Source organism: Streptomyces sp. WAC 01529 (assembly GCF_003945545.1).
Taxonomy (GTDB): Bacteria; Actinomycetota; Actinomycetes; order Streptomycetales; family Streptomycetaceae; genus Streptomyces; species Streptomyces anatolicus.
Genome location: NZ_CP029617.1, coordinates 228266 through 285620 on the forward strand (window position 1 = coordinate 228266; position 57355 = coordinate 285620).

A 57355-nucleotide genomic window follows, 5' to 3' on the forward strand; every position below is an offset into this window, starting at 1 on the left:
GTCGAGCCGGTCCAGCCTCAGCTTCAACTGGCCGCGGACCAGAGCCCCGTGGCGCGCGCGGTAACCGTGGAGGTCCACCCGCACCCATGGCTCGTACGCGGTCAGGCTCGGCGCACGGAACGCGCGGCCCGCGAGCCGCCGCGGGTGCAGGTCCATGCGGAACGAGTCGCCGCGCTCCAGTACTCCCAGGCGCTGCATCGTCCGCCACACGGGGCGGACCAGGTGCAGGACGCGTACGCCCGAACGCGCCAGGGGCCGCAGCGTGGTGGCCAGGTCGTCGTGGAGGCGGCGCGGCACCAGGAGTTCGTCGCGCAGCCGCTCCAACTCCCGGCGGGTGCGGTCGTCGTCGACCGCGAGGAAGCCACCGGCCATCCCCGCCACGTGTTTGGACAGGCTGAACGCCGCCGCCTCGCCGAAGGTGCCGATCGGCTGACCTGCGACGCGCGTCCCGATGGCGTGGGCCGCGTCCTCGAACAGGGGGATGCCCAACTCGTCGCAGCGGCGGCGCAGTTCGACGACGCGGTCCGGTATGCCGTACAGGTTGGTGGTCAGGACGGCGTCCACGTTCCGCCAGGTCGACTCCGGTACGGCGGCGGGGTCGATGTTGCCGTCCCGGACGGACACGGGGGCCTGCACCGGGCGCAGGCCCGCCGCGAGGACCACGAAGAGGATCACGTCGTCGTTGACCGGTGACATCAGTACGCGTGCGCCCGGCCTGCACCAGCGCCGCAGGGCCAGGTAGAGGGCCAGGCGTGCCGAGGGGGTGTAGAGGCATTCGCGTCCGAGTCGCCGTGTCATCTCCGCGGCGAGCCGTGATCCGTAGGGCATCGGCACCTTATTCTGTTCGGCTGGTGGGAGGGATGGCCCGGGGGCGGCTCGGGTGCCGACCGGGGGTGGCTCGGGGTGGCGCGGGAGCCGACCGGGGGTAGCGCGGGAGCCGTCCGGAGCGTCCTGGGCGGTGGCTCGGAACCGTGTGGTCAGCGCCTGCGGGGCGCCGCGTCGGCGGCGGGCGTACGGCTCGACGTGCGCAGCGTGCCGACCGTCTTCAGCAGCCGGTCGGCCGGTTCCCGCAGCCTGGGGTGGGCCAGGACCGTGTTGCGCAGGCCGCGCACCGGCCTGCGCCACATCCGGTGCACGGCGGCCACCGGGTGGGGGCGGGTCGCGAAGCCCTCGCCCACCCGCAGCTCGCGGGTCTTGAGCCAGTCCTTGTACTCCTTCTCGCCGCGCCCCAGGTCCATGATCCGCACTCCGTGCCGGCCGGCCGCCTCGGCCATCCGCAGATGCATCATCAGGCCCGGCGAGTAGTAGCGGAACTCCGGGTCGTACGCGGTGAACCAGCCCGCGAGGACGGTGCGTGAGGCCGGCCCGAAGTGTGCGGCCACCGGCCGGTCACCGGCGTACACCACGGACAGCACGCCGGTGAAGTGCTCCTCGCGGACCTGGAAGAGATGGTCGACCAGGCCGACGATCCAGGGGCGTGCGAAACGGTCCATCCGGCCCGTCCTGCGGTACTGGGCGGACTTCCAGCGCATGAGCGTGCGCAGCACGCGCGGGTCGCGTTCGTCGTAGACGAAGCGCATCTCGCCGACGTTGCGCCCGAGGCGGCGCTCCTTCTTCAGCGTCGTCCTGGCGAGCCCTGGGTAGGCCCCGCGCAGCCATTCGGGGTAGCTGTCGCCGCCGGTCGTGAGGTCGAGGACCGGTGAGGCGAACGTTCCCGTGACGTATCCGCCGAAAGGTTTCTGCTCTTCGACGAGGTGGTCGAACTCGAAGACGGAGAGGTGGCAGGCCTTCAGCAGGTCCTCGGTGTCCCAGACGACTCCGGGGCGGTGCACGAGTGCCTGGCAGTCGGAGAGGCCGAGGCCGATGGCCCTGCCGACGCCGAAGGGGGTGCGCTCGTACGGGAAGAAGCCGACGGGCCGGCCGTTCTCCCGCAGGACGGCCACCTGCGCGCGGCCCCGGTACCTGGCCACGCCTTCGGCGAACTCCGGCGCCAGGAAAGGGTTCGCGTACTCGGGCGACTCGTCCATCGCCCGGTGCCAGGCCGTGCGGAGCGAGTCGCTCAGCCCGTCGAGTCTGTGGATGGTGATGTCCACCTACCGCTCCCCCAATGTTGGTCCCCACCGCGCCGCGCCACGCCGGGCGGCGCACGCGCGTTCCACGATCGACGACCGATTCGAACTGCTCGGCGATGCTCAAAGGTCGCGAAACAGTACGGATGTGTCAAGGGTGCCGACAGGCTCCTTGTCCTCAATCCGGCTTGCGGGCAGGCCAGTTGGCTTGATCTCCGCATGCCCGGCCGATCTGGGTGAGCGCTTCGCGCAGAGTGGCCGGGCGCAGTGCGCCGCGCACGGCGGGGCCCGCCCAGCCGGGTCCGCCCAGCATGACCAGGGGCCTGCCCCGGGCGCCGCGGACGCCCCAGCGGGTGTCGGCGATGTGCCGGGCCAGCGGCACGCTCGCGGTGGAGCGGGCCTGTGACCACAGGACGACGACCGCGGGGCCCGTCCTGCGGACCGCCGCCGAGACCGCCTCGACCGGCACGGCGGCGCCGAACATCCGCTGGGGCACGCCGAGTTCACCCAGTGCCGCGCTGAGCGCCTCCAGCGGGAGGCAGTGCTGCTCACCGGGGACGCACGCAAGGACGAGCGGTGCCGCCGGGGACGGCGCGGGCGGGGCGGTGGCGCAGCGGTGCAGGGTGCGGGAGACCTGCCAGGAGAGCAGGTGCTCGACTTCCACGTACCGGTCACCGGCCTCCTCCCACTTGCGGCCCACGGCGTGCAGCGTCGGCACCATGACCTCCTGCCACGCGGCGACCAGCCCATGCCGCTCCACCGCGTCGGCCAGCAGCTCCTGAACGGCGGGCGCGTCGAGGCGTACGGCAGCGCGGGACAGGCCTCTGCGCTGCCGTACGAGGGGGCCTGACCCGGCCCCGGGCGCGGGGCGGGTCCTTGCGCTGGACTCAGCTCCCGCGCCGCTCCCGGACTCGGCCGCCTCGGCTTCGGGGCCGCGCGTGAGTGCCGTGCGGGCCGCGTCGGACGGGGGGACCCCCAGTGAGGTGAGGCGGCCCATCTCCTCGACGACCGCAATGTCCCGCTCCGACCAGCGGCGGTGGCGGCCCGGCTCGCGGCGGGTGGGGCCGAGGCCGTATCTGCGGTCCCAGGTGCGCAGCGTCGTCGGTGACACCCCCAGCCGCCTCGCCAGCGCGCCGGTCGTGACCGGGACACCCGCCGCGCCGTCGCCCTGCGGACGCTCCCGCGCCTCGCCCGCGCCTCCCCGAGGCTCGCTCATGCGCTCACGATACGACGCACAACCGATGCGGGTTGCCGAGTGCGCGGAGCCGCTCCCAAGATGACCCAGCCGCGGCCGAAACCGCGGTCCGCCTGGCCGATTTCCTTCGGACGCGGGGCAGTTGCCGATCGGTTCGGTTCGAGGAGCTGACGAGACGTCGATGAGCGCAGCGGGGCCACAGCCGGCACGGGGCCCTGTGGACGTGCCGGGCAGATTCGGGGTGCGGGACGGGGACGCCGCGTTGGCGGCGGGACTGGCCTGCGGGGACGAGGCGTGCCTCGCCGCGGTGTACCGGCGGTGGGGGCCCGGGGTACAGGCCCTGGCCCGGCGTGCGCTCGGTGACAGCCGTGAGGCGGAGGACGTGGCGCAGCAGGTGTTCCTCGCCGCGTGGCGCGGCCGGGCCGGGTACCGCCCCGAACTCGGCAGCCCGGTCGCCTGGTTGACCGGAATCACCCGGCGGAAGATCGCGGACGCGCTGGCGGCGCGGACCCGCAGGGCGGCCCTCGTCGACGGCGCGGGGGCCCGGTGCGCCGTGGACCGCGCCTGTGTCGACGAGGTGGACGCGGTGGTCGACCGGGTGCTGGTGGTACGGGAGTTGGCGAGGCTTCCGGTGCCGCAGCGGACGGTGCTGTGTCTGACGTTCTACGAGGACCTCACCCAGCCGCAGATCGCCGAACGCACCGGGTGGCCGCTGGGCACGGTCAAGAGCCACGCGCGGCGCGGTATGCGTCAGCTGCGTCTACGTCTGCTCCTGCGGGACGCGCCGTATGACGCGTGAGAGAAAATCTTCGGCCGGGTGCATCCGCGTGCCCCCTGGCGGCGGAAGTGAAGGGAAACCCTCAGTGGCCGTCCCCGCCGTCGGCCGCCGGGCTCGCCCGGACCCCGCTTCCTGTGCGCCTCAGCGGAGTCGGCGCCGCTGAGGGCGCCGCCGTCGACCCCCGGACGGTGGCCGAGGGCCGTGGGTGGTGCCAGGCGTCGTGCGAACAGCCGCGCCACCCACGGCCTCGACTCTGCCGAGCGACAACCGCGAGCCCCACTAACCTCGTCAGCCCTGTCAGCCCCGTCAGCCTTGACGGTCGCCCGCTCCCCCGCAGGCACGAGCCTCGCGCGGAAACTTGCCACTGTGGCCATATCGCGCCTCCTACCGTGAGCTGACATCCGCGTACCTCCGCGGTCTGGCGCGCGTGCGACCAAGGGGTGACGCGGCCTCAACCCCCTCCGCATTAGCGTCCTGTGCCATGACCGCAAGCCGAACCGCCGTACGCCGCCGCGCCCTTGTCGCCGCGCTCGCCCTCGCTCTGGCCGCGCCCGCCGCGGGCACCGCCGCCGCCCACGCCACACCCGCGAGCGGCGCCGTGCGCGCCACGTCGGCCGAGGTGGCCGCGGCGCCATGGCGGCTGCCGCGCCCCACTGGACCGTACGCCGTGGGGCGGGACACCCTGCACCTCGTCGACAAGAGCCGCCGCGATCCATGGGTGCCCTCGGCGGACGCCCGGGAGCTGATGGTGTCCGTCTACTACCCGGGGCGGCACGGCGGCGGGCGCCCCACGGCGTACACCTCCGAAGAAGAGGCCCGGCTCCTGCTGGAGTCGGCCGAGCTGGACGGGCAGGTCTCCGCCGCCGCGTACAGCGCCACCCGCACCTACGCCCGCTCCGGCGCGCGCCCGGCACCGGGCCGGTTCCCGCTCGTCGTGCTCTCCCCCGGCTTCACCGCTCCCCGCACCACCCTGACCCACCTCGCCGAGGAACTCACCTCCCGCGGCTTCGTCGTCGCCACCGTCGACCACGCGTATGAATCCGTCGGTACGGCGTTCCCCGGCGGCCGGATCCTCACCTGCCGGGCCTGCGGGCCCGCCACCGAGCCGGGGATGGGCAAGGTCGTCACCGAGGGGCGCGCCAAGGATCTCTCCTACGTCATCGACCGGCTGACCGGCGACAAGACGCCCTGGCGCCACGCCCGCATGATCGACTCCCGGCGCATCGGCGCCGGCGGGCACTCCATCGGCGGGGCGGCCGCGCTCGCCACCATGACCACCGACCCGCGCGTACGGGCGGGCGTGAACATGGACGGCAGCTTCCACACGGACCCCGCGGGGATCGGCGGCCGGCCGTTCCTGATGCTCGGCACTGAGGACGAGCACACGCCGGGGCGCGGGGACGGCGTGAACTGGGACCGCACCTGGGAGGGGCTTGACGGGTGGAAGCGCTGGCTCACCGTCAAGGGCTCCGGGCACTTCACGTTCACCGATCTGCCCGTCCTCGCCGAGCAGGCGGGTCTCGTCGACCCCCAGGTGCCGCTCTCCGGTGAGCGGTCGCAGCAGATCACCCGCGCGTACGTCGGCGCCTTCTACGAGAAGTGGCTGCGGGGCACCTCGCGGCCGCTCCTCGACGGGCCGACGGCGGGCAACCCCGAAGTCGCCTTCCCCCGGCGCTGACCGCCAACGGCCCAGGAGCCGGCGCCACGGAAGTCTGTGGCCAGGCCCGCGATAGTTGAAGACCGGTGATTTCGCCGATGTATCCGGCGCGAAGGTGCCCGGACAGTGGCCGCTGCCAGCAGTCCGCCCCCGAAAGGACGCGATCGTCGTGCAGCAGCTCAGCAACGAGACCATCGGCAGCCCTGCCCCCCACCGCCCGAACCGGCGGTTCCGCCCGCGCCTGTTGCGGGCGGGACTCGCCGCCGTACTGGCCGTAGGCGGACTGATCACCGCCCAGTCGGGCAGCGCGGGCGCCGCGGAGAACCCCTACGAACGCGGCCCCGCGCCGACCGTGTCGAGCATCGAGGCCCCCCGCGGCCATTACGCCGTGTCCGAGACGCGCGTGTCGTCCCTCGGCGTCACCGGGTTCGGCGGCGGCACGATCTACTACCCGACGACCACCGCCGACGGCACGTTCGGCGCGGTCGCGATCTCGCCCGGCTACACGGGCACCCAGTCGTCCATCTCCTGGCTCGGGCCACGGCTCGCCTCGCAGGGGTTCGTCGTCTTCACCATCGACACCCTCACCACGCTCGACCAGCCCGCCAGCCGGGGCACCCAACTCCTCGCCGCCCTCGACTACTTGACGCAGCGCAGTACGGTACGCGGCCGCGTCGACAGCAGCAGACTCGGCGTCATGGGCCACTCCATGGGCGGCGGAGGCAGCCTGGAGGCCGCCAAGAGCCGCCCCTCGCTCCAGGCGGCGATCCCGCTGACGGGCTGGAACCTCGACAAGACCTGGCCCGAACTGCGCACACCGACCCTTCTCGTCGGCGCGGACGGTGACACGATCGCCCCCGTCTCCTCGCACTCGGAGCCCTTCTACGAGAGCCTTCCCGGCTCGCTCGACAAGGCGTACCTGGAGCTGAACGGCGCGAGCCACTTCACGCCCAACAGCTCGAACACCACGATCGCGAAGTACAGCGTCTCGTGGCTCAAGCGCTTCATCGACAACGACCAGCGCTACGAGCAGTTCCTCTGCCCGCTGCCCCGCCCCAGCTCGACGATCGAGGAGTACCGGGGCAACTGCCCGCATACCTCCTGACAAGGCCTCCCGGCCCTCCTGAGAGGCTTCCCAGCGGGTTTACGCGGAAGTAACGTGACGGTCGTGGCCGGACTGACGACTGTGACGGGCCCTCTCCGGATATACGGCCGGAGCGCTCAACTGCACGCGATCGACTCCCTGTTGACCGGCGTGCGGCAAGGGCGGGGCGGAGCACTCGTACTGGCGGCGGCGCCGGGGCTCGGCCGCACCACACTGCTCGCGCACGCCGCCCGCTCCTTCCGCTCCCTCCGGGCGGGGACGGTCCTGAGCACGCGGGCCGTCCCCGCCGAAAGCCTGATCCCCTACAGCGGGGTGCATGCCCTGTGGTGCGCGGGGGCGGCCGAGCGGGCGCTGCCCAAGGAGCCGGGGGCCCTGCTTGCCATGGTGCGCGACCTCGCGGGCGGGCGCCCCCTGCTGATCTGCGTGGACGACGCCCACCTGTGGGACGCCGCGTCCCGTGCGGCCCTGGGATTCACCGCCCGCCGGCTCGGCGGACCGCACCCCGTCGCCCTGCTCCTCTCCGTCGCGGCGCGCCGCGCGGACGATCCGCAGCTGGCCGCGCTGCCCGTGCTGCACCTGGACCCGCTCGCACCGCCCGAGGCGGCCGCGCTCTTCGACGGCCTCACAGAGGGCGGTGCGGACACCGTCGTACGCGAGGAAGTCCTCCAGGCCGCGGGCGGCAATCCGCGTCTGATGCACTCTCTCGTCGCCGGGCTGACACCGCAACAGCTGGCGGGGCGCGCGCCACTCCCCCAGCGGCTGTACGACGGCCATACGTTCCCGTACGACGGTCCGGAACGTATCGAACTACCACCGGATACAGAGGAGTTGCTGCTTCTCGTGGCCGTGGCCCATGAACCCGGTGCCGAGGGTGCGGGCGCCGACGCGGATCTCGTCCTCCTGGCCGGTGCGACCGCCGGACTCGACGGCGCGGCGCTGGGCCCGGCTGAGGCGGCCGGGCTCGTGCACCGCGCGGCCGGCCGGATCCGCTTCGACGCCCCCGGCCTGCGCCACGCCCTGTACACCGCGGCTCCGCCCGCCCGGCGCCGGGCCGCCCACCGGCTGCTCGCCTCCGTCCTCGACGACGGCCGTACGCCCCCGCTGCTCCGGAAGCTGCACCGGGCGCTGGCGGCCGAGGGGCCCGACGCCCCGCTCGCGACCGCGCTGGCCGCCGAGGCGGACGCCCCGGGGACGGCCTCCCATGCCCGGCGGGCAGCGGCCCTTTCCGCGGCGGCGGACCTCACGCGGGCCCCGCGCGAACGCGCCCTGCGCCGCGCCGCCGCCGCGCACCACGCCCGGCTCGCGGGCCGCCCCGCACAGGCGCGGGAACTGCTCGCCGCCGCCCGCTCGGAGTCGGCGGACATCCGGGTGCGCGGCGCCGTCGCACTGGTCCGGGGGCAGCTCGCGCTCGGGGACGGCCCCGTCGCCGACGCCCGCGAGGCCCTCCTGCTCGCGGCGGAACTCCTCACCCCGCACGATCCGGACGGCGCCCGGGAGGCCCGCCTCTGCGCCATGGCGGCGGCCTGGGACATGGGCGACGCCGCGGCATACCTGGCGGCCCTGGGCACGCCACCGGACGCGGTCGCCCCGGGGCCACCGGCGGCAGGCACGGCCCCGGACGCCGGGCCGGACCCGGCCCGGGACACCGACAAGGCCCCGACCCCGGCACCGGACCCGCTGTCCGAGGAGTACCGCGCCGCGATGTCCTTCGTCATGCGGGGGCGGCTCGGTGCCGCGAGCCGCGGGCTGCGCGGGGTCGTGGCGCGGGGGCAGGCGGCGGACGAACCGTCGCGGCTGCTGCGGGCCGGGGTCGCCGCCCTCGTCGTCGGCGACCTCGCGGCGGCCTCCCGCGTCAACGCGCGGGCGCTGGCCGCGGCACGGGCGCGGGGCACCGACATCCACGTACCGCAGGCCCTGGAGTACCTGGCCTACGCCGATCTGCGCGCCGGGCGGCACGCGCGTGCCCGGGCGCACGCCGAGGAGGGGCTGCGCACGGCGGGCCGCACCGGGCAGCGCAACATCGCCGCGCAGCACCACGCGATCCTCGCCCTCGTGGCGTCCGTCGAGGGCGAGGACGAAGCGGTCGCCGCCCATGCCGCGGCCGCGGCGCGCACCGCCGACCGGCACGGCCTCGTGCAGGCCGCGACGCTGGCCCAGTGGGCGCTGGCCCGCACCGACCTGAGCCGCGGCCGCGCCCCCGAGGCCGCCGCTCGGCTCGGCCCCGTGGTGCGGCCGGGGCCGCGCCGAGGCCACTTCGCCGTACGGATGCTCGCCGTGCCGTGCTTCGTGGAGGCGGCCTCCCTGGCCGGGGAGGGAGAGTCGGCCCGCGGCAGCGTGGCGGAGTTCGCCGACTGGGCCGCCCAGGGCGCCGACCCGCAGGCCCCCGCCCAGCTGGCCCGCTGCCACGCGCTCCTCGCCGTCCCCGAAAAGAGTGACGCGCTCTACACCGTGGCGCTCGCCCGCCACGCGCTGGTGGGCGGTGACTTCGAGAGCGCCCGCACCCAGCTCCTGTACGGCAAGTGGCTGCGTCGCAGGCGCCGGCCCGGTGAGGCCAGGGGCCTGCTGCGGGACGCCCTGGTCTCCTTCGAGCGGTGCGGCGCCCGCGCCTGGGCCGCGCAGGCGCGGGCCGAGCTGCGCGCCACCGGGGAGGCGCGGACGACCGAGCCGCCGGATGGCCTGTCGCGGCTGACCCCGCAGCAGCTGAGGATCGCCCGCTGCGTGGCGGAGGGAGCCACCAACCGCGAGGTGGCACGGCGTCTGTCGGTGAGCCCGCGGACCGTCGACCACCATCTCCGGAACGTCTTCGCGCTGCTCGGGGTACGCTCACGCGTCGAACTGTCCCGGCTCGTGGCCAGGTCCGAGCAGCACACCTGCCGCGACGAGCCGTGAGCCCGCCCGGTTTCCCCGAGAGGCCGACCGGTTTCTGTTATCCGGGCTCAGGCCGTGCGTCTCCCTTGTGTCGGAGGAGACCCCCACACAGAAAGTGGTCACAGCGTGAGCAGCGAACGCCGAGCAGCGATGATCAGTGCAGCACGGGACGGCGACCAGCAGGCGCAGGACGCGCTCGTGGCGGAGTACCTTCCGCTGGTCTACAACATCGTCGGGCGGGCCCTCAACGGCCACGCGGACGTGGACGACGTGGTGCAGGAGACCATGCTCCGTGTCCTCGGCGGTCTGGACGGGCTGCGCGATCCGGAGACCTTCCGCAGCTGGCTGGTGGCGATCACCATGAACCAGATACGCGGCCACTGGCGGGAGCGTGCCATGGGCGCCATCCCCGCGGGCGGCGGTCCGACGGACGGCTACGACGTGGTGGACCCGGGCGCGGACTTCGTGGACCTGACCATCACCCGGCTCGGTCTCTCCGGGCAGCGCAGGGAGACCGCGGAGGCCACGCGGTGGCTGGACGAGGACGACCGCGCCCTGCTGTCACTGTGGTGGCTGGAGTCCGCGGGTGAGCTGACGCGGGCGGAGGTCGCCGAGGCACTTGAGCTGTCCCCGCAGCACGCGGCGGTGCGGGTGCAGCGGATGAAGGCCCAGCTGGAGACGGCCCGCGTGGTGGTGCGCGCCCTGGCGGCGGCGCCCCGCTGCGAGGGGCTCGGGCAGCTGACCGCGGGGTGGGACGGCGTGCCTTCGGCGCTGTGGCGCAAGCGGCTGGCCCGCCACGCCCGCGACTGTTCGGCGTGCGCGGGCCACTGGTCCGACCTGGTGCCCGCCGAGGGGCTGCTCGTGGCGCTCGGTCTCGTCCCGGCGGGGGCGGCCCTCACGCAGCTGGTCACGCGCCCCGATCTCGTCACGGTCGGCTCGGTCTCGTCCGCGCACGGCACCGGCGCACCTGTCTCCGCGCGGGCGCGGGCCCGCCGTGAGCGTGTCAGGCGGCAGCGCCGTACCGCCGGGGCGGCCGCCGCGGTCGTCGCGCTGGCCGTCGGGGGTGCGGCCGTCCACCTGCTCACCCAGCCGGAGACGGACGACAGCTCCGCGGCCACCGTCGCCGCACCCGCCTCCCCCACCACCCCCTCGGCGTCGAAGAGCGGGTCACCCTCCGCCAAGCGCTCCGCGTCCGCCTCCGCGAAACCGACCCCCGGAAAGACAAAGGCGAAGGAAAAGGACAGAGACAAGAACGAGAGGAAGGGGAAGGCGGAGAAGAAGCCGAAGCCCGGGCCCAAGTCCAGTCCCAGCAAGGCCGCGCCGAAGCCCGCACCGAAGCCGAAGGCGCCCGCCCCCGCCCCGAAGGCCACTCCGAGCGGGGCGGCCGCGCAGGTCGTGGCGCTGGTCAACACCGAACGCGCCAAGGCGGGATGCGGCCCCGTCCGCTCCAACGACAAGCTCGCCACGGCCGCCGCGCGGCACTCCTCCGACATGGCGGCGCGCGACTACTTCGACCACACCAGCCCGGACGGCACGGGCCCCGGCGACCGCGTCAAGGCGGCCGGGTACCAGTGGAGCACGTACGGCGAGAACATCGCGCGCGGCCAGCGGACCCCGGCGGCGGTGATGGACTCCTGGATGAACAGCTCGGGCCACCGGGCCAACATCCTCAACTGCGACTTCAAGGAGATGGGCATGGGCATCCACAACGCCTCGGGCGGCCCTTGGTGGACGCAGGTGTTCGGCACGGCGCTCTGAGCGACCGCCGCCGCCACACGCAGCGGGCGTCAGCCGACCCGCTGCGTGTGGAACTGTTCGAGGCGGCGCTGCGCCAGCGTCAGCGTGCCGCGCTGGCGGCCCGGAACGCGGCGGCGCAGCCTGATCAGGTCGGGGCCGAGGGCGCGGACGGCCTCGGGGTCGCGTACGCGGTCCCAGAGGTGGTGGGCGCGGTCTGCCGCGGCTTCCACCTCGGGTGAGTCGGGGGCCTGCCCGGCGGTGAGGCGGGCGGTGGCCACGGCGAGCCAGGTCTCGCAGCTGCGTGCCGGGTCACCGGCGAACCGCGCGAGGTCCGCGCGGACTTCCATCCAATGGATGACCTCGTTCGAACCCGGACCGTGCATGCGCAGCGCGGTCTGCTCCCAGGAGGCGGCGAGCGCCGCCGCCTCGTCGTGCCGGCCCGCCTCGACGGCCGCGGTGATCGCCGCGTGCGGGTCGGTGTGCGCGTCCTGGGCGCCCGGGGGCGGTCCGGCCGGTCGCGGCGGGGGGTACGCGGCGGGTGGCGCCGTCTCCGGGTGGAGTGGGGTCACATGCGAGCCGAGGGGCGCCGCGTGCGGGTCGAAGGACGTGGCGTGCGGGTCGAGCGCCAGCACCAGGTCCTGGGCGTCCTCGCCGAGGGACTGGGCGGCGGCCTGCTGGTGGAGCTGGGACAGCGCAGGGCGGTGGCCGCTGCGCAGGATGGTGGCGAGCGCCTTCATGTAGGCGGGAGCGGCGGGCGTACGGCGGCGGGCCGGCGGGGCGATGCGGCCGTACAGCGCGACGCCGGGCCCCGCGTCGAGCGGATGCTCGTTCAGGGCCTGCCAGCTCTCGGCGTCGGTGTGCAGGTCGACGATGAGCGTGGTCTCGCCCGCGGGGCGCAGCCGCAGTTCCTGGGTGAACCAGTGCCAGGGGAAGCCCGTGTAGCGCATGGTGGCGGCGGAGGCCCTGGCCAGCGCCAGGTGCACGTTCCGCTGGCGCCGGTCGAGATGGACCTGTCCGATCAGATAGATCGTCAGGGGGCCCGGGGCCATGGCGGCGGCCCGGAGCCGGGTGAGGACGGTCTGCGGGTCCAGCGGGTCAGCCAGTTCCACCACGCTCGCCGTGTCGGTCCCGGCGAGCGCGGCGGGGGAAACCGCCGCGAGCACGGGCAGTACGGAGGCCGCGTCCACGAGCCGGCTCTTGCTGACGGGGGCCGCCGCGATCAGCAGTGCAGTACCGGGCACCGGCCCCTCCCTATCGATCACCACGTCAGCACCGTATCCGCTGCTTGCGCCGGGCACGACAACGAGACGTGGATCCGTACGAATTGCCCGGGCTTCGCAGCGGATCTCGGGGGATCTCGGGGATCTTTGGGGTCTTCAGGAAGCCGTCGTCCGGCGGCCGCCGCGGTGCCTTCCGCGCGATGCCGCGGGAGCCTCCACGTCCGCAATTACGCTACGTAATTGTCGACCTGACGCAGCATCAGGTCGCCGCTTCGCTCAAAGTACCGGCCAGACAAGAGTACGAGCCCTTCTGAGCGGGAAAGATGGACATGGGACCTCGGTGCCGCCCAGCGTTTCGGTGGCGTCCGGCGCGGGTCTCCACACACCGCGCCGCCCTCAATCGACTACTCTCAGTGAAGGAGACGGGACACTGCTGGACTGGGAAACGGGCACCGCCGACTTCACCTTCGGCCTGCATCACCGCGTGGTGAACGGCACCGATGTCCTTGCGTTCTGGGGCGAGCTGGACGCCTGGGCCGACCAGGAGCTCTCCCCCCGTGTGACGGCACTCCTCGACCGGGCCGGCCGTCGGGTCGTCGCGGATCTTCGAAAGGTGACGTTCCTCGACGCCGGCGGCCTGCGGCTGCTGGTGCGTATCCGGCAACAGGTCGCCGCCGGCCAGGGCACCTTGTGGCTCGTCCCCGGCAGCGCGCGCAATTGGCGCGTGCTGCGCATCACCCGTCTCGACCGGACCTTCACGATCCCGGTCGGCGCCCCGCACACGAGCGGGCGGTCGGGCGCGGGCCGCGGGTCGCGCTGATGCCGCCCGGCGGGGATAGCCTGGTCACAGATCCCGTCCGCGGGAGGAAGGACTGCTCAGACCGCATGAAGCGAGCCGTTGGGGGCACTGGGGAGCCATGCATCTGCCTTCGGTGACAGCACGTGGAAAGAACCAGGCGCGACGGGCGGCCAAGGGCCGGACCGTCGCGGCGGTGGCGCGTGCCGGGTTCGTCGGCCGCGGAGTGATCTACCTCCTCATCGGTGCGCTCGCCCTGCGCATCGCCTTCTCCGACGGCGGAGGACGCCAGGCCGACCGCGGCGGTGCCGTGGCGGAACTGGCGGACCGGCCGTTCGGGAACGTACTGCTGTGGCTGCTCGGCATCGCCCTGGCGGGGATGGCGCTGTGGCGGCTCTCGGAAGTCTTCTTCGGGCAGGCGGGGCCGGACGGCGACAAGCCGGGCAAGCGGGCGCTCTCGGGCGTGCGCTTCCTCTTCTACTGCTTCGTGGCGTACTCCATCCTGGCCTACGCGACGGGCGACGAGGGCAGCGGCAGCGGTTCCAGTGACCGGCAGACCAAGGACGTGACGGCGGAGGCCTTCGACTGGCCCGGCGGCAGGTGGATCGTCGCCGCGGCGGGCGCCGCCGTGCTCGTGGCGGGGATCTGGATCGCCGGGCGCGCGGCTCTGCGGAAGTTCCACAAGCGTCTGCGCCTCTCCGAGATGCCGCGCCGGGACCGCCGGATCGTCGACGTCCTCGGCGTCTTCGGCGGCGTGGCCAGGGGCGCGGTCTTCGCCGTCGCCGGCGGCTTCGCCCTCGCCGCCGCGCTGCGGCACAAGCCGGGCCAGGCCAAGGGCATCGACAACACCCTGCGCTCCTTCGCCGACACCGGGGCCGGGCCCTGGCTGCTCGCGCTGATCGCCGTCGGCCTCGGCGCCTTCGGCCTCTTCTCCTGGGCGAACGCGCGCTGGCGCAAGCTCTGACGGGCGCGCGCCCCGCGGGTTCAGACCGACGTGCGGAAGACGTACCGGACGTCGGTCAGCTGTTCCGACACCTCCCACAGCCGACGGCCCGTCTCCGCGTCGCTCGCGCCGGGTGCCAGCGCCACTCGCTGGGGCGCGCCGCGCAGTTCGGCGGGACCGCCGGGGCCGATGAACTCGCCGCCCCGCACGCTCGGATCGGTCGCCGCGTACAGCTGTGAGAGGGCGCCGTCGGCGGGCCGCTGCGCGAACAGCGGGTTGCAGATGCGGCCGAACACCACGCTCCACAGGGCGATCGGGCCGTTCAGCTGCAGATTGGTGGCCGTGTAGCCGGGGTGGGCGAGGACGCTGCGGACGGGGCTGCCGGCCTCGGTGAGGCGCAGGTGCAGCGCGTGGCCGAAGACGGCGTTGGCGAGCTTCGACTGGTTGTAGTAGGCCATGGGCTTGTAGCGGCGCTCGCCGTGGAGGTCGTCGAAGAAGAGGCGGCCCTGCCGGTGGTTGACCGAGCTGACCGTCACCACGCGGGGCTCGCGGCCCGCCCCGAGCAGGTCGAGCAGCTGCCCGGTCAGCGCGAAGTGGCCGAGGTGGTTGGCGGCGAACTGGAGCTCGTAACCCTGCGCGCTCAGCGAGCGGGGCGGCGCCATCACCCCGGCGTTGTTGATGAGCACGTCCAGCCGCGAGTGGTCGGCGCGCATCCCCTCGGCGAAGGCGTGGACCGAGTCGAGATCGGCCAGGTCGAGGTGGCGCACCTCCAGCTTCGCGTCCGGCTGTTCGGCGGTGATCTCCGCGACCGCCCGGCGGCCCTTGTCCTCGTCGCGCACCGCGAGGATCACGTGCGCGCCGCGTCGTGCGAGCGCGCGGGTGGTCGCGAGGCCGAGGCCGCTGTTGGCCCCGGTGACGAGGAACACCCGGTCGCTCTGGTCCGGAATTCGGTCGATGGTCCAGCGCTGCTGCGTCATGCGGCACATGTTGCCCCCAGTGGCACTGAGTGTCAATACGCTACTGAGTGCCGTGCGAGGCATGGCGTGTACGATGAGCGGGTGAGCTACCGCCCTGAAGTGAGCATGGCCGAGCGCAAACGACGGCTCGTCTCGGACGAACTGACCGAATCGGCACTGCAGTTGCTGGCGCTGAAGGGGTTCGACGCGGTCACCATCGACGAGATCGTGACGACGGCCGGGGTCTCCCGGCGCACGTTCTTCCGGTACTTCGCGTCCAAGGAGGACGTGGTCGTCCAGTTCCTGGCCGACATGGGCACGGGTATGCGCGCGGACCTCGCGGAGCGGCCCGCCGACGAGCGGCCTTCGGTGGCGCTCCTGCACGCTGTCCGGGTCCCCCTGGCCACCTGTGCCGCCCACTCCGACCGGGCACTGCGCGTGGTGCAGCTGATCCTGCGCACCCCCGCCCTGCTCGCGCGCTTCCTGGAGCGACAGGCGCAGTGGCGCGGCGACCTGACGCAGGAGCTGGCGGGACGTCTGGGGCTCGATCCCGCGAGGGAGTTGTATCCGCGCCTTGCCGCCGGGATGGCGCTGACCGCCTTCGACGCCGTACTCCAGCGCTGGAGCGACAGCGACGGCGCCGAGGATCCGTCAGCGCTGCTCGACGAGGCCTTCGCGGTGATCGGTCCGGCGCTTGACGGGGTGGAGGGGTAGGGGCTCGCAAGGACGCGGGTGGGCGGGCCCGATGAGCGCCGGAGGGTGTGGGCGGCCCGGGCCTTGGCGGCCGTAGGCGCCGACGTGCCGCCCAGGCCCGGGCGGCCTGAGAGACGCGGTGGGCGGCCCGAGCCTGAGCCGCCGTGGACGCCGGCGCGCGCCCCAGGCCCCGGCCGCCTGAAAGGCCCTGGGCGCAGGCCCGGCCGAAGTGCCAGGCCTGCGCCCCCTTCTTTCTCAGGCGGCTGTCCGCCCCCGGCTCAGACGACCGCCCCCGTCCCTCGCTCCTTCCTCCTCCGCGCCTCCAACGGGCTGTACCCGTCCGGCACTTCGGCCGCGCGGCCGGGACGGCCGGACGGCGGACCGCTCGGGTGTCGCCGTTCGAGGGCGACGGCGATCGGGACGGCCGTGAAGACCGTCGAGGCCATGCCGACCACCACCCCGGCGATCAGCGCCAGGGAGAAGTCGGCTAGCGAGTCGCCGCCGAGCACGGCGAGTGCCGTCAGGATGAACAGCGCGCCCATCCCCGTGTTCACCGTGCGCGGCAGCGTCTGCACGACGGCCCGGTTGGCGTTGGCCGCCAGCTCGCCGCGCGGGTCGCGGCGCCTCCCCTCGCGTACGCGGTCGAAGACGACCACCGTGTCGTTGACCGAGTAGCCGATCACGGTGAGCAGGGCGGCGAGGAAGACGCTGTCGACGGGCTTGCCGAGCCAGGCGAAGAGGCCCACCACCAGCAGCACGTCGTGGACCATCGCGGACACCGCCGCCGCGGCGAGCGTCCACCGGAACCGCACGCTCAGGTAGAGGAGCTGGGCGGCCACCGCGATACCGAGGGCGATGAGCGCCTTCTGGCGCAGTTCGCTGCCGAGGCTCGGGCCGATCAGTTCGTCCCGCTCGACGGTGACGGCGCCGCCCGGCTTCTCCAGGGCGCTCTTGACGCGCTGCTGTTCGTCGTCGGTGAGGCGTTCCGTGCGTACGGTGATGTCGCCGTCCCCCGATTCCTGCACCACGGCGCGCGGGAACCCTGCGTCCGACACGGCGGCACGGGCCGTGTCGGCGTCGACGGGCCTGCTGGTGCTGTACTCGACGAGCCTGCCGCCGGTGAACTCGACGCCGAACTCCAGGCCGCGCAGCACGATCCCCGCGACGGCCACGGCGACCAGGAGGGCGCTGGCGCCGAGCCAGCGGCGCCGGTGGCGCACCAGGTCGGGGTCGCGGCGGGTCAGCCAGGTGCGCACGCGGCCCGTGGACGTGATGCCGGTCAGGGCGGGCCGCTCGCGCACGAAGCGCCGGGCGACGGCGAAGTCGGCGAGTACCCGGGTGATGACCAGCGCGGTGACCATGGACGCGAGGACGCCGACGCTCAAGGTGACGCCGAAGCCCTTGACCGGGCCGGTGGCGAAGAAGAAGAGCAGTCCGGCGGCGAGCAGCGTCGTCACGTTCGAGTCGACGACCGCGCTCCACGCCTTGGCGAAGCCCGTGCGGACGGGCTTCGCCAAATCTGTGGAGCGGACGCCGAGGTACTCCTCCCTGGCCCGTTCGAAGACGAGGACGTTGGCGTCGACGGCCATGCCGATGGCCAGGACGAAGCCGGCGAGGCCGGGCAGGGTCAGGGTCGCCCCGAGCGCGACCAGGGCGGCGTAGGAGATCAGTCCGTAGAGCGCGAGGGCGAGCGCGGCGAGTGCGCCGAGCAGCCGGTAGACGGCGGTGATGAACAGTGCGGTCAGGGTGATGCCGATGAGGGCGGCCTGGGTGCTGGCGGCGATGGCGTCGGCGCCGAGGGTCGGGCCGACGGTCCGCTGTTCGACGACGTCGACGGGGACGGGGAGGGCGCCGCCCTTGACGAGCGCGGCGAGGTCGCGGGCCTCGGACTGGCTGAAGCCGCCGGTGATCTGGGTGGAGCCGCCCGTGATGCCGACGTCGCACCGCACGCCCTCGTTGACACCCGGCGCCGAGATGATCTTGTCGTCGAGGGTGATGGCGACGCGCCGTTCGGGGGCGCCCTGGGGTGCGCAGGCCGCCTTGCCGGTGACGTGCGCCCAGGCGTCGCCCGCCTTGTCGCGGAAGTCGAGCGAGACGATCCAGCCCGAGAGTGCCTGCTGGTCGAGGTGGGCCTCGGCGTCCTTGACGCCCGCGCCGGAGAGCGCGGTGGGGCCGAGGACGAGGTGGTTGCCGGGCCGGTCGGGGTCGGGCAGGGTGCGCGACCCGTCGGCGGCGGGCTTCGCCCGGCCCGGCTCGGGGGACTCCCCCGTCACCGGGTGGACCGTCAGCTGGGCGGTACGGCCGATGACTTCAGCGGCCTTGCGGGGATCTTGTACGCCGGGCAGTTCGACGATGATCCGCTTCTCCCCGGAGCGGGCGAGGCCTGGCTCGGAGACGCCGAGCGCGTCGACGCGCTGCCTGAGTACTTCCAGGGCGCGGTCGGTCGAGGCGGCGTCGGCCTTGACGGTGGGCGAGTCCTTGGTCTCCAGGACGATCTGGGTGCCGCCTCGCAGGTCGAGGCCGAGGCGGGCGGTCTGCGTGAGGGCGATGTAGAGGGAGAGCGCGACGACGCACAGGGCGACGAGGGCGCGCCACAAGGGGGCGCGGGACCTGGACGTACGTGGGTGAACTGTCCGGGGCTGGGTGGTACGGGGGCCGGTTGTACGGGACTTGGGCGTACCTGGCGCGGGCGCACCGGATTTGGGCGCACGGGGCATGGGGTTCTCCACGGATGAGGGCAGGACGGAGGGACGCGTGACCGTGCGGCGCGGTGGGCGCCGGGTCAGGCGTCGGGGGCGGTCTGCGTGCTCATCGGTGGGGCGGGCCTCGGGGGGCGGCGGACTCGGCCGCCTCGTGGGGCTGTGCGCGCGGGGCGGCGGGCCGCGGGTCGGGCCCGCCTGTGGCGCGGTGCGGCGCCGTGTCGACGGCCGTGCGCGGGGGGCCCGCTGGCTGCGGGCCCGGAAGGTGGGCGTCCAGGCGGTGCGCGACGCCGACGCGGAGGGCGGGGGTGTCCTTTGGCCCGCTCTCCTTCCCGGCCTGTGCCGCCACGGTGTGGTGGGTGAGAGGGCCGTCGGCCGGGGTGCCGTACGCGTACGCGGCGGATGGGGCGAAGAGGGCGAGGACGGTGACGAGGAGGGCCGACGCACAGGAGGCGAGGCGCGCGGAACGCTGCTGCCGCGACACGTGTCCCCCCGTCATCCCCGTCCCCTTCATCCGCGCCACCGACCGCCGGGCGCGGCGACCGGGGGCCACCTGCTCACCGGCCACGCGCGGCATGCCCCGCCTCACTCAACGTACGGCTGCCACGGCTGGTTCCGCCCCTCGCCGACGGGCTCGACCGCCGTAACCTCAACCCCCGTACTCCACCAAGCTGGTGGGGAGCACGAGGTGGCGGGGCGGCGTCGGGGAACCTCCCGCTCGCACCCGGGACGCGAGCAGGCGGCCCGCCGCGCGGCCCAGTTCGTCGCTGTCGTACGCGACGAGCGTGAGCGGCAGGCCCAGCGCGTCGGCCAGTTCGAAGTCGTCGAAGCCCGCAAGGGCCACCTCCGCCTCACCAGCGGCGCGGTGGGCGCGGATCGCCCGGAACACCCCTATCGTGTTGCGGTTGTTGGAGCAGAACAGCGCGGTGGGCGCCTCGGGCAGGGCGAGGAGTTCCGTGGCGGCGCGCGTGGCCTCACGGGGTTCCGTCTGGCCCTGGCGGATGAGGCGGGTGTCGGCGGTGAGGCCCGCGTCGGCCAGGGCGGCCGCGTAGCCGCGCAGGCGTTCGGTGCCGGTGTGCACGGCGGGCGGTGAGCCGAGGAAGCCGATCCGGCGGTGTCCGCGTTCCAGGAGGCGGGCCGTGGCCGCGTGGGCGCCGCCGAAGTCGTCGACCAGGACGCAGTCGGCCGCGAAGCCCTCGGGCGGGCGGCTGGCGAGGACCACCGGCACCCCTTCGGCCGCCGCCGCGGCGAGATGGCGCTGGTCGGCGCCGGCGGGCACGGCGATGATGCCGTCGACACGGCGGGCCACGAGATCGGCCACCAACTCCCTCTCGGCGTGCGGGTCCTGGCCGGTGTTGCCGATGACCGTCTTGAGGCCGTCCTGGACGAGGACGGAGTCGACGCCGAGGGCGAGGCGTGAGTAGAAGGGGTTGGCGAGGTTGGTGACGACGAGTCCGACGAGGCCGGTGCCGCGGCCCAGCCTGAGGCTGCGGGCCACCTCGTTGGGGCGGTAGCCGAGCGCGGCGGCCGCCGCCCGCACCCGCTCTCGGGTGGCGGGCAGCACCTGTGGGTCGTCGCGCAGCACGCGGGACGCCGTCATGGCGCTGACTCCCGCGCGTTCGGCGACGTCCCGCAGGGTGGGCTGGCCGCCCCGTCTGCTCTGTTCCATGTCGTTCCGCCTCAGGTCACGGCCGCCACGTGCGCCGCCGTCCCGATCAGTGCCGCGTCCTCGCCGAGTGCCGCGCGGCGCAGCGCCACCGCGGTGCCGCCGAGGCCCGCGCGCAGGGCCGGCCGGATCAGGTCCCACGAGGATGCCATGGCGCCGCCGACGACGAGGGCCGTCGCGTCGAAGTCGCGCAGGTGCGGGGCGAGGACGGCGCCCAGGGTCGTGAAGGCCTCGTCGAGGACCTGGCGTGCCCGCCGCTCCCCCGCCCTCGCCCGCGCGGCTACCTCGCGTACGTCGAGGCGGACGTCCAGGGGTGCCGTCGGGTCATCGCCGCCGTAGCGCGCCAGGATCGCTCGTCGCGACACGGAGTCCTCCAGCGGTCTGCCGCCCGCCTTGAGGAGGTCGACGCGGCCTTGCGGCGGCACGCCCGGGCCTTCGCGCCGCACCTCGCCGTCGACGCCGAAGGCCGAGCCGACCCCCGAACCCAGGGTGATGCCGACGCAGCGGCGGTGGCCGCGCGCGGCGCCCGCGCGCCACTCGCCGAGCAGGAAGGCGTGGGCGTCGTTCAGGAAGACCGTGTCGGCGGGGCGCGGCCACACCCCGTCCAGGAGCACCGACCGCACGTCGATGCCGTACAGGTCGTCGAACTTGCCCACGGCCTCGTAGCGGGCGATGCCCTTGTCGTAGTCGAAGGGGCCGGGGACCGCCACGCCCCACACCTGTCCGGCGGGTGTCTCCAGGGCGCCCGCGCAGCGCACCACCGCGCCGAGGATCTGTTCGGCGGTGCCCCGGGCGTCGAGCGGCCGTCGCGCGCGTCGGGTGACGGTCGCGGTGTCCGGGTCCGCGAGGGCCGCGGTCACATGGGTGCCGCCGATCTCCAGGACGGGCCTCATGAGTCGCCGCGGGACGGGGCCGGACGCACCAGGGCCTTGACGACCTTGACCGTGCGGGTGCCGATCGCCGCGAGGCGGTAGGGGCCGACCGCGGCGGGCACCGTCAGCGTCTCGGCGTAGGAGAGGGTGTGCCGCTCCCCCGCGGCCGTGTGCAGCATGACGCCCTCGCCCTCCACCACGTTGAGGACGTGGAAGCGGCCCGCCGTGTCGTCGTCGACCTCCGCGTCCGCCCCGCCGTCCAGGACATGGCGCCGCACCTCGTAGAACATCTCGTCGAGGGCGCCGAGGAGTTCCTCGCGCCAGCCCTCGCCGCGCCGCAGCGTGCGCGGCTCCTGGACGAGGTCGCGTATGACGGTGTCGCCGCGCCGCTCGGTCTCCAGGTTGGCGAGGCCGTGTTCGTAAGGGAGCGGGCGGGGTTCGCCGTCGGCGTCGGGGCGCAGCCAGTCGTAGAAGCGCAGGGAGTAGAGGTAGGGGGTGGCGCTGATCTCCAGGACGAGGTTTCCGGCGCCACTGGCGTGCGGGGTGCCTGCCGGGATCATGAAGAGGCGGCCCTGTTCGGCGGGGAAGGTCATGACGTGGTCCTCGGGGTCCATCGGCACCCCGTCGTGCGCGGCCTCCTCGATCTCCTTGCGGAAGCGGTCCGGGTCGGCGTCGTCGCGCAGGCCGAGGAAGACGCGGGTGTCCGGGCCGCCGAGGGTCAGGTAGTACGTCTCGTGCTGGGTGTAGGGCCAGCCGAACCGTTCCCGCATGTACGGCTCCTTGGGGTGGCAGTGCACCGAGAGGTTGCCGCCGCCCAGCGTGTCGAGGTAGTCGAAGCGGATCGGGAAGGAGGTGCCGAAGCCCGCGCTGACCTCGGGGCCGAGCAGGGCGTCCGGGTGCAGGACGCAGAGCAGTTGGAAGGGGATCTCGGCCTGTTGGCGCGGGTGGGTGCCGATGAGGACGCCCGATTCGGGGGCGATGAGTTCGTAGCCGAGGGCGGTGTTGCGGGCTCCGGGGTTGAAGCCGAGTACATCCTGGGCCCAATGCCCGCCCCAGGGCGTGGAGTTGAAGTACGGGCGGGTGCGTACGGGGCGTCGGCTGAGGTCGGCGAGGGTGGCGCGCAGTCCGTCGCCGTCGATGTAGGTGGGGTTGTCGTGGTCCTGTGTGTCGAGCCAGCCGTCGACGCGGGGTGCGAGGGCGTCGCGGTGGCGGTCGAGCATGGGCCAGTCGATGTAGAAGAGGCGCCTCAAGTCGCCCTTGTCGTACGGCAGTCCGAGGTTGCGGCCGATGCCCATGTTCATGGCCGCCTCGGCGTGGCGCTTGGGCAGGTCGGCGTACCAGAGCAGGTCGTGCGGGAGGAGCGAGGCGCCGGGTCCGTGCACGAGCAGCAGCTCCCCGGTCGAGGGGCGCGGCGGTCGGGGGAGGTCGTCGAAGAGGTCGCGCAGGGGATTCTGCGCGAGCCGGCAGTAGTAGGGGTCGTCGGTGGTGTCGGTGCGGTGGCGCACGGCCGCGGGCGGGGCGTGGTGGGCGCGCAGGTCCAGGGCCCGCATGGTGGTGCCGAGCGCGGCCAGCTCCTCGGTCAGGCGGGCGGCGAGGCGCTCCCAGTCGACGGTGGGCGGGCCTTCCACGGCGACGGTGGCGGGGCCTTGGGGCAGGCGCGCGGCGACGGCCCGCCAGCCGGTGGCGAGGACGGCCCCCGGTGCCGGGGCGTAGCGCGGGTCGAGCCGGTACACACGTTCTCCTTCGTGCGGGCGTACAAGAACTGCGGTCCGCGGGAGCACTCGCGGGGGCCTTCAGGGGCGTACGAAAAGCACCGCGGCCGTCCCGAGGGCGGTCAGCTCGACGCTCACCTGGCCATCGCGCAGCGGCAGTCGGTCACCCGCCGTGCCGAGATAGTCGGCCCGGTGCGCGGCGGCTGCCGGGAAGCGGGCGCGGACCGGGCAGGCCAGCGGCTCCTCGGCGAACGACTGGAGCCGCAGCAGGACGTGCCCCGGCCGGGGCGTGGTGGCGCCGACGAGTCGGACGCGCGGGTCGCCGACGGTGGCGAAGGCGTGGTGGTCGGGCGCGCCGTCCGAGACCCCCCTGGCTCGGACGGCGCGCAGGGGGCGGCTCCAGGCGGCGGCCGTGTGGGGACCGAGGCCGTCGGTGGTGGGGCCGCAGGCCACGCTGTAGCGGTAGGTGAACTCGAAGGCCTGCTCGCTGGGGAAGTTGGTGTCCCACAGGTTGTTGTGGATCCAGGAGAAGAGGGTCGCGGGTTCGTCGTGGTCCATGGTCCTGGGGAACGGCGCGTACGGCAGGGCGATGTTGCCGAACTGCACGAGCGGCGCGTCCTGCGTGGACCAGGCCACCGCCGTCCCCTTCTCGCGCAGCGTCACCCAGCGCCGGACCGCCCGCATGTGCAGGGCGGATCCCGGCACCACGGGCAGGCCGCTGCCGGTGGCGCCGCCGGAGGCCTCCATGCGGACGACCGGGTCGTCGAAGGCGAACGGGAACGCGAAGTAGGCGCTCTCCTTGCCGAGGCGTGCGTCCTTGTCCAGACGGTTCTCGATGTCCAGGCGGGGCACGCCGCGCGGCAGGGTGAGGATGGTGCGCAGCCGGTTGGCGCCCGCGGGGCGTGTCTCGTACGTGAGCGACTCGCCGGTGGCCGTGGAGCGGCGGGCGATCAGCGCGGCGGGCGGGGCGACCGCGCGGACGCCGAGGTGTTCGAGGCGGTCCGAGGCGGTCGTACGGCTGGAGTTGTGGTTGAAGCCACCGACCGTGGTGTAGCTGTCGTGGAGGTAGCCGTTGAAGCCCACGAGGGCGTCCTGGCGGACGAGTTCGCGGCCTGTCGCCTTGTCGACGATGGAGGCGACGCAGGCGTGCGCGAGGTCGACGCGGACGGTGAGATGCTCGTTCTCCAGGAGGGTCGGTTCAGGGTGCGCGAGGGCTTCGGCGGCGGTCTCGGCCGGGTCCTCGCGCTCGGTGCCGCCGGTCGGGTTCCAGCCGGTGGCGGCCTTCAGCGCCGTGCTCTCCGCGCCGTCGCCGGTGTGCCCGGGCGTGGCGGTGATGTCCAGGCGCACCGATCCCGCGGGCGGCACGTCGTCGACGCGGACGAGCAGGAAGCGTCCGGCGTCGCGGTGGTCGTCGTTGGTCTGCGGCCGCTCCTCGTGGTCGAGGCGGCGTCCGTTCCGGGCGTCGCGCACGGCCACCGGGTGCTCCAGCGGCACGGTGCTCTCGGGCAGGAACACTCGTACGACGTCGGTGCGCGGCCAGGAGCAGGTGTTGACCACGTGGTACGTCGCCGCCGCGTCCGGTGCGGCGGCGAGCCGCTGCCCGAGGCGGGCGCTCGCACGGGCGAGGAGCGCGTTGCCGTCGTCGTGGGCGCGCAGGGCCTGGCCGTACTTCCAGTGCCACTGGTGTGCGCCGCTGTGGCCGCCCTCGTCGCCGTGGGTCCAGGGGTCGCCGGCGCCCCAGGTGTGCTCGTCGAAGAGCGACACCGCTTCATAGACCCCGGCGGCGTCCTCGCTGTCGTCCTCGGCCCCCGTGGCGTCGAGGAGGGCGGCGAACGTGCCGATGGTCTGAGCGTCGGCGACCACGGACTGTGCGGTCCTCGCCAGGGACAGCGGCTGGGCCCCCGACCCGATCCCGTCGACCCACCAGTCGGTCCAGTCGCCGTCGAAGGTGCGGATCTCGTCCCCGAGCCTGGCCTCGGCGTCGGTGAAGAAGTCCTCGTTGCTGGAGAGCCGCAGCCGCGGGAAGGCCCAGGTGTCGTTCCAGCGGCGGACGGTGTCGGCGATGACGCGCCGCGGGGGCGCGTTGTCGCCGAACTTGCCCTGGACGCGCAGGTGGAGGATGTCCCAGGGGTAGGGCTCGCGCTTGACCTCGGTCTGGTCCATGGCCCAGCCGAAGATGCCGCCCCGGTAGGGGTAGGGGTGGGTGGCCAGGGAGGTCAGGTAGGCGGGCAGCAGGTCGTCGACGTCGCCGTAGCCGGTGTCGAAGCCGAGCAGCGGGCCTTCCATGTAGGCGAGGCCGTGCGGGGTGTCGGTCACCCATACGAGCACGCTGTTGCCGCTGGGGGCGCGCCAGCGGAAGAGGCGGGGCAGCTGCTCGCCGCCGACGAGGTGGGGCACGGACCGTCCGGCCCAGTTGTGCGCGACCGAGAGGTACTTGACGCCCGCGGCGGCGAGCGCGTCGACGAGGCCGACGACGGCGCCGGGCACGTCGGTCTGCATGGCGGAGGTGAAGTCGACGCCGTGTGCGTCGCGTATGTCGTGGGCGAGGCGGAGGAGTTCGTGCAGTTCGTCCGTGGAGCAGGTCTCGGTGTGCAGGTTGAACGGCATCGCGGTCAGCTCGATGCGGCCCTCGCGGACCCTGTGCACGAACTCCGCCACCTGTTCGGCGGGGCGGCCCTTCTCCCACTGCCGGAAGGACCACAGCGACTCGACGCACCACCGGAAGCGGGATTCCTCGGGCCAGTCGTCGGTGGCGCGGGTCAGCTCAAGGCAGGAGTCGAGGAACGACAGGTGTTCGGCCAGGACGCGGCCTTGCGGGTCGGTGTAGCCGATGTCGAGGTGGGAGTGGTGGACGAGGTGCAGGGTCCAGTGGCGCTGCGGGGTCAGTCGTACGTCGATGCCGTCCCGCTCGTCGGGGAGGCCGACGGTGACACGGGTCGCCGCTTCCACGGCGGGCAGCAGGAGCCGCACGGAGCGGCCCGGTCCAGCGACGCGCTCGACGGGCAGGGCGGCGTCGGATTCCGTACGAACGCTCAACTCCCCCGGTATCGCCGCGGCGTTGGCGGGCTCGACGCGCAGGGACTGGAGGAGGGAGCCGTCGTCGGCGTGGCGCAGGAGGGGCTCCTCGGTGAGCTTCAACGCCGTCCCGTCCGCCAAGGTTCCCTCGGCGCTCACCACACCGGCGCGCAGGCTGTCGCGTATCCGGTCGTTGTCCCAGTCGGAGGTGCGGACCAGAGCGCGTGTCGTCATGCGGATCGCTCCCGGGAGGCGGTGGTGGGTCGGGTCAGCGGGCGGAGGCGGTGACGCCGCGCAGGAACAGGCCGCGGAACACCAGGAAGAGGAGGAGGGTCGGGGCGGACACGATCAGCGCGCCGGCCAGGATGACGGGCGGCCCAGTCGTGGAGTAGGCGGTGTTGAGGGCGGTCAGGGCCGCCATGACCGGCTGGACGTCGGGGCTGCGGCTGAGGGTGATGCCGAGCAGGAGGTCGTTCCAGACGGCCGTGAACTGGAAGAGGAAGGCCGCGCCGAGCCCCGCCCGCATCAGCGGGACGTGGACGCGCCAGAAGATCCGCCGGAAGGAGGCGCCGTCGATCAGCGCGGCCTCCGTCAACTCGGGCGGCATCGTGGTCATGTGGTTGCGGATCAGGAAGAACGCGAAGGGCACCGCCCACGCCGTATAGACGAGCATGAGGCCGAGCCTGGTGTCGTACAGATCGGCGTCCGCGTAGAGGCCGAAGAGCGGTGCGAGGAACATCTGGAGCGGGAAGAGCGTGCCCGAGTAGATCAGCCAGAACCAGAACGCGGGCCGCGGGATCGGCAGCACGACGACCGCGAACGCCGCCATGGCCGCCACCAGGACCGCGGCAAGCCCGCAGACCACGGCGTACAGCAGCGAGGCCTGGAAGCTGTCGCCGATGCCCGCCGCGTCCCAGGCGGCCTCGGCGTTCTCCCACAGGGCGAAGCCCTGGAAGGTCCATTCGGGCCTGCCCGCGTACTCGGCCGCCGGTGTCAGGGCGTTGACGACCAGCAGGTACAGCGGGACCAGCCAGAGCAGCACGCATCCGGCGACGAGGGCGTTGCGCACCGCGCGTCCCATCCCACACACTCCCCCTTCTCAGCTCTCGCTGCTCAGCTCTTGGCCGCGTCGGCGTCAGGCATCTGGCGGCGCAGGTACATCCAGGACGAGGCGACGACGATCACCGAGAGGACGAGGGCGATCGCCGAGCCGTAGCCCACGTGGAACAGCCGGAACGTCTCCCGGTACATGCTCAGGGCGAGGGTCTCCGAGGAGCGGGAGGGGCCGCCCTTGGTGAGGATCCAGATCATGTCGAACGCCTTGAGGCTGTTGACGATGGCCATGCCCACGACCACGACGGTCACGGCGCGCAGCCCGGGCAGCGTGATGTACCGGAACATCCGCCAGCCGCTCGCCCCGTCCAGCTGGGCGGCCTCGACGGTCTCGCGCGGGATGGCCCGCAGACCGATCGCGAAGAGGACGACGTTCAGGCCGGTCGCCTGCCACGTGCTCGCCACGATCATCGAGAGGGTGTTATGCGGCCACTCCAGGAGCCAGGTCCGCGCCCACCCGTCCAGGCCGGCCCCGCGCAGCACCTGGTTGACGGCCCCGTCCGACGTCAGCATGAAATTCCACAGAACAGCTGTGGCTGCGCCCGAGATCGCGTACGGCAGCACGATGATCAGCTGCACGATGCCGCCGAAGCGCATCCGGTGGGTGGCCACCGCGAGGAGCAGTCCGGCGAGGACGGGCAGGAGCAGCGTTCCGGCCACCCACATCAGCGTGTTGAGGAGCGACCTGCCGAAGATCGGGTCGTCGGCGAGGCGCGCGTAGTTGTCGAGTCCGGTGAAGCTGCTCGTGAAGCCGTTGTCCTCGAAGAAGCTGCCGTAGACGCTGCGGAGGAACGGATAGACGAGCAGGACGCCGACGAGGGCGAAGGCGGGCAGCGCCCAGGGCAGGGCGGCGAGGGGGCCGCCGAGCCTGCCGCCCCCTGGCTTCACGGCCTGGTACGGGGTACGGGTGGGCACCTTACGGCGTACGCGTCGTCGCCCTCGTTCACGTACGGGCTCCACGGGGCCCTGCGCGGGGGTGGCGGGGCCCTGCGCGGGGGTAGCCGTCCCGGTCATGTCTCCTCCGCCTCCCGCCACACCCGCCACGCCTCGTCCGCGCGCTCCTGCATGGTGCGCAGCGTCCCGCGGTACGAGGAGGGGTTCAGGAGGAAGCCGGCGAGGTCGTCGACGGTGGCCTCGCCGAGTTCGGGCGGGCCCTGCTCCCAGAAGCGGTTGAGGAGCCACAGCCTGTCGCCGCGCACCTTCTTGGCGAGGGAGCCGATGACGGGGTTGGCGGCCTCGACCCCGGGGTTGGGGCAGCCGTCCTGGAGGGAGTGCGAGAAGGCCTTCATGACGGCCGGGTGCAGCCAGGCGCGGGTGGCCCGCAACGCCTCCGTACGGTCGGGCCCCTTGACGGTGGCGACGAGCGCGCTGGACTCGAAGATGACGCTGGGGCGCGCCTTCGGGTCGGCCATGGGGAGCACGAACGCGCCGAGGTTCTCGCCCGGTCTGCCGCCCGCGGCCGCGAGCGTGGAGCCGAGCCAGGTACCGCAGGGCACCATGCCGACCTTGCCGTGCAGGAGGGCGGCGGCCGCGTCGTTGTGGTTCATGTCCATGGGCGTGAACCAGTCCTTGTCGAAGAAGGACGCGAGGGTGCGCAGGGCGCGTTCGGCACGCGGGTCGGTGTACCGCTCGCGGCCGTTCATCAAGTCGTCGTAGAACGCGGGGTCCTGGCGGCTGAGGATCTCCTGGAACCAGATGAACGAGGGCCAGCGGCCGTCGGCCGTGCCGTGCAGCGGGGTGATGCCGCTCTTCCTCAGGCGCGCGCAGGCGGTGAGGAAGCCGTCCCAGGTGTCCGGCGCCTTCAGGCGGTGCTCGCGGAAGACCTCGGGGTTGTAGAAGAACACCCAGTACGCGAGGTTCATCGGCAGGCCGTAGACGCGACGCCGGTAGGTGAACGCCTCGCGCAGGGAGGCGTCGACCCAGCCTCTGCGGACGGCGCCGTCCCACTGGCGGGTCAGATCCTCGATGCCGCCGGTGCGGGCGAGGTCCTGGAGGCGGTAGCCCGACCAGTACTTGAGCATGTCCGGCGTCCTGCTGGTCCGCAACGAGGACTTCACGATCTGCTCGAACGACTCCAGGGAGGGGTTGACCTCGGGCACCAGGCGTAGTGCCGCCACCGACTTCATCGCCGCGCCCGCGGCGGCCATCGCCTTCTCCCAGGCCGCGCTGTCGCCGAGGACGGCGACCTTGCCCGGGGGCTGGCCCTCGGCGGTGGCGCAGGCGGTGGCGAGGGCGCCGGTCACGGTGGCCGCGGCGGCCAGGAGGACGGTGCGGCGTTCGGGGGCCGCGCTCGGCGCCTCCGGCGCTTCCGGTGCTTCCGTCCCGCCCGGCGCTTGCGTCTCGCCCGGCGCCCCCGTCCCGCCCGGTGCTTCCGGCGCCGGGTGTCGACTACCTGACATGGATGGCTCCCTCAGGCGTGCCTCGCCCTTGTTAGCGTTAACACGGGCGTCATGGAGCTTCACGGCGGGCGCCCCGGTTGTCAATGGCCCGCGAGCCTTTCCTGTCGTCAACTCCCCTTACGCGGGCGGCGATTCGGCTGGGTCGGGCAGGCGCTCGGGCACGCGGGTGCGCCCGGCCGAGAAGTCTCGGCCGGGCGCACCCATACGGCGGTCAACCGTAGGTGTTCAGCAGGGGAGCGTGGTCTTGCCGGCCGCTCCGGTGGAACCGGTGGTGCCGTTCGCGATCGTCGTGGCGTTGGTGCCGTTGCCGCCGGGCTTGCCGGGACACACGGGGCTGGCCGCGCCGCCTGCGCCACCCCTACCGCCAGTGAAGCCGCCGCCGACGGTGGAGGCGCCGCCGTTGCCGCCCTTGCCGCCCGCGATCCCGGCACCGGCATCGCCGACGCCGCCTACGCCACCCTTGCCCCCGGTGCCGCCGAGCTTGGCCTCTCCGCCGTAACCGCCGTTGCCGCCGTTGCCGTTGGCGCCGCCGGCACCGCCGGTGCCGCCTGCCCCGCCGACGCTCGCCACGCCGGTGGCGTTGCCGCCGGCGCCGCCCGTGCCGCCGTTGCCGTTGGCGCCCGCGGCGCCACCGGTGCCACCGAGGCCGCCGATCCCGCCGAGGGTTCCGACCCCGTTGGCGCCGTTGGCGCCGGGGGCTCCGTTGGCGCCGAGAGTGCGGGCGTTGCCCGAACCCGGCTGGGCGGAGGCGAGGGCGGGAGTGACTGTCAGGCCCGCTACGGCGATCGAGGCGATGAGGAAGGTCCGGACCGTGTTTGTGGTGCGCATGGAGCGCATGGGGTACTTCCTTCGGTTTGCAAGCGGAGAAATTCTCCGCCTGACAGCCCTCAACCTAGTGAAGCGCGAGGCGCTCCACGCTCCGACGAATGATCAAATGTCTTTAAATAGGCTCAATCATCGAACTTTGGCTGCAAAGTCCCAATGGGCGCCATTCCGCTGTCTGCTTTCGTGACCCGTCCTGCATATCCCCGGGGCCCGGCGAACCGTGCGCGGCGAAGGGCTGCGATCCTTTTCCGGTGACCGGAACCAGCAGGCCCACCCGCCCGAACCGCTCCCCTCGGCCCATGCGCACCGGCGTCGGCGGCGCGCTTCTCCTCGCACTGCTCGCCCTCCTCGGCCCGCTGGCCGCCTGCTCGTCCGACGCCGCCGACCAGGGCGGGGCCCGGCCCTCTGGTTCCCCTGGTTCCTCTGGTTCCTCCGGTTCGAGGGACGCCATCCGCCTGCCCCCCGTGAACGCGGCCTTCGACTACCAACTGGGCGGCGCCTATCCGCCCCCGGCGAAGGTCCGGGCCGTCTCACGCGACCGCGGCGCCGCCCCCGCTCCCGGCCGCTACAACATCTGTTACGTCAACGCCTTCCAGGCCCAGCCCGGCAAGGACGCCGCCCGCTGGTGGCAGCGCGAACACCCCGATCTGATCCTGCGCGATCAGAAGGGGCGGACGGTCGTCGACGAGGGCTGGCAGGAACCGCTGCTCGACATCTCCACCCGGGACAAGCGCTCCGCCCTCGCCCAGGTCGTCGGCGCGTGGATCGACGGCTGCGCGAAGGCCGGCTTCGACGCGGTCGAGCCCGACAACCTCGACTCCTACGAGCGTTCCAAAGGCCTGCTCACCGTCGACGACGCGGTGGCCTTCGCCCGTCTCCTCGCCCGCCGCGCCCACGCCGAGGGCCTGGCCATCGCCCAGAAGAACACCACCGACCTGCTGGAGCGCCGCCGCACCATCGGCTTCGACTTCGCCGTGACCGAGGAGTGCGCCCGCTACAAGGAGTGCGGCGCCTTCGAGACGGCGTACGACGGGAAGGTCTTCGACGTCGAGTACGCGGTGAAGGACTTCACCACCGCCTGCCGCTCCCGGGGCAAGGAGCTCTCCGTGACCCTGCGCGACCGTGACGTCCTCCCTGCGGGCGAGGACGGCCACGTGTACCGGCACTGCTAGCCGACGCCCCGGCCCCGTCTAGAAGAACTCGTCGAGGAGGCGGTAGAAGGCCAGCCGGTCCTCGTCGACGACGACCTTTCCGGCCGCCCCTTGGAGGTATCGCTCCAGGAAGTGTGCCGCGTGCACCGGGCCGAACCACGGGTCTTCCTCGCTCTCCAACTCCCGCAAGGCGATGGCGAGATCGGTGTGCCGGTCGGCCCGGCCGAGGCGGATCACGTCGATGACGCCGGTGACACGGCAGGTCTCCGGGTCGATCAGCACGTTCTCCGAAGTGAGGTCCCCGTGGGTGACCACCAGGTCCTCCGCCGCCGGGCGGGTGCGGTCCAGTTCGTCCAGGAGGCGCCGCCCCGACCACCCCTCGCGCTCCTCGTCGAGGTCGTCCAGGTCCACAAGGCCCTCCTGGACGTTGCGGACGGCCTGCGCCTGCGTCACCGCCAGGCTCCGGTCGAACGGGCAGTCGGCCGACGGCAGTTCATGCAGGGCCCTGGTGATGTCCGCGAGCGCCTCGACCACGGCGAACCGCCGGTCCTCGGGCCACCGCTCGGCGGCGGGCCTGCCGGGCAGCGCCTCGGTCACCAGCCAGGTCGCCTCCCCGTCGGTGCCGCGCTCGACCAGGCGCGGCACCGGGATCCCCCGCCCGCCGAGCCAGGTGAGGCGGTCGGCCTCGCCGGACAGGTCGAGGGACGAGCCCTCGTACGCGGCAGGGGCGATCTTGACGTACAGCTCGGGTCCGGCGCCGCCCGGGTGGGTGAGGCGGTGCACCTCGGCGCCCGACGCGCCGTTCCTCGCGGGAGTCCATCGGTACGCGGCATAGCGCCGACGCAGAGCCCTCGCACTGTCCATGATCCGCATGATGGCAGCCGAGCGGGTCGTCTCCCAACGGATTTACTGTCACCGGATTTACCGCCCCCGGCTGCACGGACCCTCGGAGGCTCAGCTCTGCCGCTCCGGCGGCGGAGGCGGCTTCGGGGCCCCGCGCGGGGGTGCGATCTTGCCGTACGACGCCGGGGCGCCGACCGCCGCCGGGGGCGGGGTCTTTCGCGGTGGCAGGAGGGCGTCGCGGTGGGCGCCCGGGTCCCAGCCGGTGTCCACGACCCGCTTCTGGAAGACGACCGCGCCGAGCAGGACGGCCGCGCCGATGAGCAGCATCAGGACGACGCCGCCGACCTCGCCCGCCTTGGCCGCGTACCCGATGAGGGTGCCGAACCAGCCGAAGTCGGTGTCACCGAAGGTGGTGTTCTCCTCGCCGAAGGCACCGAGGACCTCCAGGAGCAGCGCGGGCAGGAAGGTGATCAGGACGCCGTTGACGAAGGCGCCGAGGGCCGCGCCGCGGCGGCCGCCGGTCGCGTTGCCGTAGACGCCCGCCGCACCTCCGGTGAAGAAGTGCGGGACGAGCCCCGGCAGGACGAGGGCGAGCCCGAAGGCCGGGTGGAAGATCCAGGCGAGCAGGCCGAGGCTGACGAGGCCGCCGGTGAAGCTGGAGAGGAAGCCGATGAGGACGGCGTTCTGGGCGTAGGGGAAGACGATCGGCGCGTCGAGCGAGGGCACCGCTCCCGGGACCAGTTTGCGCGCGATGCCCTGGAAGGCGGGGACGAGTTCACCGAGGATCGTACGGACGCCGAAGAGGATCACGGCGACCGCGATGCCGAACTGCAGGCCCTGCATGACGGAGTGCATGACGTAGTCGCCGACGCCGCTCGCGCCCGCCGCGCCGTTCTCGCCGAAGGCCTTGAACGCGGCCTCCTCGCCGACTTTGCCGAGGAAGACGAGCGACATGATGAGGTAGATCAGGACCATGGAGAGGGCGGTCGCCACCATCGAGTCGCGCAGGAAGCGCAGGCCTTCGGGGAGGTTCATCTCCTCCGTGCTGCGGCTGCGGCGGCCCACCAGTTGGCCCGTGGCGCCCGCCGCGATGTATCCGGCGGTGCCGAAGTGGCCGATCGCCACGCTGTCGTCGCCGGTGACGCGTTTGGTCCAGGGGTGGGCGAAGGCCGGCATCGCCACCAGGAGAATGCCGAGCAGCACACCGCCGACGAGGACCACGGCCCACGAGGCCTGGCCCGCGATGGCGAGCACCATCGTCAACAGGGTCGCCATGAACAGCATGTGATGACCGGTCAGGAAGACATAGCGCAGGGGCGTGAAGCGGGCGAGGAGCAGGCTGACGGCGAAGCCGAGGATCATCAGCCAGGCGACGCGGGCGCCGTACCGCTCCTGCGCGATCCCGACGATCGCCTCGTTGGTGGGGATGACGCCGTGTGCGCCGGTGGCGCCCTGGATCATCTCGCCGAGCGGGGCGAGGGCGCCGACGACGAGCGTGGCGCCCGCCCCGATCAGCAGGAAGCCGAGCGTCGCCTTGATGGCGCCGCCGACGATCTGCCCGGCGGGCTTCCTCAGCGCGATCAGGCCGGCGGCGGTGATGAGGCCGATGAGGTACGCGGGTTGGCTGAGGATTTCGTTGACGAGGAACTCGGCGCTCGACACGAGCCAGTCCATGGTGGTTCTCCTTGCCCGGGTCGTCAGACGTCGTACGTGTCGCGAAGGACGCGGTCGGCCTCGGCCGCGCTGGTGAAGTCCTCGACGACCTTCACCGGCACGCCGACGTCGCCGAGCATCCCGGCGATCTCCCGAGAGGTGAGGATGGCGACGGCCTCCTTCGCCTTGCCTTTGGCCGAGATGGTGTCCGTCGCCTCGACGGTGACGTAACGGCTCCACCCCCAGCGGTCCAGGACGCCCTCCAGGGTCTGTTTGAGGAACAGGCTGGTGCCGACGCCGTTGCCGCACACGGTCAGGATCTTGTGCAGGTCACCTCCGCCGCGTGTCGCCGCCGTCCGGGGGCGTTCACTCTCCGGCCCGCCGGACAGCAGGGCGTGCACCGCCTGCGGGGTGGGTGCCTCGCGCAGGGCGCGCGCCGTGTCGGGGTCGGCGAGGAGCCGGGCGAGGGCACTCATGGCCGCCGTGTGTTCCGACGCGTCCTTCGCGGCGAGGCCGACGACCAGCTCGACGGGGTCGTTGGCCTCGTGCCCGAACTCCACGGGCGCCGCGAGCCGCACCCAGGACATGCCGGTGGCGAGGACCGCGGGTGAGGGCCTGGCGTGTGCGAAGGCGAGGCCGGGCGCGATGACGAGGTACGGCCCGTTCCGTTCGACGTTCGCGATCATTTCGGCGGTGTACGTGTCCGTGGCGGCGCCCGTGGCGACCATCAGGTCACCGGCGCACCGCACGGCTTCGCGCCAGTCGGCCGCCGGGGCGTCGAGGAGGACGGCTTCCACGGGGAGGATCTCGTTCAGCGCTGCCATGCGCATGATTCTCGCCGACATCCTGCCGAGCCAGCCGTCCCGGCCGGCGCCCCGGTCACGTGCCGTAAGCCCGGAGGAAGACGTCCGCCGCCTGGGCCGCGACGGTGTCCGGGGCGGCGTCGGGGCGGTACTCCAACGGGCCGGTGAGCAGGGAGAGGAAGTGCTCGGCGGCGACCTCCGGGTCGCACGGGCGCAGGCGGCCGGCGAGGGCAATTCGGGCCAGGCGGTCGGCGAGGGCGGAGCGCACCCGAAGAGTGGTGCGCGCGCGTACGCTCGCCGCCAGCTCGGGGAATTGAGCCGCCTCGGCACAGGCCAGCTGTCGTACGGCGCGAGCGTCTGGGGTGCTGAACACCCGCAGCAGGTCGCGGGCCACGTCCGTGAGCGGCGCGCACGGGTCGCTGTCCGCGGCGACCTCGCGCAGCTGCTCGACGACGGCGAGGCTCCGCGCGCCGATCCGGTCGGCGGCGACCTCTACGGCCTCGCGGTAGAGGCTCTCCTTGTCGTTGAGGTGGCTGTAGACGGTCGGCTTCGCGACACCCGCCTCCTGCGCGATCTCCTTCACACACGTCTGGGCGTAGCCACGACGCGCGAAGACCGCGAACGCGCCGTCCAGGATGGCCTGCCGCCGCTCGATCCGCCCACGGGCGGTACGGCCGCCCCCGGTTGACACTTCTGAACCCATGGGTTCAGTGTAGTGACTGAACCAGAGAGAACACATTATTGAACCCACGGGTTCAGATGCCGAAAGGGTGGGACACGGGTGATCGTCCACATGCTGCGCTTCACGTTCAAGGAGACCGCGACCGAGGAGGACCGCGAGCACGTGCTCGCGGTGATGCGGCGCACGGCCGCCGTCGAGTCGGTCTCGTTCTCGACGGTGGGTCAAAGCCTCGCCGACCCCGAAGGCTTCACCCACGCCTACTGCGTGGGCATCGCCGACATGCAGGCCCTGCGCCGCTACATGCACGACCCGGTCCACCTGGCCGGCGACCCGCAGATCATGCCTCACCTGGCCAGGATCGCCATCGGCCCCGACCTGTCCGACGACATGTCACCCACCCTGAACAGGGATGTCCTCGCCCTGCATGAGGAGAAGGTCGCGCTCTACCCCGAGTGGGCCGCCCAACTCGGCCCGCTGCTCGCGGCCTGACGGGCCCGGGGACCCGGGGACCCTGCTCGGAGTCGATGACGTGCGCGTCGGCCGGGGCCTTGGGTTCGGTCAGGGTGACGCGTCCTGGCGGCCCTGGAGGCGGGCTGCGGTCTCGCGGATCGCGGGGAGTTCGGCGGTCAGCGCGGCGCCGGGGCAGTGCGTGGCGTAACCGTCCTTGTGGCCCGCCACCGCCCGCAGGAGCGCGTCGGTGCCGGTGGGGAACCTGCTCAGATTGTTGGTGGACACCAGCAGGGCGGCGCCGCGCGGATCGATGCCCGACAGGCCGAGCTTCCATGCGGCGAGGCCCGCGATGGCGTCGGTCATGGCCTTCGGCACCGGTGTGCCCGCGGTGAACGTGCCGATCGCCGCGACGCCCGTGGAGCGCCGGTTGAAGCCTTGGGTGTGCGCGCCGACGACGGGCCGTTCGGCGCCGCCCGCGCGCCCCTCGTACACCGTGCCGCAGCGGTCCACGAGGAAGTTGTAGCCGATGTCGTCCCACTTCCTGCTGCCCGCCTGCCCCGCGTACAGGGCGCGGATGATGCGCGGCGCGTCGGTGCAGGCGTAGCGGTTCGGGGAGTCGGTGTGGTGGACGAAGACGGCGTCCACGCGGTCCGCGTAGCGCGCGGGCGGCGGCTCCGGGGCCTTCGGCGGCAGCCAGGCCTCGCGGGGCACGATCCGCGGGCGCGGCGCCCGGTACGCCGTGGACGCCCGGCGCGCCGGCACCGCGGCGGCGGGCATGAGGGAACGGCGCCCGGCGATCACCGTCGGCGTGGACGCACCGCCGTCACCGCCCGTCACCTGGGGGGCAGCGGGGTCGATGCCCGCCGCGCAGGCCAGCAGCAGCCCGCAGGCGACCGTGCCCGGCACCCAGCACAGCGCCACACGCACCGCGCTCGGCACGCGGCGCACGGGCGGTGCGGGGAGGACACGCATGCCGCCACTCTCCGCCGGAGCCGGGGGCTCGTCCTGCCGGGTGCGGCACATGGAGGAACGGGGGCACCTGGAGAACGGCGGTGGTCAGCTCCCCTCCGGTCGGGGCGCCGGTGCGTGTCGCGCGGCGGTGAGCCACGCCTCGGCGAGCAGGTCGTGGCCCAGGGCGCTCGGGTGGACGCCGTCCGGGGCCAGCGCCCTCGCGCCGATCTCGACGGCGGCGCGGGCCATGAGCAGGTCCGCGCGCACCACCTGGGCCCCGTGGGCGCGCGCGGCACGCAGGGCCGCCTCCGTGCGGGGATTCAGGTCCTCGTACCAGCGTTCCTGGTCCGGGGTGGCCGGGAGCAGGAACGGGGTGATGACGACCAGGCGGGCGGCCGACTCCCGCCCGGTGTGCGCGAGGACGCGGTCCAGGGACGCCTCGAACTCGGCGACCGGACTGACGAGACCCTGGTCGTAACGCCGCCAGGTGTCGTTGATGCCGATCCCGACCGTGACGACGGTGGGCCGTTCGGCGATGACGTCCGCGGCCCAGCGGGATTCGAGGTCGTGGACGCGATGGCCGTTGACGCCCTTGTTGAGGACGGTCGGGGCGGGCCCGGCGCCCGCCTCGGCGCGCAGGGCCCGCGCGATCCGGCTGACGTATCCGTCGCCGAGCGAGGCCCTGTCCGCGCGGTCGCGGCCCGCGTCGGTGAGGGAGTCACCGATGAACAGGAGTCTGTCGCCCGCCGTGAGGTACGTTCCCGCCTCCCCGTCGCTCACGAGGCGTTCGGGCCCACGTCCGCCGCCGTGAGGGGGCGGCGCGGCGGTGCGGCCGTCGCGTACTCGTCGGCGCCGATGTCCCGGAGGCCGCCGCGCGGGTGGCCGTCGATGTCGTGCGTCACGGCGGGGCTCCTCAGCGTCGCCCGGCCGATCGCGGGGCTGCCCGCGGTCAGCCGGAAGACGCCGTCGGACCCCTGCCGCAGCCTCGGGTCGGCCCGGCTGTAGCCGGTGGCGGGAATGTTGCCGGCCGACGCGGCGCCCCACAGGATGTTGCTCTGCCAGGTGAAGCCGGTGGTGGCGCGCATCGCGACCAGGTCACCGGAGTCGCCCACCAGAAGGTTGTCGGCGACGACCACTCTCTGCGGCTCATGCGTCCGGTCCTCGCCCGAGAGCGTCACGGCGTTGCGCAGCAGGGTGTTGTGCGCGATCACCGCGCGGTCGCACGCGTCGTTGCCCCGCCGCTCCTCGGCCGTCTCTCCGGCGTGGTGGTCGCGGGTGCTGCCGCTGCCGATGACGAGCGCCCGCCCGGCCAGGCCCGCCACGTAGTTGTTCACGACGACGTGGTCGTTGCCGTACAGGCGCAGGCCCTCCTTGCCGTCGAGTATGTAGTTGCCCTCCACGCGCGTGCGGTTGCCGTGGCGCAGGACGATGCCGCCCGCGCTGTCGCGGATCGTGTTGTAGCGGATGGTGTTGTCCGAGGACTTCACCGAGATGGCCTCGGGGTCTCCGTCGCAGCGCTCGAAGAGGTTGTGCTCCACGACGGCGCGGGCGCCGGACAGTGCACGGGGGCTGACACCGAGGCGGATCGGCTCTCCTCCGTTGGCACCGGAGAAGCTGTGGTCGGAGAAGTGGTTCCTGAGGATGTGCACGCGCTGGGCCATGGCCGTGCCGCCCGGCCCCTCGACGCCCAGGTAGACGCCGAGGGTGGTCTTTCCGTGGAAGTGGTTGCGGTCGACCTTGGTGTCGTCGGCGCGCACCATCACCCAGTGGAGGCCCTCGATGTCGGCGAGTTGGAGGTCGTTGCGGGTCAGGCGGATGCGTGAGCAGTCCGCCGGTATCTCCAGGGTGGTGCTCTGGCGGAACGAGAAGCCGGTGACCGTGATGTCGCTGGAGCCGCTGAAGACGAAGCCGCGCTCGCCGCGGAGCACCGCGCCGCCCCGGGAGGCGGAAGCGATGGTGAGGGGGGCGTCCGGTGTGCCGTGCTTGCCCGTGACGTTGATGGAGGTGCCCGGCGGGACGGTGTAGGTGCCGTCGGCCAGGACGATCCGGGCACCGGGTGCCGCGCCGTCGATCGCCTTCTGGAGGTCTTTCAGGGAGCTGACCGTGGCGGTGGCGGACGCGCGGGCCTGGCGCGGGACGCCGAACGGTACGGCGGCTAGCGCCGCTCCGAGGGCGGTGCCGGTGAGGAACGTACGGCGTTGCATGGTGCCTCCGGGGTGTCGGTGGGCGGGGAGGGCCGGTGGAGCGGCGTCCTACGCCTCGGCGTGGGTGAGGAACAGCTCGATGACGGGCACAGGGGTGTCGGGGCGCTGGACCGGTAGCTGGAGGGTGAGTGTTCCCTCGGGCAGTCCGCCCATCTCGGTGTGGAGCGCGGGCTGTCCGGGGGCGGTCTCGACCCGGGTGATCTCGGAGGCGTCGTGGAGGAGTTGGGCGTAGCGCACCCGGCCCGCGAGACCGGGCAGGTGCAGATGGCGCGGCGGCCAGGCGAACAGGTGGACGTAGAGCCGGTCGCCGCGCTGGGTGTAGCGGCAGTCGGCGGGGGCGGTGTACGGGGACGGGCCGCAGCCGCGGATCGACCGCTCGTGCAGCTCCGTCCACCGGGCGAGTTCGCCGAGTACGGCGGCGTCCCGCGGGTCGAGGTCGCCGCGGCCGGTCGGCCCGATGTTGAGCAGCAGGTTGCCGCCCTTGGAGACGCCGTCGACGAGCATGCGGACGACCAGGTCGGCGCTCTTGCGGTCGAGGTTGTCGCGGTCGTAGCCCCAGCTGCCGTTGAGGGTCTGGCACGCTTCCCAGACGACCGCGCGCCCGTCCTTGGTCATCGGTTCCGCGGGCTGGTACTGCTCCGGGGTGACGAAGTCGCCGGGCAGGCCCGTCCTGTCGTTGACGAGGACGTGCGGCTGGAGGTCGCGGATCATGCCGAGGAGTTCCGGCGCGTCCCAGTCGTCGGGGCCCTTGCCGCCCCACCAGTGGCGGTCCGCGTAGGAGAAGTCGAAGAACAGGTAGTCGACGCGTCCGAAGCGCGTCAGCAACTCGCGGACCTGGCCGTGCAGATAGCGCCGGTAGTCGCGGATGTCGCGGTCGGCGGTGGCGGCCTTGAACTCCTCGTCGTCGCGCTGCGGGTGGGTGCCGTCCACGGGGAAGGAGGGGTGGTGCCAGTCGATCAGCGAGTAGTAGAAGCCGACCTTGAGCCCTTCCGCGCGGCAGGCTGCGACGAAGGGTTCGACGAGGTCGCGGCCGTAGGGGGTCTTGGTGGCCTTGTAGTCGGTGAGGTCGCTGTCCCACAGGCAGAAGCCGTCGTGGTGCTTGGTGGTGAGCACGACGTACCGCATACCGGCCGCCTTGGCGGTCCTCGCCCACCGCACCGGGTCGTAGCGGTCGGGGTCGAAGTGGTCGAAGTAGAGCTGGTACCGCTCGTCGGACTGCCTCTCCCGGTGCTTGACCCACTCGTGGCGGGCGGCGAGGGAGTACAGGCCCCAGTGGACGAACATGCCGAACCGGTCGGTGGTGAACCACGTCGTCTCAGCGCTCGGGGTCACGGAATGGGGTCCTCTCATGGGGTTCTCTCATGGGGGTTCTCTCATGGGGGTTCTTTCGAGGTGGCGCGGCGTGGGATCCCGTACGTCCTGCCGCGTCAGCCCTTCAGCGCGCCCGAGGACAGCCCGTGCACGAAGGAGCGCTGGAAGAACAGGAAGACGATCACGGAGGGCAGCAACGCCAGCAGGGAGGCCGCGAGGACCACGCCGGGCGTCACGTCGGGGTCGATGCGCAGGGTGCGCAGCGCGAGCGGGAGCGTGTAGGAGGAGGAGTCGGTGGCGACGAGGAGGGGCAGCAGGTACTGGTCCCAGATCATCGTGAAGCCGAAGACGCCGATGACGCCCAGCGCCGGTCTGCACATCGGCAGGATGATCTGGGCGAAGATGCGCAGGTCACCGGCGCCGTCGATGCGGGCGGCCTCTTCGAGTTCCTTGGGCACGTCCTTCATGAACTCGGTCATCACGAGGATCGAGAAGCCCCAGGCGCCCAGCGGGACGATCATCCCCGCGAGGGTGCCGATGAGGTTGAAGTGGACGACCGGCAGATCGGCGAGGATCAGGGAGAGCGGGAGGGCGAGGATCTCCTCGGGCAGCATCAGCGTGGCCAGGATCGCCACGAGGGCGAGCGTCATTCCGGGGAAGACCTTGCGGGCCAGCGCGTAACCGGCGAGCACGGAGACGGCCACCTGGAGCAGCAGGCCGAAGCCGACGACGAAGAACGAGTTCAGCAGGTACGCCAACACGCCCTGGTCGAAGGCGACGCGGAAGTTGTCCAGGGTGGCGCCGGAGGGGATGACGCTCAGCTGGGTGGGGTCCTTGACCCTGCTGAAGGCACTGACCAGGAGGGCCAGTAGGGGCCCCGCGAAGAGCACCAGGACCAGGAGGTACGTGAGGGCCTTGAGGATCCGGCCGCCCGCGCTCCTGCTCTCGGTGAGGCCGAGGGCGGTCTCGGTCAGGCCGGGGGCCGACTTGGACAGGCCGATGCCGGTGCCGGTCGGCGCGTTCCTGGACGACGGCTTCATTTGCTCTCCCTGCGGCGCACCAGATGGACGGCGATCGTCAGGACCAGCGTCGTGACGAACAGCAGGACGGCTCCGGCCGCCCCGACGCCGAGCCGGTTCTGTTCGAGGCCGAGCTTGTAGATCAGGGTCATGACGACCTCGGTGGAGCCGTCGGGGCCGCCGTTGGTGAGCAGGAACACCTCGGTGAAGACCCGCAGCCCGCGGATCGCGGCGAGGATGAACAGGATCGAGAAGACCGAGCGCAGTCCGGGCACCGTCACATGCCACACGCGCTGCCCCCGGGAGGCCCCGTCGACCTTGGCGGCCTCGTAGAGCCCGCGGTCCACGCTCGCCAGTCCGGCGAGGAAGATCATCATGTCGTAGGGGGCGCCCCGCCAGATGCCGGTGACCATGAGGGAGACGAGCGAGGAGTCGGGGTCGTTGATGAACCCCGAGGGGCCGAACCCCACCACGCCGAGCAGGGAGTTGACCATGCCGTCCCCGGTGGGGTGGTACATGATCCGCCACAGTTCGGCGACGACGGCGACCGGCACCACGACCGGCAGGAACGCGGCGGAGCGCACGAACCCCAGGCGGCGGCCCTGGCCCTCCATCAGCAGTGCGAGCGCCAGGCCGAGGAGCAGGGAGCCCGCCGTCTGCCCGGCGGCGAGGACGACGGTGTGCCAGGCGGCCTCGCGGAAGCCCTCGGAGCCGAGCACGGTGGCGTAGTTGTCGGTGCCCACCCACCGGTTGCCGAGGTAGGGCCTGACCTCCTGGAAGGACATGGTCAGCGCGTGGGCCATGGGGATGAACTTGAAGTACAGGAACAGGAGCAGCGCCGGTGCCAGGAAGAGCCAGGGCGTCCACCAGCGGCCCGACCTGCGGCCGCGGCTCCGGCGTTCGGCCGCGGCCCCGCCGGCCGGGCGTCCGGCCGAGCGGGTGGCCCGCTGTCCGGGCGGCGGGGCCGGCCTCACCTGGTCGAGGCTCATGACGTGCCGATCCCTTGTTCCTCCAGGAGAGCGGCCAGCTTCTTGTCGAGGTCGCGCAGCTCGGTCCGGATGTCCAGGTCGCAGTCGGCCATCAGCGCGTTGACGGTCTCCGCGGTGGTCTGCCGTACCGCCGACCAGTTCGGGATCGAGGGGGCGTACCGCCCGGAGGCGCGGTAGACCTCGGCGTACGTCCGCCAGCGCGGGTCGGGGCGGACCTCGGAGATGTCCACCGTCTTGTTGACGGGCAGCTGCACGGTGAAGCCGGTCTCGCCGCGCATCCCGGTCCGCTGCCCTTCAGGAGAGACGGCGAAGTCGGCGAAGGCGTCCTGGGCCGCCCGGTTCTCGGAGCCCGCCATCAGATAGACGGTGCCGCCCTCGGCGAGCACGGTGGCGTCCTTGGGGCCCTTGGGCATCGGCACGACCTCGTACTTGTCCTTGCCGAGTACGTCGTCGAAGCGGGGCAGCAGATAGGGGCCGACGGCGAACATGCCGGTCTTCCCCGCCTCGAAGGTCTCGTTCGTGGGCGGAGTGTCCATGGTCACGGCGCCGGGCTGGATGGCCTTGGCCTTGCAGCCGAGGTCGCGGAACCACCGCATGGCCCTCACCGAGGGCTTCGTGGTCATCGCGGGCCGGTACTCGCCGTTCCCGGTCTCGGTGATGAAGTCCCCGCCCGCGGCCCAGAGGAAGTTGGAGAAGTACCAGGAGGCGTAGCCGCGTTTGGTGGAGAGCGGGGCGGCGAGGCCGTAGGTGTTCTTCTTGCCGTCGCCGTCGGGGTCCTCGGTGGTGAAGGCCTCGGCCATCGCGGCGAAGTCGTCCCAGTTCCGGGGGACTTCGAGCTTCAGCTCCTTGCGCCAGTCCTTGCGGATGAGCAGCGCGGTGGCCTGCGCCGAGTACGGCAGTCCGTACTGCTTGCCGTCCAGGCCCTTGCCGGAGCCGAGGCCCTGGGTGACGAGGTCCTTGGCGTGCTTGATCTTGTCGAGGTCGATCTCCCGGAGAAGTCCCTGGCTGTGCATGACGCCGAGCTGTGTGACGTCGTTCATGACGATGTCGGGGAGGTCCCGCTGCGCGGCGCGCTGCTGCAGCTTGGTCTCGAAGTCGTCGAAGATGGCGGTGACCTCGACCTTGTGGCCGGTGGCCTTCTCGAAGGCGGCGGCGAGCGCGAGCGTGCCCTTCTCCCCCGGGCCGCCCGGCGTGGTCCGGGTCCAGAGCTGGAGCGGCGCCCTGGAGTCCTGTTCGACGTCCTTGCCCGCGGGGCCTGATGTACAGCTGGTGAGGATCAGCGCGGACGCGAGGAAACCCGCGCCGACCCACCGCGATCTCTGCATCACAACTCCCGTTCCGCCGGGTCGCTTACCTCTAGTAAGCGCTTGCCGAGGGACGGTAACGGGCCCAAAATCCAGAGTCAATACTCCGATGAATACAAAATTTCCAAGGCGTTCGGAGGCGACTGACGGCTTGCGTTCGCTTGAGTCATCCGATGTATTGTCCCCACCAGGCGGTTCGTCCGATACTTCGGACAGGCCGGCGGTACCGCTGACGGCACGTCAGCGCAGCAGCCGAGGAGCGTCATCGTCATGGCCGGGACGGCACACGGACCGACAGCACTTCTGGTGATGGAGGAGGCGCGGAGGCCGGACGTCTACCCGCCCGAGGTGCTGGCCGGCATCGACCGGCTCGTGGAGCGGCAGGGCCCGCCGCTCACCCGGGAACAACTCGACGAGCGCCCCGAGGTACTGCGGCGCGCCGACGTCCTGCTCACCGGCTGGGGCGCGCCCGTCCTCGACGCCGCCTTCCTGGGCCGGGCCCCCCAGCTGCGTGCCGTCTTCGCCGCGGCGGGCTCCGTGCGGCACCTGACCACGCCCGCCTTCTGGGCGCGCGGCATCCCGATCGTCTCGGCGGCCGCGGCCAACGCCGTCCCCGTGGCCGAGTTCGCCCTGGCGCAGATCCTGCTGGGTCTCAAGCAGGTGCACCGCGTGAGCCGGGAGCTGGCCGCCGACCGCCGGTACCCGCACGACGTCAGGGTTCCGGGCGCCTACCGCTCACGCGTGGGGCTGCTGGGGCTCGGCCACATCGGCCGGCTGCTCGCGGAGCACCTGGGGCGCTTCGACGTCGAGGTCCTCGCCACGGATCCGCTCGCCGACCCGGTCACCGCCGGGGAGAGGGGCGTACGACTGGTGGGCATCGAGGAGCTGTTCGCCACCTGCCATGTCGTCAGCCTCCACGCGCCGCTCCTGCCCGAGACCCGCGGCTGTGTCGGCACGCCACTGCTGAACTCCCTGACGCCCGGCGCCACGCTCATCAACACGGCCCGGGGCGCGCTCATCGACGAGGAGGCGCTGACGGGGGTCCTGCGCGCCAGGCCCGACCTGACCGCCGTGCTCGACGTCACGCACCCGGAGCCTCCGGCCCCCGACTCGCCGCTCTTCGCCCTCCCCAACGTCGTCCTGACGCCCCATCTGGCCGGTGCCCTCGGCGGCGAATGCCACCGGCTCGGGCGCCTCGTACGCGACGAACTCGAACGCTTCGTACGAGAGCAGCCCTTGCGGCACGCCGTGGACCCGGCCCGCGCCGCGTCCCTGGCCTGACCGATCAGCGCGGCGCGGGCGGTCAGCCCCGCACCGCGCGCACGTAGGCCTCGATCGCCGGGCGCGGCTCGCGGCCGAGCAGGGTGCGCAGGTCGTTGCGTTCGATGGACGTGCCGTCCAGGAAGCCGCCGGCGACCGCCGAGTACGTACTCATGAGCATCGGCACCTGGAAGGGCAGCGCCTGGCCCGCCCCGATCAGGGCGGCGCGGGTCGCGGCGAGGGAGCCCGGTTCGTACGAGCCGCCGAGCGCGGCGGCGAGATCGGCGCCGCCGAGGGCGTGTTCGCCGACCAGTTCGTAGGTGCGGCCCGCGTGGGCGGCCGGTGCCGTCGCGACCCTGACGGCGGCCTCCGCCAGGTCCTCGCGGGCCACCGCGGCCAGGCGGCCGGTGCCCAGCGGCGCGGCGATCGTCCCGTCGGGGCCCGGTGCCGCGATCGCGGCGAGGAACTCCGCGTACAGGCCGTTGCGCAGCACCGTCCACCGCAGCGAGGAGGCGCGCAGCCGGCGCTCGGTCCAGCGGTGGGCCAGCGCGTAGGTGAGGTGGTCGCCGTCGCCGCTGAGGCTGGTGTAGACGAGATGGCGCACGCCCGCCTTCTCGGCGGCGGATATCGCGGCGTCGTGGCGGGCGATGACGACGTCGTCCTCAGCGGCGCCCGCGGAGATCACCAGGAGGGTGTCGACGCCGGTGAAGTCCAGCGACGCCGGGTCGTCGAAGTCGACGCGGCGCTCGCCGGGCGCCGGGCTGCGCGTGCCGATGACGACGTCTTCGCGGTCGGCGAGGCGGGCGGTGACGAGCTTGCCGAGGGCGCCCGTGGCGCCGGTGATCATGAGCATGGGATGGTTCCCCCGTGGTGAGTGGTTCCTCTTCGTGAGCCGCTGAGCGGCGGCCCCGGAACCATCATCGGCGGCGGTGATCACACCGCGTAAGGAGGCACTTGAATGTCAGCAGGGCACACCGCGGTAACCACCCCCGCGGCCGCGGACCCGGTGATCAGCTGTGAGACGCCCCAGGACGAGTGCGGGGTCAGGGACGTCCTGGACCGGCTCGGCGACAAGTGGTCCGTGTACGTGGTGGTCGAACTCGCCTCGGGCGTCCTGCGGTTCAAGGAGTTGCAGCGCAGGATCCCCGGCGACATCTCGCAGCGGATGCTCACCGTCACCGTGCGCCGCCTGGAGCGCGACGGCCTGGTGAAGCGCACCGTCTATCCGACGATCCCGCCCCAGGTCGAGTACGAACTGACCGAGATGGGCCACAGCCTCACCCACCTCGTCAAGGCGCTCTCCGACTGGTCGATCGGCCACCGGCCCGCCATCGCCGCCGCCCGCGCCTCGTACGACGCGGCGCAGCGGCCGTGAGCCGAAACGGCTGAGCGGGCCGGCCGGGGCGCTCCCCCAAGGGGATGCCCCGGCCGACCCGCTCAGCGGGTAGGTGGTGTCACCTGCCGACGGGCTGCAGCTCCCGGTCGGTCTCCGCGCCGGGCGTGACCGTGTCGCCGAGGACCTTGTGCAGCTTCTCGCCCTCCACGTCCACGTTCGGCAGCGCCTTGTCGAGCCAGCGCGGCAGCCACCAGGCGGACTTGCCGAGCAGCGCGAGCACGGCGGGGACGATCGCCATACGGACGACGAAGGCGTCGAAGAGGACGGCGACGGCCAGCCCGAAGCCCATCATCTTGATCATGTCGTCGTTCTCCATGATGAAGCCGGAGAAGACGCTGATCATGATGATCGCGGCCGCGGCCACGACCCGTCCGCCGTGGGTGAAGCCGGTCACGACCGACTCGCCGGGGCTCGCCCCGTGGACGTACGCCTCGCGCATCCGGGTCACGAGGAAGACCTCGTAGTCCATCGCGAGACCGAAGACCACGCCGATCATGAAGATCGGCATCATGCTCATGATCGGGCCCGGCTGGTCGACGCCCACGATGTCCGCGAGCCAGCCCCACTGGAAGACGGCGACGACCGCGCCGAGCGCGGCGGCCACCGAGAGCAGGAAGCCGAGCGCCGCCTTGAGCGGGACCAGGATCGAGCGGAAGACGAGCATCAGGAGCAGGAACGCGAGGCCGACGACGAGGCCCAGGTAGGGCAGGAGCGCGTCGTCCAGGGTCTGCGAGAAGTCGATGGTCATCGCGGTCTGGCCGGTGACGAGGATCTCGGAGCCGGTGTCGGTCCCGATCTCCTCGGCGCTGGAACGGATCGACTTGACCAGTTCCTCGGTCTTGTGGTCGCTCGGCCCGGTCTCCGGGACGACGTTCATGATCGCGGTGTTGTCGCCCTTGTTGGGCATCGGATCCGTCACGGCGACGACGCCGTCGACCTTGGCGAGCTTCTCGCCGACGGTCTTGGCGGCGTCCGCCACGCCGGAGTCCTTGCTGACGGTGACCATCAGCGGGCCGTTGAAGCCCGCGCCGAAGGAGTCCGACAGCATGTCGTACGCCTTGCGCTGGGTGCTGTCCGGCGCCGCCGTGCCCTCGTCGGGCAGGCCCAGTTCGAGGCTGGTGGCCGGGATCGCCACCGCGCCGAGGCCGACGACCGCGACGAGCAGGACGGCGAGCGGGCGGCGCAGCACGAAGCGCGCCCAGCGGGTGCCGAGCTTCGGCTTGGCGTTCGGGTCCCGCAGCTCGCTGGCGGACTTCTTGCGGTCCTTGCGGCGCAGCACCTTGCGGCCCGCGAAGCCGAGCAGCGCGGGGATCATGGTGAGCGCGATGAGGACGGCGACCACCACGGTGCCGGCGGCGGCGAGGCCCATCTTGGTGAGGATCGGGATGTTGACGACGGCGAGGCCGGAGAGGGCGACGACGACGGTGAGTCCGGCGAACACCACGGCGGAGCCAGCGGTTCCGGTGGCCCGGCCCGCCGCGTCCTCCGGGGTGCGGCCCTCGGCTATCTCCGCTCGGTAGCGGGAGACGATGAAGAGGGCGTAGTCGATGCCGACGGCGAGGCCGATCATCATCGCGAGCGTGGAGGTGGTGGCGGAGAGGTCGAGCACGCTGCCGAGGGCGGTGATGCTCGAGATGCCGATGCCGACGCCGATGATCGCGGTGAGCAGCGGCATGCCCGCGGCGACCAGCGAGCCGAAGGTGACGATCAGGACGACCGCGGAGATGGCGATGCCGATGAGTTCGGCGCTGCCGCCCATCTCCTGCTCGGCCATGACGGCGTCGCCGCCGGTCTCGACGGTCAGGCCCGCGTCACGGGTCTTGTCGGTGGCCTTGGTGAGGGCCTCGCGCGACTTGTCCGTGAGTTCGGGGGCGGCCACCTTGTACGTCACCGAGGTGTACGCCGTGGTGCCGTCCTTGCTGACGGTCTTCGCCTTGTACGGGTCCTCGACGCCCGCGACCTGCGAGCCCTTGCCGACGGCCGCGATCATCTTGGCGACCTCGGCCTTGGAGTCGGCGGAGGTGATCTTCTCGCCCTCGGGGGCACGTATGACCACACGGGCGCTCGCGCCGTCGGCGCTGGCGTCCGGGAAGCGCTTCTCGAGGAGGTCGAAGGCCTTCTGGGACTCCGTGCCCGGCATCGAGAAGGAGTCCTCGGGCGCGGCGGGCGCGGTCGACGCGGCGACGCCCGCACCTACGAAGAGCGCCACCCAGAGCAGCGCCACGTAACGGCGTCGCCGGAAAGCGAGGCGGCCTAGTTTGTACAGGAACGTAGCCACGGCGAAAGGGACCCCCGTCGGGTTGGGCAGGCAGGAAGTGACCCCCTTCGGCGCGATCGCGCACGTCAGGGGGTCCAGCAGGATGCCCCTCCATACTCACCGCCGTTGACGGGCCAGGAGTCCGACTGCGGGCCGGACTATCGGCCCACGGTCGGTGTACTGCGCCCGGTGGAGTGTCATCCCTTGGGAGGAGAGCGGCTCACCCCGTCTCGTTCACAGGGTGCAGTCACGTGTCAACAGTCCCGCCGTCATTGGCGCGGAACATTCGCTTCCCTTTCACCGGCCACGACCGTGGCCGGTCAGCCGTCGGACCTCAGCGGGCGGAAGAAGTCCCGCAGCTCGCGCGCGACCTGCTCGGGTTCCTCGTGTGCCATGAAGTGCCCGCCGTTGTGCGGCGTGCTCCAGTGCCGCAGATCGGTGAAGACGCGTTCGGCGAGGCTCTTCGGGTAGTGCGCGAAGGCCGGTTCATGGCTGAGAGTGACCGCTCCGGGGACGGTGATGGGCGGCACCGGCCTGTTGTGCCGTACGTAGTCGTAGTACTGCCGGAAGGACGAGCCGATGCTGCCGGTGGCCCAGTAGAGGGTGGCGACGGTCAGCAGGGTGTCCTTGTCCCAGCGGGTCTCGAGGTCGCCGTCGCAGTCGCTCCAGTCGCGGTACTTGTCGATGATCCAGGCGAGCAGGCCGGCCGGGGAGTCCCGCAGCGCGGCGGCGAGCGTGTCGGGCCGGGTGCACATGATCTCGCTGTAGCCCTGGTCTGTGGCGTCGTACGCGTCGAGGTGGTCGAGGTAGGCCTGCTCCTCGGCGGTCGGCGGGGCCGCGGTGAAGTCGGCGGAGACCACCGCGGAGGTGATGTGCACGCCGGCGACCTCGCCGGGGAAGCGGGCGCCGAGCCACTGCGTGACCCCTCCCCCGATGTCGCCGCCGAAGGCGCCGAAGCGCCGGTAGCCGAGGGTCTCGGTCATCAGGGCGTGCCAGATGCCGGCGACGCCCTCGCGGGTGAACGGCCCCTTCGGCAGCCCGGAGTGGAGGAAGCCGGGCAGCGAGGGCACGACCACGTCGAAGGCGTCGGCGGGGTCGCCGCCGTGGCCGCCGGGGTCGACGAGCCGCCGGGCGAGGTCCAGCATCTCGACATAGCTGCTGGGCCAGCCGTGGCTGAGAATCAGCGGCAGCGGCGCGGGGGCGCCGTCGGGGCGGGGCGCGCGCAGGTGGACGAAGTGGACGGGTGCGCCCGCGACTTCGGCGATGCGGTGCGGGAAGGCGTTGAGCGCGGTCTCGGCGGCCCGCCAGTCGAAGCCGTCCGCCCAGTAGGTGACGAGGTCGCGCAGGTAGTCGGGGTCGGTGCCCGCGGCCCAGTACGTCGGGTCGGTCGCCGTGGTGAAGAGGGTGCGCCGCAGGCGTGTGCGCAGGTCGTCCAGGACGTCGTCGGGGACGGAGACCTGGAAGTCACGGACAGGGGCCTGCGAGGAGGTGGTGTTCACGGGTGTTTCGGTTCCTTCGCTCAGGAGTACGCGTGGGCGTTCGCGGTGGTGGGGCGCTCCTGGGCGGAGGCGTCTGCGGCCTCGGTGGTGCGGAAGAGGCAGGCGTCAGACGCGGACTGCGGTCAGGAGGGCCCGGACGGAGTGCTGGTGCTGCGGGGTCATCGGGCTCACCTCCTGGTTCTCTCGCGTCGTGCGGCATCTCATGGGGCGCGTGCGTCGTGCCGCGCCGCACGGGGTGCGTGCGTTCGTCGGCGACTATACACACGTACTGGCGTACGTCATCCGGGAATTGACGCGCGAGAGGCGGGCGGGAAGCGGTCGTCCGGGAGTCCTAGGACCGACGTCCGGTGCGGGCGCCGACGGAGGTCCGTGGACCGGGTACCGCTCCCCCAGCACACTGGCCCCATGGACACCGAACAGACCGACGCCTACCTGCGGCGCATCGGCGCCGCGCGCCCCGTGGCCCCCACCTCCGACGCCCTGCGCGCGCTGCACCTCGCGCATCTGCGCAGCGTGCCCTTCGAGAATCTGTCGATCCATCTCGGCGAGGAGATCGAGCTGACCTCGCGGGCCCTGGTGGCGAAGGTCGTGGAGGCGCGCCGCGGCGGCTTCTGCTACGAACTCAACGGCGCCTTCGCCGCTCTCCTCACGTCGCTCGGCTTCGATGTCACGCTGCTCCAGGCCCGGGTGTACGACGACGGGCGGCTCGGCATCCCCTTCGACCATCTGGCGCTGCGCGTACGCACGCGGGACGGCGGGGACTGGCTCGCGGACGTCGGCTTCGGCGCCCACAGCCATCTGCCGCTCGTCCTCGGTGAGCGGGGCGAGCAGGCCGACCCGGGCGGCACGTTCCGCCTCGTGGAGCGCGCGGAGGGCGATCTGGAGGTCGTCAAGGACGGCAAGCCGCAGTACCTGCTCGAATCGCGCCCGCGCGCGCTGGACGACTTCACGAGCGGTGCCTGGTACCACCGGACCTCGCCCGAGTCCCACTTCACCCGGTCGCTGGTCTGCTCGATCGTCACGGGTGACGGGCGGGTCACGCTCAGCGGCCGCACCCTCACCGCCACGGTGGAGGGCGAGCGCCGGATCACCGAGCTGGCCACGGAGGCGGAGGTCCTCGCGGCGTACGAGCGGCACTTCGGCATCCGTCTGGCGAAGGAGCCGCGCGTGCGGGAAGCCCGGTGAGCGGGATGGCCATGAGCCGGTGATCGTGTGGCGATGAGTTCTGGGCGGTGGGACGGTCCCCATAGAGAAAGCTCCCCATAGAGAAAGCTGCCCCGGAGAGAGCTTCGGCCACAGAGCGTGCGGACATGACCGCCGCGTACGCGACAGGAGAGTGCCATGCCCACGATCACACCCAACCTCTGGTTCGACACCCAGAGCCAGGAGGCCGCGGAGTTCTACGTCTCGGTCTTCCCGAACTCCGAGATCAAGGAGGTCTCGTACTACGGAGAGGGCGCCCCGCGCCCGGCCGGCACCGTGCTGACGGTGGACTTCGTGCTGGACGGTGCGCGCTTCACGGCGATCAACGGCGGCCCCGAATTCACCTTCGACGAGGCGGTCTCCTTCTCCATCGACTGCGCCGACCAGGAGGAGGTCGACCACTACTGGGCGAAGCTCTCCGAGGGCGGCGAGGAAGGGCCCTGCGGGTGGCTCAAGGACAAGTACGGGCTGTCCTGGCAGGTCGTGCCCGCCGCGCTCCCCAAACTCCTGACCGACCCGGACCCGGGGCGTGCCCAGCGCGCCATGCAGGCGATGCTCGGCATGAAGAAGCTCGACATCGCCGCCCTGCACGCGGCGGCCGACGGCACGGCATAGGCGAGACGGCGTGAGCGGCACGGCGTAGGCGGCGAAGTGGCGCACGGGCGCGGCGGGCGATTGGCCCAGCCCCGGGCCGCCGACTCGGGGAGCGCCGTGCCGTCGATCCGCATCCTTCCGCCACCGGGGGCGCCGCGCGTCCTCGCCGCCGCGCAGCCGAGCAATTCCGTCGGTGACGGCGCGTACTACGTCTCGTCCGCGCTGTACCTCACCCGGGTCGTCGGCCTCTCCCCCACCCAGATCGGGCTGGGCCTGACGGTGGCCTGGGCGATCGGGTCGGTGGCCGGGGTGCCGCTGGGCGCGCTCGCCGACCGGCGGGGGCCGCGCGGGGGCGTCGGTGCTGCTCGCCCTGGCCACGGTGGCGGCCGTCGGCTCGTTCCTCTTCCTCCGCTCCTTCCCGCTGTTCCTCGCGGCCGCCGTCGTGTACGCCGTCGCGCAGTGCGGCCTCGCCGCGTCCCGGCAGGCGCTGAACGCGGGGCTCGCGGTAGGCGCGGCCCTCGGCGGTCTGGCGCTGCGGTACGACACCGGCGAGGCGTACCGCGCGGTGTTGCCAGCCCGGTGCGTCGGTGCGCTCCACCTCCACGGCGGGATCGCGAGGCTGAGCAGCGGCATCCGCAGCAGCACGGCCGCCCGTCGGTGCCGTGTTGCAGGTCGTCGCCGAGACGCAGCACTCCGCGGGGGCGTGGCAGATCGGCTTCGCGCCGGCGCCCGACCGGCACGTCGGCCAGTATCAGGGCTTCTTCGGTACCGGTGTGCCGCTCGCCCGCGCGGTGGGGCCGCTCCTGCTGACCTGGCTCCTCGTGGTGTGGGGCGTGCCGGGGTGGCTGGTGCTCGGGGCGGTGTTCCCCGGGGCGTCGCTCGCGATGGGCCCCGCGGTGCGCTGGGCGGAGCGGGCGAGCGCGGTCGCGCGGGAGGCGGAGGGCGCCTTGCGGGCCACCACCAAGCGCCAGCGGGGGCTGCCGTCGGGGCGTCTGCCGAACTCCTCCAGGGGCAGCAGCCGCACGTCGAAGCCCGCGTCTCTCAGGTCCCGGCAGACCCCGCCCAACGCGAAGGTGCGGTAGTACATGACGAAGCGCGGCCGCCACAGCAGGTTCCGTACGCGCATCATCCCGTCGAAGCCGAGCAGCGCCCAGTACCACGGGGACGTGACGGGCTGCGGGGCGCCGATCGGGAAGGCGAAGAGGCCGCCGGGGCGCAGCGCCCGGTGGACACCGGAGAACAGGGCGGGGCGCTCGGCGGGCAGGAAGTGGCCGAACGCGCCGAAGCTGACGGCCACGTCGTAGCCCTCGGTGAACGGCAGCGCGCGGGCGTCGGCCCGCACCCAGTCGACCGCGGGCCCGCCCCGGCCCGGGTCGCCCACCGCGTCCGCCGCGGCGGCCAGCATCCCCGCGCTGAAGTCCACGCCGGTGACCCGCTCGCGGCACAGCGGCAGCAGCGTCTCCACCCCGGCGCCGGTACCGCAGCACACGTCCAGGCCCGCGTCGAAGGGGCCCAGCGGGCGCAGCGCGTCGGCGGTCGCGGTCAGGAACCGGCCAGGCGTACGGAACGGTGTCCTGTCGAACTTCGGGGCGAGCAGGTCGTAGCCGTGCTCGGTGGAGGAGAGCGCCTGAACGGCCAGCTCGCGCAGCGTGGGACCCTGGGAGGTGAACATCGGCTCCAGGGTAGTCAGGAAGGCGGCCCGGGGCGGCGCGGCCGGGTCGCGCCGTGGCCGGTTACCGCCAGGAGGTCTACCGGGGGGCGGTACGGGTCGGGTAGAGGTGCACGGCAGCCCCAGCCCCTTCCTCACTCCCGGAGGTGCCCCATGGCCACAGACCGGCACAGGACAACGACCGCGTCGGGCAAGACCCGGTTCGACGACATCTACGACCAGCCGGACCCGCGCGCGTACTTCCGCACGCTGGAGCCCTACGCGTACGAGATCCCGCAGCACGCCCAGGCCGTCTTCCGCCGCACGCGCGAGCTGCGCTCCCGGCTCGCGGACGACCCGGGCCCGGTGACGGTCCTCGACGTGTGCTGCTCCTACGGCATCAACGCGGCGCTGCTCAACCACGACCTCACGCTCGCCGACCTGTACGCGCACTACACCTCCGCCGAGACCGCCGTGCTCAGCCCGCACGAACTCGTCGAGTGCGACAAGAAGTTCTACGCCGCGCGGCGCCGCCCGGACGCCACGCCGGTCATCGGGCTCGACACCGCGGCGAACGCCACCCGCTACGCCCTGGACGCGGGTCTGCTCGACGAGGCGTACGCCGAGAACCTGGAGCGGGTCCCGCCCAGCCCCGGCCTGTGCCGGGCGGTCGCCCGCGCCGGGCTGATCACCGTCACCGGCGGCATCGGCTACATCTCGCACCGCACCTTCGACGCGCTGCTCGGGTGCGCGCGGACGCCGGTGTGGGTGAGCGCGTTCGCGCTGCGGACCGTGGCGTACGGGAAGATCTCGGCCACCTTGGCCGAGCACGGTCTGGAGACCGTCACGGACATGTCGCGGACGTATCCGCAGCGGCTCTTCACCAGCCCCGAGGAGCGGCGGGACGCCGTGCGGCAGGTGATCCTGGCCGGTGAGGACCCCGCCGGGCATGAGTCCGACGGCTGGTACCACACGCGGCTGCACGAGTCCCGGCCCCGCACGGACTGGCCCCGCACGGACTGACCGGTCCCCGTATCCGGGGGGCGCCCGGGGCTCGACCGATGGATATATGCGGGCATATCGTGAAATCAATGGCCGACTCGGACGCCAGGGGGTCCCGCCATGGTTCAGGAGCTGCTGACAGCAGGTGCCGCGGTCGCCTCGGGCTGCTTCGTGTACGCCCTGGCGGCGGCCCGCGTGATCAAGCAGTACGAGCGTGGCGTGGTGTTCCGCCTGGGCCGGCTCTCGGGGCGTGTGCGGGGGCCGGGCTTCACCATGGTGGTCCCGGGCGTCGACCGGCTGCGCAAGGTGAACATGCAGATCGTGACGTTGCCGGTGCCCGCGCAGGACGGCATCACGCGGGACAACGTGACCGTGCGGGTGGATGCGGTCATCTACTTCAAGGTGGTGGACGCGGCCAACGCGGTGGTGCAGGTGGAGGACTACCGCTTCGCGGTCTCGCAGATGGCGCAGACGTCGCTGCGCTCCATCATCGGCAAGAGCGACCTGGACGATCTGCTCTCCAACCGCGAAAAGCTCAACCAGGGCCTGGAGTTGATGATCGACAGCCCGGCCATCGGCTGGGGCGTGCAGATCGACCGCGTCGAGATCAAGGACGTGTCCCTGCCCGAGACCATGAAACGGTCCATGGCCCGCCAGGCCGAGGCCGACCGCGAACGGCGGGCCCGCGTCATCAACGCCGACGCCGAGCTACAGGCGTCCAAGAAGCTCGCCGAGGCCGCGAAGGAGATGTCCACGCAGCCCGCCGCGCTCCAACTGCGGCTGCTCCAGACCGTGGTGGCCGTCGCCGCGGAGAAGAACTCCACCCTCGTCCTGCCCTTCCCCGTGGAACTGCTCCGCTTCCTGGAGCGGGCCCAGCAGCCCCTGCCGGAGCGGGCCGGCGCAGGGCGGGAGCCCGAGGTGTCAGAGCGCCAGCAGGTAGCTCGTGCCGGGGCGGCCGTCGAGCCGGATGCCACCGGTGGGCACGAAGCCGGTGCGGGTGAGCACGGCTCGTGAGCCCGGGTTGTCGAGCGTGGTGGCGGCGCGGAGTTCGGTCAGGCCGTACGCGGTGACGGCGAGGTCGCAGGCCTGCCGGACGGCACGTGTGGCAAGGCCCCGGCCGGTGGCGCGCTCAGCGATGCGGTAGCCGAGTTCGGCGCTGCCGTCGGCCACGTCGACGAGGTTGACCCGCCCGAGCACCTCGCCCGCGTCGTCCACCAGCACATGGAAGAAGCAGACGCCCTCGGCCTGTTCGGCGAGCAGGGCGTTGTGGCGTGCCGCGAAGTCACGGAAGTAGTCGTCGCCGCGGTCGGGGACGGAGGCGGCGAAGTAGGCGCGGTTCGCCTTCTCGAAGGCGAGCAGCGCGGGCGCGTGCGCGGGCCCGAGGAGCTGGAGTTCGGGGGCGGTCGAGAGTGGGGGCATGGAGGAACCTTACGCATCCGGCCACCGGTGGCCGGATCCGGCCCGGCACCTGCGGCGCCTTCCGTGACGGTCGAGTCGGGGTGCCAACTCGGCGGGGTCGCCGCCGAGTTGCGAGGGGCGGCCAACTCACGTGCTTTGACACCGAGTTGACCGCCCTTTCACGCTACCGGGCGTCGCGGACCGTGCCGGTGACCACCGGACCACCGTCCTGCGGTTCCCAGTTCTGGTCGTACGGGAACAGCTGGGCCTTCAGGGACTCGTCCGGCTCGCGTGCGGTGTCCTTGACGGTGGGCACGCGCAGTTCGACGCTCTTCTTGCCCGCGGGCAGGAAGAGGAACAGCGACTCGCCGTCCGTCATCTTGGAGAGCGCGCGCTTGGGGCGGGGCTCCTGGCCCACCTCCTCCTCCAGCCAGCGCGGGTCCACGTCGAGCGTGGACAGCTCGGCGCCGCCGTCGACCGGCAGGAAGGCGACCCCGGCCATGACGTCCACGTCGACGGGCTCCGCGAGCGTCATCCGCCACTTCAGCGGCTTGCCCTCGCTGACCTTGTCGGCGACGGGCTCCAGGGTGAGCTCGGGCATCGGGTCGTCGTTCCGTGCCGTCACGCCACCGTGGTGGGAGCCGACCACGGCGCCGCGCACCGCCTTGGCGAACGCGTCGTGCGCGACGTCGTAGCCGTAACGGGTGTCGCCCCGCACCTCGACCGGCACGTCGATGTCGTTGGCGCCGGGGCGCACCGTCACCGTGCGGTACTTGACCTCGTCCGAGCCGGGCTCGGGCGCGAAGAGCCTGACCTTGCCGCTGCCCTTGCCCGAGACGTGCACCGGCACGTGGTAGGTGCGGACCCCGGAGTCGCCCTCGTCGACGGTCAGCCGGCCGATGTCGACGCGGGGCAGGGAGGCCGGCTTCACGTCGGGGGTGCCCGGGCGCCAGCCCCAGGCGTCCATCAGCCAGGCCTTGCCCGAGCGGCTGCGCGGGGTGAGTTCCAGCGTCTTGACCCGCTTGAGGTCCAGCTTCTCCCTGGCCTGCGCGGTCAGCGGCACGCGGACCTCGCGCCCCCAGTAGGAGGCGGTCCGGCCGCTGCCCGGTAGTCCGTCGACGCGGGCGCCGCCGAGCTTCACGCGGTGCCCCGCGGTGTCGGCGAGCGTGACGTCGAACCGGGTGCCCGTGCTGTTGGGCGGCACGATCACGCGCAGCGCCACGTCCTTGGCGCCGGCCAGGGACACCGGGCGCGCGGGAGTCACCCGCACCGGCTTGCCCGCCCGCGTCCAGCGCATCGCCACCGCGTCACGGCCGGGCTCGGGTGAGACCTCCCATCCGGCGAAGTGCGGTGAGGCTCCGCGCACGTTCGGCGGCAGACAGGCGCGGGCCGCGTCCGGATCCACCTGGGCGCACAGCTT

At 72.7% G+C, this 57355-nt stretch carries 47 protein-coding genes and 1 pseudogene (2 of these 48 cut by a window edge); 16 read left to right on the plus strand and 32 right to left on the minus strand.

Features of this window, described 5'->3' with window-relative positions; all coding sequences use genetic code 11:
• From DMA15_RS01000 to DMA15_RS01010, 3 genes are all read right to left on the minus strand, one after another.
• Window positions 1-828, minus strand: the 5' portion of a protein-coding gene (locus DMA15_RS01000; protein ID WP_125510763.1) for a DegT/DnrJ/EryC1/StrS family aminotransferase. It extends 405 nt beyond the left edge of the window; 828 of the gene's 1233 nt are visible here — the first part of the coding sequence; it begins with the start codon at window positions 826-828; its stop codon lies beyond the left edge, outside the window.
• Between the two features lie 149 nt (window positions 829-977).
• Entirely contained in the window at window positions 978-2093 is a 1116-nt protein-coding gene (locus tag DMA15_RS01005) for a GNAT family N-acetyltransferase (protein WP_125510764.1), read from the minus strand.
• Window positions 2094-2247: 154 nt separating this feature from the next.
• Window positions 2248-3285, minus strand: coding sequence for a cobalamin B12-binding domain-containing protein (locus DMA15_RS01010; protein WP_125510765.1), 1038 nt, complete (start codon window positions 3283-3285; stop codon window positions 2248-2250).
• A 202-nt stretch (window positions 3286-3487) separates the two neighbouring features.
• On the opposite strand from DMA15_RS01010, the gene DMA15_RS01015 reads away from it, so the two are divergent.
• The 5 genes from DMA15_RS01015 to DMA15_RS01035 all read left to right on the plus strand — a co-directional run bounded on the left by DMA15_RS01015 (window position 3488) and on the right by DMA15_RS01035 (window position 11430).
• Window positions 3488-4063: a sigma-70 family RNA polymerase sigma factor gene (locus DMA15_RS01015; RefSeq protein WP_240659641.1), complete on the plus strand. Its 576-nt coding sequence runs from the start codon at window positions 3488-3490 to the stop codon at window positions 4061-4063.
• Window positions 4064-4523: 460 nt separating this feature from the next.
• The gene (locus DMA15_RS01020; RefSeq protein WP_125510767.1) at window positions 4524-5720 is read left to right on the plus strand and encodes an alpha/beta hydrolase; all 1197 of its coding nucleotides are present in this window, start codon (window positions 4524-4526) and stop codon (window positions 5718-5720) included.
• A 247-nt stretch (window positions 5721-5967) separates the two neighbouring features.
• Window positions 5968-6804: a dienelactone hydrolase family protein gene (locus DMA15_RS01025; RefSeq protein WP_240660146.1), complete on the plus strand. Its 837-nt coding sequence runs from the start codon at window positions 5968-5970 to the stop codon at window positions 6802-6804.
• Between the two features lie 63 nt (window positions 6805-6867).
• On the plus strand, window positions 6868-9693 hold the full coding sequence (locus tag DMA15_RS01030) for a LuxR family transcriptional regulator (RefSeq protein ID WP_240659642.1): 2826 nt from the start codon (window positions 6868-6870) through the stop codon (window positions 9691-9693).
• 129 nt (window positions 9694-9822) lie between these two features.
• Window positions 9823-11430, plus strand: coding sequence for a sigma-70 family RNA polymerase sigma factor (locus tag DMA15_RS01035; protein WP_125510769.1), 1608 nt, complete (start codon window positions 9823-9825; stop codon window positions 11428-11430).
• A 29-nt stretch (window positions 11431-11459) separates the two neighbouring features.
• Here the strand turns inward: DMA15_RS01035 and DMA15_RS01040 are convergent, their stop codons facing one another.
• Window positions 11460-12650: a hypothetical protein gene (locus tag DMA15_RS01040; protein ID WP_125510770.1), complete on the minus strand. Its 1191-nt coding sequence runs from the start codon at window positions 12648-12650 to the stop codon at window positions 11460-11462.
• 466 nt (window positions 12651-13116) lie between these two features.
• Between DMA15_RS01040 and DMA15_RS01045 the strand changes: the two genes are divergently transcribed.
• Window positions 13117-13449 carry an STAS domain-containing protein gene (locus DMA15_RS01045; RefSeq protein ID WP_125510771.1) on the plus strand — a complete coding sequence of 111 codons (333 nt, stop codon included), beginning with the start codon at window positions 13117-13119 and terminating at the stop codon, window positions 13447-13449.
• A 97-nt stretch (window positions 13450-13546) separates the two neighbouring features.
• The gene (locus DMA15_RS01050; protein ID WP_125510772.1) at window positions 13547-14389 is read left to right on the plus strand and encodes a DUF1206 domain-containing protein; all 843 of its coding nucleotides are present in this window, start codon (window positions 13547-13549) and stop codon (window positions 14387-14389) included.
• Between the two features lie 20 nt (window positions 14390-14409).
• Here DMA15_RS01050 and DMA15_RS01055 read toward each other — a convergent pair whose 3' ends face one another.
• Window positions 14410-15345, minus strand: coding sequence for an oxidoreductase (locus tag DMA15_RS01055; RefSeq protein ID WP_125510773.1), 936 nt, complete (start codon window positions 15343-15345; stop codon window positions 14410-14412).
• A 105-nt stretch (window positions 15346-15450) separates the two neighbouring features.
• On the opposite strand from DMA15_RS01055, the gene DMA15_RS01060 reads away from it, so the two are divergent.
• Window positions 15451-16038 (plus strand): TetR family transcriptional regulator, encoded by a 588-nt coding sequence (locus DMA15_RS01060; RefSeq protein ID WP_125517163.1) that lies wholly within the window; start codon window positions 15451-15453, stop codon window positions 16036-16038.
• 257 nt (window positions 16039-16295) lie between these two features.
• Here the strand turns inward: DMA15_RS01060 and secD are convergent, their stop codons facing one another.
• The 10 genes from secD to DMA15_RS01110 all read right to left on the minus strand — a co-directional run bounded on the left by secD (window position 16296) and on the right by DMA15_RS01110 (window position 30321).
• Window positions 16296-18734 (minus strand): protein translocase subunit SecD, encoded by a 2439-nt coding sequence (secD, locus tag DMA15_RS01065; RefSeq protein WP_125510774.1) that lies wholly within the window; start codon window positions 18732-18734, stop codon window positions 16296-16298.
• Between the two features lie 91 nt (window positions 18735-18825).
• Complete coding sequence (locus tag DMA15_RS01070) at window positions 18826-19215, minus strand: hypothetical protein (RefSeq protein WP_125510775.1); 390 nt, start codon at window positions 19213-19215, stop codon at window positions 18826-18828.
• 150 nt (window positions 19216-19365) lie between these two features.
• Complete coding sequence (locus DMA15_RS01075) at window positions 19366-20385, minus strand: LacI family DNA-binding transcriptional regulator (RefSeq protein WP_125510776.1); 1020 nt, start codon at window positions 20383-20385, stop codon at window positions 19366-19368.
• 11 nt (window positions 20386-20396) lie between these two features.
• Window positions 20397-21275 carry an ROK family protein gene (locus tag DMA15_RS01080; RefSeq protein ID WP_125510777.1) on the minus strand — a complete coding sequence of 293 codons (879 nt, stop codon included), beginning with the start codon at window positions 21273-21275 and terminating at the stop codon, window positions 20397-20399.
• A complete protein-coding gene (locus tag DMA15_RS01085) occupies window positions 21272-22987 on the minus strand; it encodes a class I mannose-6-phosphate isomerase (protein WP_125510778.1) in 1716 nt (571 codons plus the stop codon). The genes DMA15_RS01080 and DMA15_RS01085 overlap by 4 nt, the downstream gene beginning before the upstream one ends.
• Before the next feature lie 60 nt (window positions 22988-23047).
• The gene (locus DMA15_RS01090; protein ID WP_125510779.1) at window positions 23048-26215 is read right to left on the minus strand and encodes an alpha-mannosidase; all 3168 of its coding nucleotides are present in this window, start codon (window positions 26213-26215) and stop codon (window positions 23048-23050) included.
• 34 nt (window positions 26216-26249) lie between these two features.
• Window positions 26250-27062: a carbohydrate ABC transporter permease gene (locus DMA15_RS01095; RefSeq protein ID WP_125510780.1), complete on the minus strand. Its 813-nt coding sequence runs from the start codon at window positions 27060-27062 to the stop codon at window positions 26250-26252.
• Window positions 27063-27094: 32 nt separating this feature from the next.
• The gene (locus tag DMA15_RS01100) at window positions 27095-28108 is read right to left on the minus strand and encodes a sugar ABC transporter permease (RefSeq protein WP_125510781.1); all 1014 of its coding nucleotides are present in this window, start codon (window positions 28106-28108) and stop codon (window positions 27095-27097) included.
• Window positions 28105-29493 carry an extracellular solute-binding protein gene (locus DMA15_RS01105; protein ID WP_125510782.1) on the minus strand — a complete coding sequence of 463 codons (1389 nt, stop codon included), beginning with the start codon at window positions 29491-29493 and terminating at the stop codon, window positions 28105-28107. Before DMA15_RS01105 ends, DMA15_RS01100 begins: the two co-directional genes overlap by 4 nt.
• Window positions 29494-29718: 225 nt before the next feature.
• Window positions 29719-30321 (minus strand): hypothetical protein, encoded by a 603-nt coding sequence (locus tag DMA15_RS01110; protein ID WP_125510783.1) that lies wholly within the window; start codon window positions 30319-30321, stop codon window positions 29719-29721.
• Between the two features lie 296 nt (window positions 30322-30617).
• Between DMA15_RS01110 and DMA15_RS01115 the strand changes: the two genes are divergently transcribed.
• Complete coding sequence (locus DMA15_RS01115; protein ID WP_125510784.1) at window positions 30618-31490, plus strand: endo alpha-1,4 polygalactosaminidase; 873 nt, start codon at window positions 30618-30620, stop codon at window positions 31488-31490.
• A gap of 18 nt (window positions 31491-31508) precedes the next feature.
• Here the strand turns inward: DMA15_RS01115 and DMA15_RS01120 are convergent, their stop codons facing one another.
• The 4 genes from DMA15_RS01120 to DMA15_RS01135 form a co-directional block, all read right to left on the minus strand.
• On the minus strand, window positions 31509-32333 hold the full coding sequence (locus DMA15_RS01120) for an APH(3') family aminoglycoside O-phosphotransferase (protein ID WP_125510785.1): 825 nt from the start codon (window positions 32331-32333) through the stop codon (window positions 31509-31511).
• A 90-nt stretch (window positions 32334-32423) separates the two neighbouring features.
• Entirely contained in the window at window positions 32424-33986 is a 1563-nt protein-coding gene (locus DMA15_RS01125; protein ID WP_125510786.1) for a PTS ascorbate transporter subunit IIC, read from the minus strand.
• Window positions 33987-34009: 23 nt separating this feature from the next.
• Window positions 34010-34789 carry a PTS sugar transporter subunit IIA gene (locus DMA15_RS01130; protein WP_125510787.1) on the minus strand — a complete coding sequence of 260 codons (780 nt, stop codon included), beginning with the start codon at window positions 34787-34789 and terminating at the stop codon, window positions 34010-34012.
• 55 nt (window positions 34790-34844) lie between these two features.
• Window positions 34845-35471, minus strand: coding sequence for a TetR/AcrR family transcriptional regulator (locus DMA15_RS01135; RefSeq protein ID WP_125510788.1), 627 nt, complete (start codon window positions 35469-35471; stop codon window positions 34845-34847).
• A 78-nt stretch (window positions 35472-35549) separates the two neighbouring features.
• Between DMA15_RS01135 and DMA15_RS01140 the strand changes: the two genes are divergently transcribed.
• Window positions 35550-35939, plus strand: a complete 390-nt coding sequence (locus DMA15_RS01140; RefSeq protein WP_125510789.1) for a Dabb family protein — start codon at window positions 35550-35552, stop codon at window positions 35937-35939.
• A 69-nt stretch (window positions 35940-36008) separates the two neighbouring features.
• Here DMA15_RS01140 and DMA15_RS01145 read toward each other — a convergent pair whose 3' ends face one another.
• The 7 genes from DMA15_RS01145 to DMA15_RS01175 all read right to left on the minus strand — a co-directional run bounded on the left by DMA15_RS01145 (window position 36009) and on the right by DMA15_RS01175 (window position 43699).
• On the minus strand, window positions 36009-36872 hold the full coding sequence (locus DMA15_RS01145; protein ID WP_125510790.1) for a peptidoglycan recognition protein: 864 nt from the start codon (window positions 36870-36872) through the stop codon (window positions 36009-36011).
• An 84-nt stretch (window positions 36873-36956) separates the two neighbouring features.
• Window positions 36957-37631, minus strand: coding sequence for an SGNH/GDSL hydrolase family protein (locus DMA15_RS01150; protein ID WP_125510791.1), 675 nt, complete (start codon window positions 37629-37631; stop codon window positions 36957-36959).
• Window positions 37628-39055: a polysaccharide lyase 6 family protein gene (locus DMA15_RS01155; protein ID WP_125510792.1), complete on the minus strand. Its 1428-nt coding sequence runs from the start codon at window positions 39053-39055 to the stop codon at window positions 37628-37630. The genes DMA15_RS01150 and DMA15_RS01155 overlap by 4 nt, the downstream gene beginning before the upstream one ends.
• A 48-nt stretch (window positions 39056-39103) precedes the next feature.
• Complete coding sequence (locus DMA15_RS01160) at window positions 39104-40387, minus strand: alpha-L-fucosidase (protein WP_276314312.1); 1284 nt, start codon at window positions 40385-40387, stop codon at window positions 39104-39106.
• Between the two features lie 95 nt (window positions 40388-40482).
• Complete coding sequence (locus DMA15_RS01165) at window positions 40483-41406, minus strand: carbohydrate ABC transporter permease (protein ID WP_206302610.1); 924 nt, start codon at window positions 41404-41406, stop codon at window positions 40483-40485.
• Window positions 41403-42374, minus strand: coding sequence for a sugar ABC transporter permease (locus tag DMA15_RS01170; RefSeq protein ID WP_125510794.1), 972 nt, complete (start codon window positions 42372-42374; stop codon window positions 41403-41405). The genes DMA15_RS01165 and DMA15_RS01170 overlap by 4 nt, the downstream gene beginning before the upstream one ends.
• On the minus strand, window positions 42371-43699 hold the full coding sequence (locus DMA15_RS01175) for a sugar ABC transporter substrate-binding protein (protein WP_125510795.1): 1329 nt from the start codon (window positions 43697-43699) through the stop codon (window positions 42371-42373). Before DMA15_RS01175 ends, DMA15_RS01170 begins: the two co-directional genes overlap by 4 nt.
• Before the next feature lie 249 nt (window positions 43700-43948).
• Here DMA15_RS01175 and DMA15_RS01180 point away from each other — a divergent pair, with 249 nt between their 5' ends.
• Window positions 43949-44959 (plus strand): hydroxyacid dehydrogenase, encoded by a 1011-nt coding sequence (locus DMA15_RS01180; RefSeq protein ID WP_125510796.1) that lies wholly within the window; start codon window positions 43949-43951, stop codon window positions 44957-44959.
• A 22-nt stretch (window positions 44960-44981) separates the two neighbouring features.
• On the opposite strand, the gene DMA15_RS01185 is transcribed toward DMA15_RS01180, so the two are convergent.
• Window positions 44982-45791: an NAD(P)H-binding protein gene (locus tag DMA15_RS01185; RefSeq protein ID WP_125510797.1), complete on the minus strand. Its 810-nt coding sequence runs from the start codon at window positions 45789-45791 to the stop codon at window positions 44982-44984.
• Window positions 45792-45896: 105 nt separating this feature from the next.
• Here DMA15_RS01185 and DMA15_RS01190 point away from each other — a divergent pair, with 105 nt between their 5' ends.
• Window positions 45897-46313 carry a helix-turn-helix domain-containing protein gene (locus DMA15_RS01190; protein ID WP_125510798.1) on the plus strand — a complete coding sequence of 139 codons (417 nt, stop codon included), beginning with the start codon at window positions 45897-45899 and terminating at the stop codon, window positions 46311-46313.
• Window positions 46314-46392: 79 nt separating this feature from the next.
• Here the strand turns inward: DMA15_RS01190 and DMA15_RS01195 are convergent, their stop codons facing one another.
• Together DMA15_RS01195 and DMA15_RS01200 are read right to left on the minus strand one after the other, a co-directional pair.
• Complete coding sequence (locus tag DMA15_RS01195) at window positions 46393-48612, minus strand: MMPL family transporter (protein ID WP_125510799.1); 2220 nt, start codon at window positions 48610-48612, stop codon at window positions 46393-46395.
• Window positions 48613-48911: 299 nt separating this feature from the next.
• Window positions 48912-50090 carry an epoxide hydrolase family protein gene (locus tag DMA15_RS01200; protein ID WP_125510800.1) on the minus strand — a complete coding sequence of 393 codons (1179 nt, stop codon included), beginning with the start codon at window positions 50088-50090 and terminating at the stop codon, window positions 48912-48914.
• A gap of 405 nt (window positions 50091-50495) precedes the next feature.
• Here DMA15_RS01200 and DMA15_RS01205 point away from each other — a divergent pair, with 405 nt between their 5' ends.
• Both DMA15_RS01205 and DMA15_RS01210 read left to right on the plus strand, forming a co-directional pair.
• Window positions 50496-51275, plus strand: a complete 780-nt coding sequence (locus DMA15_RS01205) for an arylamine N-acetyltransferase (protein WP_125510801.1) — start codon at window positions 50496-50498, stop codon at window positions 51273-51275.
• A gap of 156 nt (window positions 51276-51431) precedes the next feature.
• Complete coding sequence (locus DMA15_RS01210) at window positions 51432-51908, plus strand: VOC family protein (RefSeq protein ID WP_125510802.1); 477 nt, start codon at window positions 51432-51434, stop codon at window positions 51906-51908.
• A 925-nt stretch (window positions 51909-52833) separates the two neighbouring features.
• Here DMA15_RS01210 and DMA15_RS01220 read toward each other — a convergent pair.
• Window positions 52834-53559: pseudogene (locus tag DMA15_RS01220) on the minus strand (class I SAM-dependent methyltransferase); the annotation flags it as partial.
• A gap of 150 nt (window positions 53560-53709) precedes the next feature.
• Between DMA15_RS01220 and DMA15_RS01225 the strand changes: the two are divergent.
• Both DMA15_RS01225 and DMA15_RS01230 read left to right on the plus strand, forming a co-directional pair.
• The gene (locus tag DMA15_RS01225; RefSeq protein ID WP_125510803.1) at window positions 53710-54558 is read left to right on the plus strand and encodes a hypothetical protein; all 849 of its coding nucleotides are present in this window, start codon (window positions 53710-53712) and stop codon (window positions 54556-54558) included.
• Window positions 54559-54657: 99 nt separating this feature from the next.
• Window positions 54658-55551, plus strand: coding sequence for a slipin family protein (locus DMA15_RS01230; RefSeq protein WP_125510804.1), 894 nt, complete (start codon window positions 54658-54660; stop codon window positions 55549-55551).
• Here DMA15_RS01230 and DMA15_RS01235 read toward each other — a convergent pair.
• Entirely contained in the window at window positions 55459-55956 is a 498-nt protein-coding gene (locus DMA15_RS01235) for a GNAT family N-acetyltransferase (RefSeq protein WP_125510805.1), read from the minus strand. The genes DMA15_RS01230 and DMA15_RS01235 overlap by 93 nt on opposite strands.
• Window positions 55957-56119: 163 nt before the next feature.
• On the minus strand, window positions 56120-57355 hold the 3' portion of the coding sequence (locus DMA15_RS01240) for a hypothetical protein (RefSeq protein WP_240659643.1). The gene runs 1545 nt beyond the window's last position; only the last 1236 of its 2781 coding nucleotides appear in the window; its start codon lies beyond the right edge, outside the window; it ends in the stop codon at window positions 56120-56122.

Bases quoted from the DNA above. Each gene is read 5' to 3' on its own strand.
- DMA15_RS01225 (WP_125510803.1), top strand. From the start codon at position 53,710: ATGGCCACAGACCGGCACAGGACAACGACCGCGTCGGGCAAGACCCGG.
- secD (WP_125510774.1), bottom strand. From the start codon at position 18,734: ATGCCCCGTGCGCCCAAATCCGGTGCGCCCGCGCCAGGTACGCCCAAG.
- DMA15_RS01135 (WP_125510788.1), bottom strand. From the start codon at position 35,471: ATGGGTTCAGAAGTGTCAACCGGGGGCGGCCGTACCGCCCGTGGGCGG.
- DMA15_RS01175 (WP_125510795.1), bottom strand. From the start codon at position 43,699: ATGCAGAGATCGCGGTGGGTCGGCGCGGGTTTCCTCGCGTCCGCGCTG.
- DMA15_RS01205 (WP_125510801.1), top strand. From the start codon at position 50,496: ATGGACACCGAACAGACCGACGCCTACCTGCGGCGCATCGGCGCCGCG.
- DMA15_RS01020 (WP_125510767.1), top strand. From the start codon at position 4,524: ATGACCGCAAGCCGAACCGCCGTACGCCGCCGCGCCCTTGTCGCCGCG.
- DMA15_RS01035 (WP_125510769.1), top strand. From the start codon at position 9,823: ATGATCAGTGCAGCACGGGACGGCGACCAGCAGGCGCAGGACGCGCTC.
- DMA15_RS01120 (WP_125510785.1), bottom strand. From the start codon at position 32,333: ATGGACAGTGCGAGGGCTCTGCGTCGGCGCTATGCCGCGTACCGATGG.
- DMA15_RS01110 (WP_125510783.1), bottom strand. From the start codon at position 30,321: ATGCGCACCACAAACACGGTCCGGACCTTCCTCATCGCCTCGATCGCC.
- DMA15_RS01100 (WP_125510781.1), bottom strand. From the start codon at position 28,108: ATGACCGGGACGGCTACCCCCGCGCAGGGCCCCGCCACCCCCGCGCAG.
- DMA15_RS01075 (WP_125510776.1), bottom strand. From the start codon at position 20,385: ATGGAACAGAGCAGACGGGGCGGCCAGCCCACCCTGCGGGACGTCGCC.
- DMA15_RS01210 (WP_125510802.1), top strand. From the start codon at position 51,432: ATGCCCACGATCACACCCAACCTCTGGTTCGACACCCAGAGCCAGGAG.
- DMA15_RS01190 (WP_125510798.1), top strand. From the start codon at position 45,897: ATGTCAGCAGGGCACACCGCGGTAACCACCCCCGCGGCCGCGGACCCG.
- DMA15_RS01055 (WP_125510773.1), bottom strand. From the start codon at position 15,345: ATGACGCAGCAGCGCTGGACCATCGACCGAATTCCGGACCAGAGCGAC.
- DMA15_RS01170 (WP_125510794.1), bottom strand. From the start codon at position 42,374: ATGAGCCTCGACCAGGTGAGGCCGGCCCCGCCGCCCGGACAGCGGGCC.
- DMA15_RS01090 (WP_125510779.1), bottom strand. From the start codon at position 26,215: ATGACGACACGCGCTCTGGTCCGCACCTCCGACTGGGACAACGACCGG.
- DMA15_RS01145 (WP_125510790.1), bottom strand. From the start codon at position 36,872: ATGCGTGTCCTCCCCGCACCGCCCGTGCGCCGCGTGCCGAGCGCGGTG.
- DMA15_RS01125 (WP_125510786.1), bottom strand. From the start codon at position 33,986: ATGGACTGGCTCGTGTCGAGCGCCGAGTTCCTCGTCAACGAAATCCTC.
- DMA15_RS01130 (WP_125510787.1), bottom strand. From the start codon at position 34,789: ATGGCAGCGCTGAACGAGATCCTCCCCGTGGAAGCCGTCCTCCTCGAC.
- DMA15_RS01105 (WP_125510782.1), bottom strand. From the start codon at position 29,493: ATGTCAGGTAGTCGACACCCGGCGCCGGAAGCACCGGGCGGGACGGGG.
- DMA15_RS01155 (WP_125510792.1), bottom strand. From the start codon at position 39,055: ATGCAACGCCGTACGTTCCTCACCGGCACCGCCCTCGGAGCGGCGCTA.
- DMA15_RS01060 (WP_125517163.1), top strand. From the start codon at position 15,451: ATGGCCGAGCGCAAACGACGGCTCGTCTCGGACGAACTGACCGAATCG.
- DMA15_RS01095 (WP_125510780.1), bottom strand. From the start codon at position 27,062: ATGGGACGCGCGGTGCGCAACGCCCTCGTCGCCGGATGCGTGCTGCTC.
- DMA15_RS01115 (WP_125510784.1), top strand. From the start codon at position 30,618: ATGCGCACCGGCGTCGGCGGCGCGCTTCTCCTCGCACTGCTCGCCCTC.
- DMA15_RS01070 (WP_125510775.1), bottom strand. From the start codon at position 19,215: ATGACGGGGGGACACGTGTCGCGGCAGCAGCGTTCCGCGCGCCTCGCC.
- DMA15_RS01050 (WP_125510772.1), top strand. From the start codon at position 13,547: ATGCATCTGCCTTCGGTGACAGCACGTGGAAAGAACCAGGCGCGACGG.
- DMA15_RS01180 (WP_125510796.1), top strand. From the start codon at position 43,949: ATGGCCGGGACGGCACACGGACCGACAGCACTTCTGGTGATGGAGGAG.
- DMA15_RS01080 (WP_125510777.1), bottom strand. From the start codon at position 21,275: ATGAGGCCCGTCCTGGAGATCGGCGGCACCCATGTGACCGCGGCCCTC.
- DMA15_RS01235 (WP_125510805.1), bottom strand. From the start codon at position 55,956: ATGCCCCCACTCTCGACCGCCCCCGAACTCCAGCTCCTCGGGCCCGCG.
- DMA15_RS01010 (WP_125510765.1), bottom strand. From the start codon at position 3,285: ATGAGCGAGCCTCGGGGAGGCGCGGGCGAGGCGCGGGAGCGTCCGCAG.
- DMA15_RS01185 (WP_125510797.1), bottom strand. From the start codon at position 45,791: ATGCTCATGATCACCGGCGCCACGGGCGCCCTCGGCAAGCTCGTCACC.
- DMA15_RS01230 (WP_125510804.1), top strand. From the start codon at position 54,658: ATGGTTCAGGAGCTGCTGACAGCAGGTGCCGCGGTCGCCTCGGGCTGC.
- DMA15_RS01165 (WP_206302610.1), bottom strand. From the start codon at position 41,406: ATGAAGCCGTCGTCCAGGAACGCGCCGACCGGCACCGGCATCGGCCTG.